Raw genomic sequence first — 57,671 nt, 5'->3', positions numbered from 1 at the left:
CATCACCCGCGTCACCAAGCCGTCCGGTTGGGTGGTGCTCAACGGCGACGACCCGCGCGTGTGGGCGATGCGCAACCGGGCGAGCGCACCGGTGTGGTGCTTCTCGCTCGACCCCGAATCGCCGTCGTTGCGGGAGTCGCGCGACAGCGACGGACGAGGACTCACCGTCGACGACGGACACATCGTCGTCCTCGAACCGGGGCACGGCCCGGAGCCCTTGATCGATGTGCTCGACGTGCCGATGACCTTGTGCGGGCTGTCCGAGCACAACCTCGCGAACGCTCTCGCCGGGGCAGCCGCGGGCCTGGCGGCGGGACTCCCCAGGGAATCAGTTGTCGAGGGACTGCGCACCTTCGTGCCGGACGCCGCTCACAACGCCGGCCGGATGAACATCTACTCGTTGCCGACCGACGACGGCGACGTCACGGTCATCCTCGACATGGCGCACAACGAAGGCGGCCTCGAGGCCCTGCTGCGTGTTGGCCGCGGTCTGTGCGAGTCGGGTTCGTCGTTGCTGCTGGGCCTCGGCACGGGCGGTGACCGCACCGACGAGATCCTGCGCAACCTGGGCGAGATGGCTGGCCTGGAAGCAGACCGCGTCCACATCGCGCACAAGGAGAAGTACCTGCGCGAGCGTTCGATGGACGACCTCGAGGCGAAGCTGACCGAAGGACTCAACCGCGTCGGGGTCACGCCGGTCTCGAGCTCACCGACCGAGATGGACGGCCTGCAGGCGCTGTTGGACGACGCGCACGGCGGTGATGTGTTGGCGCTGATGACGCACGCCGACCGGGCCGAGTTGCACGACTGGCTGCTGCAGCAGGGGGCCACCGAAGACGCGCCAGAAGCGGTGCGGCACAAGGTGATTCGGGCGCGCGGTGAGCACGAGGCGGAGGCGCGCATCACTGCACTGTGGGAGATCGAGGACCCGCAGGAGCGGATAGTCGTCGGCACCCGGCTGCGGGACGACTACCCGGGCGACGCGCGGGTGCTCTACGAGCACGCCGGCACGTTCGACAGCGCCGGCGAGGAGGAGCCCGCGCTCGAGGCCTACGACCGCGCCCTGGACGGGGGCCTTCGCGAGCCCTTCCGCCGGCGGGCACTGATCCAGAAGGCGTCCACGCTGCGTCACCTGCGCAAGCTGGAGGAGTCCCAGGAGATCCTCGACGAGCTCGCCGCGGCATGGCCGGACAACGAGGCGATCGCCGCGTTCCGTGCGATCACCATGCACGACCGCGGTCTGGACGCGGCAGCACTGCACGATGTGCTGCTGATGCTGCTGCAGCACTCCACCGACGTGGACGTGGACCGCTACCGGCGTTCGCTGACCCGCTTCACCGGCGACATCTCCTGACCCCCGGGTCTCCGCGAACCTACTGGTCGCGTGCGAACCCACTAGGGTTCGCACGCAAGTAGCGGGTTCGCGAGGTCAGTTCTGCGGACGCTCCATCGCTTCGCGGACCTCGATGTCGTCCTTGGCCATCGCCGATTCCGCCTCGGCCGCGAGTTCCTGCGGGTCGAGGTCGGGGTCGCCGGGCTGCTCGTCGCTGAAGCGTGAACCGGCCTGCGCCTTCTGGCTGAACGACTCCAGTTCGTTCAGCACCTTCGCGTGCTGGTCGACGCACAGCACGACCACGTCGCCAGGGTTGGCGCGCAGCACCGCGTGACGCACCGCGTCGTGTTCGTCGAGCACGGTTTCGATCTGTCGGACGCGCGCGCCGCCGGCCTGTGCTTCGCGAGCACCCTCGACCAACAGCGCGGCAGCCTCACCGGCGGGACGCCGGCGCAGGTTGTCGTCCTCGCGCATGATCAGCACGTCGAAGTGCTGGGCAGCGACCCGCGCCAATTCGCGGACGTCCTCGTCGCGGCGGTCGCCGGCAGCACCGATCATGCCGATGCGCGAGATGCGGTGGTCGGTCGAACCCTGCCGCTGGCCGACGTACGCCTCCACGAACTCGCCCAGTCGTTCCATGCCGGGCGGGTTGTGGCAGTAGTCGACGAACACCTCGGCGTTGTTGACCTCGAGGCGGTTCAGACGTCCGGGGGACAGGTAGTAGGAGGTGTCGAAGGTGCGCAGCCCCTGGCGGATGTCGTGCAGCGGCGCGCCGGCGGCGAACGCGGCACCTGCGGCGGCCAGCGCGTTGGCGACGTTCATGCGGGCCGCACCGTTGAAGGTCGACGGCAGCAGGTGGGTCCACGCCAGTGGCATCGACCGGCGACCCTGCTTCAGCACGATCATCTCGCCGCGCTCGGACGATTCGAGCACGACGGCACGCGCACCGCGCCGGCAACGCTCGTCGATGAAGTCGCGCACCTCGGAGCCGGGGGGCTCCATCGAGAACCACACGATCGTGCCGCTGCAGCGGCGTCGCATCTTGCGCACCAGCGGGTCGTCTGCGTTGAGCACGGCATACCCATCGCGCGGAACCGCCTCGACCACAACGGATTTCACCGCGGCGAGGTCTTCGAGCGAATCGACGCCGCGCAGGCCGAGGTGGTCGGCCTGGATGTTGGTCACGACCGCGATGTCGTTGCGGTCGTAGCCGAGTCCTTCACGCAGGATGCCCCCGCGGGCGACTTCCATGATCGCGAAATCGACGCGCGGGTTCTGCAGCACCATGCGAGCCGAACGGGGCCCGGACGCGTCCGCCTTGATCACCAGACGCTCGTCGATGACGATGCCGTCGGTGGAGGTCATCCCGACCTTGCGGCCGAGGCCCTTCATGATGTGGGCGAGCATGCGCGATGTGGTCGTCTTGCCGTTTGTGCCGGTGACCGCGACGATCGGTACACGCGATAGGGCACCGGGCGGGAAAAGCAGGTCGACGACCGGCTTGGCGATGAACTGCGGTTCGCCGACGGTCGGGTGCGTGTGCATCCGGAAGCCGGGAGCGGCGTTCACCTCGCAGATCGCCCCACCGGTCTCACGCACCGGGGCGGTGATGTCGGGGCAGATGAAATCGATGCCGGCGACGTCCAACCCGATCATCCGTGCGGCTTCCTCGGCGATCTCGATGTTGTCGGGGTGGGCGTCGAACGTGCGGTCGACGCTGATGCCTCCGGTCGACATGTTGCCGGTCAGGGCCAGCTTCACCATCTTGTCCGCGGGCGGAACCCCGTCCATACCGAAGCCCTGCTCGCGGACGAGCTCGATCGCGGCGTCGTCCACCTTGATCCGGGTGAGTACCTTCTCGTGACCGACACCGCGTCGCGGGTCGGAGTTGGTGATGTCGACGAGTTCTTGCACGGTGTGCTCGCCGTCGCCCACAACGTGCGCGGGGACGCGCTCGGCGATCGCCGCCATGCGTCCGCCGATGATCAGGCAGCGGTAGTCCTTGCCGGTGATGAACGACTCCACCTGGACGACGCCGCGCCGCGACTGCGCCTGCGCGATCACGAATGCGTCCCGCACCTCCTCCTCGAAGGTGAGGTTCAGGACGACGCCGCGTCCGTGGTTGCCGTCGAGCGGCTTGACGACCACCGGGAAGCCCACGCGTCGAGCGGCGGACACCGCGCCATCGGCGGTGCGCACGGTCTCCGCCTTGGGCACCGGCAGCCCGGCAGAGGCGAGCAGCCTGGTGGTGAGGTTCTTGTCGCCGGCGATGTCGACAGCGAGTGCGGAGGTCTGCGAGGTCATCGTGGCGCGGATGCGCTGGGCGTGCACGCCCTGACCCAGCTGGACGAGCGAGTGCTCGTTCAGGCGGGTCCAGGGAATGTCGCGGCTGACAGCCTCTTCGATGATGGCGCCGGTGGACGGCCCGAACGCGGTGCGTCCGGCGCGTACCAGGAACTCGTCGAGGGCGGTGGCGAAGTCGAAGCCTTCCTCGGGCTGCACAAGATGGTTGACCAGTCGCACCGCGAGTTCGCCCGCCGCCAGGCCCACCCGCTCGTCCATGAAGCCGTAGATGACGTTGTAGACACCCACCTCGTCGCGTACGGCTCGGGTCTTGCCGCGCCGCATGTCGTGGCCGGCCTCCTGCTGCAGTTGCAGTGCGATGTGCTCGGCGACATGGCCCAGCCACGTGCCCTCGCGCAGCCGCTCGACGAAACCGCCCCGTTGGCCGCGGGAACACGTGTGGGCTTCGATGTTCGGCAGCAACTCGACCAGCTGGTCGGTGAACCCGGGCAACAGGTTGGTCGGGTACTGCTCCAACACGCCGAGGTCGACGACCACGTGGATGGCCTGCTCGTACGACCACACGTTCGGACCCCGGTACACGCGGGTCGAACGGATGGTGAGCTCCGGGGCCGCGGGTTCGGTCGGGGTCTGCGAAGGCGTTTCGGTCATGTGCTCACTTCCGGTTCAGGCTCGGTAGCCCAGTGCTGGTTCAGTGCTGGTTCAGTGCTGGGATCAGTGGTGCCGCAACGCGGCTGCGGCCGTGGCGGTGTCGTGCTGGTCGCGGCCGGACTGGACGGCGACATCGGCGTACTTCTCGACGAAGTCGACAAGCGTGGCGGTCTCCAGGTCGAAGGTGGCACCGAACGGCAGCGTGTGGACAACGGCGCCGGTGACCAGCAGCGGTGCATCGCGCCGTGCTTCGTGGGCGTCGGTGATCGCCTTGCGGGCGTCGACCACGAACACCGCGCCGCTGCCGACGACGGTCAGCTCGGTTTCGTCGGTGATCTCTGCGGCGGTGTCCTCGTCGATGCCCATGCCCAGCAGTGACGGCGATCCGGCGACCAGAGACAGCAGGCGTCCGTACCGGGCGCGCTGGTCGAAGTGTTGGTCGACGATGACGCCGGGCAGCAGGCCGAGCCCGGCGGTGAGCTGCGACGACCGCTGCCGCGGGGTCACGCCTTCCTCGCCCATCGAGATCATGAACTGGCTCATGATCGACGCACCCGCGGACGTGCCGGCGATCACCGCCCCACGCTGATAAGCGCGCAATAGTGCGGCGCCGAGCGGCGTCCCGACGATCAACTGGCTCAGCTTCAGCTGGTTGCCCCCGGAGATGAAGATGCCGGTCGACTCGTCGACGCGTCGGATGAGTTCCTCGTCGTTACTGGCGATCCGGTTGCGCGGGTTGACCTCGTCGATCGACTCGCAGCCCAGTCGGCTGAAGACTGTCGAGTAGACCTCGACAACCTCGTCGGGCACGGACGACGCGGTGGGAATGACGACAAGTTTCGCCTTGCGTCCACCGGCCAGCCGGACGAAACGACGCAGGATCGTGACGCGTCCGACCTTGTCCTCGGCGCCGCCGATGATGAGCAGGGAACGAGAACCTGGTTTACGCATGGTGGGGATTGTAGGCAGCGGTGGTTTCCACGGTGTCTGCTTCCTCCACATCGTCGCGGGAAATGCCGAGCAGGAACAGCACTGAGTCCAGGTAGGGCACGTTGACGGTGGTGTCAGCCTGCTGCTGGACTACTGGTTTGGCGTTGAAGGCGATGCCGATGCCGGCGGTCGCGAGCATGTCGAGATCGTTGGCGCCGTCACCGACGGCGACGGTGCGTTCGAGGGGGAGTCCGGCGAGGTCAGCCCACTCGCGCAGGGTGCGGGCTTTCTCGGCGCGATCGATCACCGGCCCGGCAACGCGTCCGGTCAGCCGGCCGTCCTCGATTTCGAGGGCGTTGGCGCGAGCGTGGTCGATGCCGAGTTCAGCCGCCAGCGGCCCGACGATCTCGATGAAACCGCCGGACACGACCCCCACGCTGTATCCGAGACGCCGGACCGTGCGCACCAACGTGCGGGCGCCGGGTGTCAGGCGCACCTGGTCACGTACCTCGTCCAGCACACTCACCGGCAGACCGGCGAGTGCCTCGACCCGGGCGTGCAGGCTCTCGGTGAAGTCGATCTCGCCGCGCATCGCCCGTTCGGTGACGGCGGCAACTTCCTGTTCGCGTCCGGCGTACCGGGCGAGCAACTCGATCACCTCGTCCTGGATCAACGTGCTGTCGACATCCATCACCAGCAGGCGGCGTCCACGGCGCGCCAAGCCGCCCGCGGCTACAGCGATGTCGATACCGAACTGCGCTGCAACCATTGCGAGTTCACGCTTGAGTTCGGCGACATCGGCGCCGGACGCATCGAATTCCATGGCCGTGACCGGCGTCCGTGCCAGCCGGCGGATGCGGTCGATGCTGGCGCCGGATGCAGTGATGCGATCGGTGACCGCGCCGACCGCCTCGACCGACAACCGATCACCGAGCACGACGACGTACGCGCGTCCAGGACGCCGGGGTGCGTTGTCGCCGTGGCCCTCGACGAGGTGAAGGTCGAGTTCGTGTTCGTGCGCCCAGGCGTCCAGTCGCGGCCTGGCGTGCAACACGCTCTCGGCGTTGCCGAGCAGGGCGCACAGCGTGAGTCGGCCACGCACCACGACTTGCTCGAGGTCCAACACCGGTGCATCGGAGGGCAATTGGCGCAACAGAGCGTTGGTAATGCCCGGCTGGTCGACTGCGGAAACCGTCAGCAGGAGGGTGTCGACCGAAGCCGACGGAACAGCGGCCCCGGTCACGGGAGGATGACCGTCCCCTTGCCGACGACGACGATGCCGGACTCTGAGACGGTGAACCCACGGTCGCGGTCGTGCGCATGATCGATGCCGATGTTCGTACCCGCCGGCACCACGACATCCTTGTCGATGATCGCGCGCCGGATGCGGCAGTTGCGGCCGATCTCAACGTTGTTCAAGACCACCGAGTCGCTGACCTCGGAGAAGCTGTGGGTGCGGACGTTGGGGGACAGCACCGAGTTGCGGATCGTCGATCCGCTGACGATGCACCCCTGCGACACGATCGACCCCACCGCGTAGCCGGCGATCTCCGAAGCGCCCGTGGTGAACTTCGCCGGCGGGAAGTTGCCCGGGCTCGTGCGGATCGGCCAGTCGTAGTTGTAGACGTTGAAGATCGGGTGGATCGAGGTGAGGTCCATGTGAGACTCGTAGTAGGAGTCGATGGTGCCGACGTCACGCCAGTAGCCGAAGTCGCGCTCGGTCGCGCCGGGCACCTCAGTGTCCTTGAAGTCGTAGACGTACGCCTCACCGCGGTCGACGAACCAAGGGACGATGTCGCCACCCATGTCGTGATCGCTGGACTCGTTGCTGGCGTCGGCGGTGACTGCGTCGACGAGGTCCCTGGTGGTGAAGATGTAGTTGCCCATCGAGGCGAGCACTTCGTCCGGGCTGTCCGCCAGGCCCTCCGGGTCGGACGGCTTCTCCAGGAACGCACGCACCTTGCCCGGTGTCTGCGGGTCGAGGTCGATGACGCCGAACTGGTTCGCCAGCGAGATGGGCTGGCGGATCGCGGCGACGGTAGCGGCCGCCCCGGACTCGATGTGCCGGCTGAGCATCTGGCTGAAGTCCATACGGTAGACGTGGTCGGCGCCGACGACCACGACGTACTCCGGCCGCTCGTCATGAATCAGGTTGAGGCTCTGGAAGATCGCGTCGGCCGAACCGGCGAACCAATGTTTGCCGACGCGCTGCTGCGCGGGCACGGGAGCGACATAGTTGTCGAGCATCGTGGACATGCGCCAGGTCTTCGTGACGTGCCGGTCGAGGCTGTGCGACTTGTACTGGGTGAGGACGACGATCTTCAGGTAACCGCTGTTCACCAGGTTCGACAACGCGAAGTCGATGAGGCGGTAGATGCCGCCGAACGGGACGGCCGGCTTCGCACGATCCTGCGTCAGCGGCATCAGACGTTTGCCTTCGCCTCCGGCGAGGACGATGGCCAGCACTTTCGGACCCTTGGAAACCATGGGTCCAACCTATGACGTTCGAGGTCGTCGGTGCGGGGAACGTCCGGTTGACGTCCGTCGACATCTCGCACCCTGGGCAGCGGTAGCGTTTCGAGCATGCGAGTGGACGTGCTGACCAAGGAGTACCCACCCAACATCTACGGCGGGGCCGGCGTTCACGTCGCCGAGCTCGTCCGGGCGTTGCGCGGCATCGGGCAGGAGGTGGCGGTGCGAGCGTTCGGCAAACCGCAGGACGAGCCGGATACCTACGGCTATCCCGATCTGCCGGAGTTGGCGGACGCGAACGGTGCGCTCAAGACGCTCGGCGTCGATCTCACGATCGCGCAGGACTGCGGCGAGGCCGACCTGGTGCATTCGCACACCTGGTACGCGAACATGGCCGGTCACCTGGCCTCGATGCTCTACGGCATCCCGCACGTGATCAGCGCACATAGCCTGGAGCCGCTGCGTCCGTGGAAGGCCGAGCAACTCGGCGGCGGCTACCAGGTTTCGTCGTACGTCGAGCGCACCGCGTACGAGCACGCGGCGGCGATCATCGCGGTGAGCGACGGCATGCGCAAGGATGTGCTGCGGTGTTACCCCGACATCGATCCCGACAAGGTGCGAGTCATCCACAACGGCATCGACTCCGAACTGTGGCAGCGGGATTCGTCGGACGAGGGCAAGGAGATCGCGCGAAAGTACGGCGCCGACCCCGACAAGCCGTCCGTCGTATTCGTCGGACGCATCACTCGCCAGAAGGGCATGCCCTACCTGCTGCGCGCCTGCCGCGAACTGCCGGACGAGGTCCAGCTCATCCTGTGTGCCGGGGCGCCGGACACCCCGGAGATCCTGCAGGAGGTCAAGGGCCTCGTCGACGAGCTGCGCGACAACCGCACCGCACCCGTCATCTGGATCGACGAGATGCTTCCGCGCAAGGAAGTCATCGCACTGCTCTCTGCTGCAACGGTTTTCGTCTGCCCATCGGTGTACGAGCCGCTTGGCATCGTGAACCTCGAGGCAATGGCCTGCGAGGCCGCGGTCGTGGGAACGGCGACCGGTGGCATCCCCGAAGTCGTTGCGGACGGCGAGACCGGTTGGTTGGTCCCTATCGAACAGGTCTCCGACGGCACCGGCACCCCGGTCGACCCCGACAAGTTCGTCGCCGACCTGGCCGCGACACTCAACGAAGCTGTTTCGGATCCCGAAGAGGCCGAGCGTCGTGGCCGCGCCGGCCGGGAGCGCGCCGTGGAGAAGTTCGGCTGGGACGCGATCGCCGAGAAGACCAAGGCGGCGTACGAGGAGATCGTCGCTCAGTACTCCAAGAGGGACTGAACGCTCAGATCGGTCGGGTGGCTTCGATGAGGTGGCGCGTCGAGTGCGCCACGAACGGATGGCCGGTCCGCATCTGCGCGTCCAGCTCTCTGAGTGGTTCCTCGTAGCGGACAACGTCGAAGTCGGGGACCCACCAGACGCATTTGCGGAGGATCCAGACAACAGCGCCGATGTCGAAGAACTCCATTCGACATCGAGCCGTCCGCAATCGGTCGACCGTCAGGCCCGCCGCTCGCGCTTCGGCAGCCTCAGCCTTCGGATCACGACCGCTGCGCTGTTGGGGCGACAACGGGCCGAGCATGAACTCGATGAGCTCGAACGCGGAGGACGGCCCGACGTGCTGGGCGAGGTAGCACCCTCCAGGACGGAGAACCCGGTGGATTTCCGACCAGTCGGGTTTCACCGGGTGCCGTGAGCTGACCACGTCGAATGATGAGTCGTCGAACGGCAGCCCGCCGCCGGTGTCTGTCGCCACGACGCGAACGCCGCGGGCGCCCAGGATCTCGCGGGCACGTTCCGCGTTCGGTGCCCAGGATTCGGTCACGACCATGGTGCGGGGCAAACAGGACGCCTCGTTGACGACCTCTCCGCCACCGGTGTCGATGTCCAGCGCGCTACCGGCATGTGCCAGCCGCTGCTCCAGCAAGCGCGCATAACCCCACGACGGTCGCTGCTCATTGGCTCGACCTTCGAGCCAACCGAAACCCCAACCGGTCACGTCGGCATCCTCGGCCTCGGTCACGAGGTCTTCGAACGAGCGCATGAAGCAGACCATCTCCCACCCGACGCGACGCTGCAATCGATTTCGGCCGGATAGAGGCACCCGAGGACCGAGGGGGCGACGTCGTCGGTGCGCTACGTCATGACCTTCGCGCCGGCTGAAAGCGGTTGTCGCCCAACAGTGATTACGGTGGAATGACACCATGACCGACACTGTCAGCATCCGTCCGCTCCGGGTGACCGACGCCGGCGAAATGGCCATCGTTCTCGCCGATCACGACCTCTACGAGTTCACCGGCGGTGAACCGCCGAGCCGGTCCGATCTGGAGAGGCGTTACGCCGCCCAGGTCCGTGGGGATTCTCCGGACGGAACCGAGGTATGGATCAACCACGTCGTCGTCGCCGGAGGACAGCAGGAGGCTGTGGGTTACGTGCAGGCGACCGTCCGAGCTGATGGGGGCCCGGCCGAGATCGCTTGGGTCATCGGCCGACCGTGGCAGCGTCACGGCTACGCGACCCGCGCGGCCTCGTTACTCCTCGAGGAACTGCGCGCTCGAGGAGTCGAGGAGATCGTCGCTCACATCCATCCGAATCACGAGGCGTCCCAGCGCATCGCGCGTCATCTGGGATTGCAACCTACCCAGATCACGGAGGACGGTGAAACGCGCTGGGTCGGCCGCGTGGGGTAAGAGGTCGCGGGCTCACCCTCTGCAATGCAGCAAAAGTGCCTACGTGGTGGCCAGGTCGAGCAGCCACTCATCCACTCGCTCGTATCGCTGAGCGAGCGGATGGTGGAAGAAGACACTCTCGTGTCGGATGGGTCCCACGACGGCAACGCTGCAAACCCTGCCACCTTCAGCTTGTGCCAGCGCGACTCCGAGTTCGACGAACATGCCTCGGCCGTCGTGCTCAGTGGCAAGAACGACAACGGCGTCCGCTCGAAGCACTGCGGAGATCATCATCGTCGCCAGCTGTGCTGACTTCTCGGGGTCCGTAGCGAAGCCCTCGACGAAGGACATGTCCCGCGTCCAGTCGTATGTGATCTCGTGCCCGGCCGCGATCAGGAGGTCCCGGGTCTGCTGAACGACCGGAGCAGCAGCGAGCGGCGCTGCGATGTAGATCTTCATCACCACAGTTTCGCGGACCCCACCGACAAGCCGTGCGGATGTCTGAGCCGAGGTTCAATGCCCTGTTCGTCGCGCCGCGACTCGGTCAGCCGGTGTTGTGGAATTCGATCCAGTGCAGGTTGAGGGGTTCCCAGGATTGTCGTTCGTACGGTTTCGCCGGCTCTGCTGGCTTGGAGTACGTGCCGGGTGGGGTTGCTGGGTCGGGTGGTCGGTAGCCGAAGCGGTCGCCGTACCGGTCGTGGAACGTGAAGAACCCTGGTGCCATCGTGGTGATGGTGAAGTCGCCGGCGTGTAACCGGTCGTGGTGGAAGGGGCAGAGGCTGATCAGGTTGCCCAGGTCGGTGTTGCCACCTTTGGCCCAGTGGATGACGTGGTGGACCTCGACGTACCGGTGGGTTCCGCACCCTGGGAACCGGCAGCCGTGGTCCCGGTCGTGCACGAGGCGGAGGGTGCGGCGCGGGACGATGCGTTGGGTGCGTCCGACGTCGACGGGGAACCCGTTCTTCTTGATGATCGGCACGATCAGCCCGTCACAGGAGAGTTTCTCGCGGAGTGCGGGTGGGAGGGCTCCGGCACCGCCCGACCAGCCGTGTCCGTGGGCGTCGAGGTGGAACAGCACCCGGTAGGTGTCCGCCCGACCCGACACCCCCTGAGTGCCGGCGTGGAGGGAGTGGAGCATGGCTTCGAGGAACGCGTCCGCCAGAGTGATCCGTGGTTTCCCAGCCGCGTCCAAACCTTCACCCGAGTCGGCACCGAGGTGGGTGCCGCCGAACGCGGCCGGAATCCATTGAGCCGTGGTGTCTTGGTCGGACTCGATTGCGGGGTCCTGGCCGCAGTCCTGATCGCAGTTGTTGTCGCCATCACTGTCGGTGTGGCGGGTTTGTTGGAACAGCGCGTTCTTGGCTTCGTTCAACACTTGCTCGAGGAGTTCGCCCTGGTCGACGGGTCCGTCGAACTCCAAGTGGTAGCGGCCTTTGTCGAACCAGGACCGTAGTTGCGCGGGCCGGGTGGACGGCTCGGGTTCGGGCACCTCGTCCTCGTCCACATCGTCGTCCAAGTTGTCGTCGGTGTCATCAGCGGGGAAGGGGTATTTCGCGACGGCCCGTCGGAGTTGGCCGACGTCGCAGTGTGGTGCGAGGCGGGTGACGTCTTCGTCGAATCCGGCCGGGACATGACGGGCGATGACCGCCAGTTGGTGGAACGTGATCTCGGTGCGTTCGAACGCGGCGATCGCGTGCGGGAGTTCGTTCGCGCGGGAGGCGATGCGGACGATGTCTGTTGCGGCGGCGCGGGAGACGCCGGCGAAGCAGGTCAACCAGTGTTCCGGGGACCGGATCCCGGAGACAGCCCAGTGCTGTTCGGTGAGGGATTCGCGCATCACGGTGATGAGGTCGGCGTACGCGCCGGTGAGGGCACCTGCGGCGCGTTCCAGGTCGTACCTGGCCACGTACGCGGGGTCGTACTCGGCCGGGTTGTCGAGCACAGCCTTCGACGAAAACGGTTCGGGTTCAACCGTTTCCGTGGCGCCGACTGCTTCGTTCTCCCTCATACGAATAGTCAACCATCGAGCACTGACAACCTCCGGGTGGTCCGGTTTGCGGGCTCTTCACAGATGAGGGTAGGGCTGTGGTGCGACCTGGGGCGGCACGTCGGTGTCGGGGGTGAGGGTCGAGGTCTTCCGATGATGGGAGTTCTCACACAACCCGTCCAGAAGACCTCGACGTGCCTGACGCTACCTTCACGCGCCCTGACCTGACTACCTTCACCCGCCTCGACGGCCTCGGTCTGGAGGTCACCGGCCAGCTGCTCGAGCCTGACCGGTCCGTGCTGGCGTGCCGGGTCGTGGAGCCGGACGACTGGTGCAGGCGGTGTGGCTGCCAGGGCGTGCCCCGTGACACGGTGAGCAGGGAGTTGGCGCACGAGCCGTTCGGGTGGCGCCCTACCACGCTGGTGCTCACCGTGCGCCGCTACCGCTGCAAGGAGTGCTCGCACGTGTGGCGTCAGGACACCACCGCTGCGGCGCCGCCGCCGGCCAAGATCTCCCTGGACCGTCCCCGGTTTGGTGGCTCTTCCGAGTTGCGGTGGGGGTGAGAGGCGCGCCGGTATGAGCTTGGCTGCGGGGTGAGGGACGTCGAGGCCTTCAGGATCAGTGGCGACCAAGCACACCGTTCCGAAGGACCTCGACGTTGTCCGAGCCTACGGCGCACATCGCTGCGCGCTGCCATCGCGACACCCGCTACTGCTCGCGCTGCGATCTTTTGGTCGGGCTCGGTGAATTGCGCGTGACCGCCGTCGAGTACGACCACGACGTCGGGCTGCTGGTCGTTGGTGTGGAGTCGCCCCGGACGCCGATGGGCTGCCCGAGCTGCGGCGTGATTGCGCACAGCCACGGCCGCAGTGACGTCACGCTGGTCGACGCGCCGTGCTTCGACCGCCCGGTCCAAGTGGTGTGGCGCAAGCGGATCTGGCGTTGCCAGGAGGCAGCCTGCCCGAGGAAGGCGTTCACCGAGCAAGACGAGGACATCGCTCGACCGCGGGCGCTGCTGACTACGCGGGCCTGCTGGTGGGCGATCAATCAGATCCGCCGTGAGCACGGCTCGATCAGCGGGATCGCCCGACAGTTGGGGACGACGTGGAACACGGTGTGGTCCTCGATCCGGCCACTTCTGCAGGAGATGGCCGACGACGAGGATCGGTTCGCCGGCGTGACGCGACTCGGCGTGGACGAGCACGTGTGGCATCACGTGTCCGAGTTCCCGATCGCCGAGGGTGGCCGCGGTCCGAAGCAGCTGACCGGGATGGTCGACCTGACACCCGACGTTGACGGCAAGCCGCGGGCGCGGTTGCTGGACCTGGTGCCGGGCCGGTCCGGGAAGGTGTACAGCGACTGGCTTGCCGAACGTGGCCAGGAGTTCCGTGACGGTGTCGTGGTCGCCACACTGGACCCGTTCCACGGCTACAAGAACGCCATCGATGACCAGCTCGAGGACGCGGTCGCGGTCCTGGACGCGTTCCATGTCGTCAAGCTCGGTACCCAGGCCGTGGATGAGGTCCGCCGTCGGGTGCAGCAGGAGATCCATGGTCACCGTGGCCGCAAGAACGACCCGCTCTATGGCATCCGCACGATCCTGCGCTGCGGGCAGGAGAAGCTCACCGACCGGCAACGGGCACGGCTCGACCGTGCGATCGCTGCCGACGAACGTCACGACGAAGTGCTCGTCGCGTGGCTGTGCACCCAACAGCTCCGGTCGGCCTACCAGGCCAAGAGCACGGTCGAGGGCCGGCGGATCGCGGAGAAAATCCTGGCCTCGCTGCCGACCTGTCCGATCCCGGAGATCCGACGGCTCGGTAAGACCCTGAAGCAGTGGCGGGCAGCGTTCCTGGCCTACTTCGACACCAGCCGCGCCAACAACGGCGGCACGGAGGCGATCAACGGCCTGATCGAGCTCCACCGACGCGTCGCCCGAGGCTTCCGCAACCGCGAGCACTACCGGCTACGCATGCTGCTCATCGGCGGCGGGCTCACTCACCCCCACCTCAGGTAGGAAGAGCCGGTTTGGTGGATAGTTGGGTAAGTCGTGATTCCTTTCTGAACTGAAAGGAAGTCGGATGGGTTCGACGGCTTCGGGAGGAAGTCAAGCACGCCCGCATGGAGGCGGAGTTCGCAAAAAAAGTAGCGTCCTGGTTCGCGAAAGACCAGCGGTGAAGTACGCCGCGATCGCGGACTGGGCTGACCGTGGCGAGTATCCGGTGGATTTCATGTGCGAGCAGTTGGCCGTGTCGCCCTCCGGGTTCTATGCGTGGCGTGGCCGGGGGCCCAGCCCACGCGATCAGGACAACGATCGCCTGTTGGCGATCATCACCGAGGCCTACCGGCGGCTGCGCGGCAACCCTGGTGTTCGACGGATCCATGCCGAGCTGTGCGCCCTGGGCGAACGGGTCGGCAAGAATCGCGTCGCTCGCCTCATGCAGGCCGCCGGGCTGCGCGGACGCCACCCCCGTGTCTGGAAGCGCACGACCACCAGCGGCCCGGACCCGGCGCCGGCCCCAGACCGGCTCATCACAGATGAGGGTGTAGGAGTTCCTGGCGCGTCGGTCCGGGGGTGAGGGTCGAGGTCTCCCGATGATGAGAGTTCTGACGCAACTCATCTGGAAGACCTCGACGTGCACAACGCTACCTTCACGACGCCTGACCTGACTACGTTCTGCCGCCTGGATGAGCTTGGTCTCCTCGCGACGGGTCAACGTCTTGAACCAGGCCGGGCGGTGCTGACGTGCCGGGTCGTTGAGGATGACCGGTGGTGTCACCGGTGCGGCTGCGAAGGGACCCCGCGGGGCAGCGTGGTCCGCCGGTTGGCCCACGAACCGTTCGGGTGGCGACCAACGACACTGCTGGTCACGGTACGGCGGTACCGGTGCACCGAGTGTGGGCATGTGTGGCGCCAAGACACCAGCCTCGCGGCCGAACCGCGAGCCACCTTGTCGCGGCGTGCGATGGCGTGGGCACTTGCCGCGATCGTGTGTCAGCACCTGACCGTCGCCCGGGTCGCTGAAGGACTCGGCGTTGCCTGGAACACCGCGAATGACGCGGTCCTCGCCGAGGGGTACCGGGTGTTGATCAACGACCCGGCCCGGTTCGAAGGTGTCACCGCGATCGGGGTCGATGAACACGTCTGGCGCCACACTCGGCACGGCGACAAGTACGTCACGGTGATCATCGATCTGACCCCGATCCAGGACGGCACCGGGCCAGCACGGTTGTTAGACATGGTTCCCGGCCGATCCAAGGCCGTGTTCAAGACTTGGCTCGCCGACCGTGACCCAGCGTGGCGTGAGACGGTGCAGGTCGTCGCGATGGATGGGTTCACCGGCTTCAAAACTGCTGCTACCGAAGAACTCCCGGACGCGACCACGGTGATGGACCCGTTTCATGTCGTCCGGTTAGCCGGTGACGCCCTGGACAAGTGCCGGCGCCGGGTCCAGCACGAGCTGCACGGCCACCGGGGTCGGGCCGGTGACCCTTTGTACCGTGCGCGGCGCACGCTGCATACCGGAGCGGACCTGCTCACCGACCGGCAGCAGGACCGCCTCACCGCGTTGTTCGCGGTCGAGGAGCATGTGGAAGTTGAGTGCACCTGGGGCATCTACCAGCGGATGATCGCGGCGTACCGGCACCGCGACCGTGCCACCGGCAAGAAGCTCATGACCGCCCTCATCGATTCGATCAGTACCGGTGTGCCCAAGGCCTTGACCGAGATCACCACCCTTGGCCGCACCCTGACCAAGCGGTCCGCCGACGTGCTGGCCTACTTCGACCGGCCTGGCACCAGCAACGGACCAACGGAGGCGATCAACGGTCGCCTCGAGCACCTACGCGGGTCGGCCCTCGGCTTCCGCAACCTCGCCCACTACATCGCCCGATCCCTCCTCGAAACCGGCGGCTTCAGACCTCAGCTACACCCTGGATTGTGATGAGCCCCCAGACCTGATCGGGCGCGACTTCACAGCCGAGCGGCCGAACCAGAAGTGGTGTTCTGATATCACCTACATCAAGACCTGGAACGGCTGGGCGTATCTGGCCATAGTCATCGACCTGCACTCCCGAGCCGTTGTGGGCTGGGCACTAGCCGACCACATGCGCACCGACCTTGTCATCGAGGCACTGACGCTGGCTATCGCGCGCCGCCGGCCACCGGCCGGAATCATCTTTCACAGCGACCGCGGGTCTCAATTCACATCGGCCGAATTCGCCACGTACTGTAAGGACCACCACATCCGGCGTTCCGTGGGTCGCACCGGGGATTGTTTCGACAACGCCGTCGCCGAGTCCTTCTTCGCGACCTACAAAAAGGAACTCATCCACACCCGCCCCTGGGTAAACCTGTCCACATTGCGGAAAGAGACCTTCACCTGATTGCGGAAAGAGACCTTCACCTGATTGCGGAAAGAGACCTTCACCTGGATCGAGCACTACGACAATAGACAGCGCCGCCATTCACACTTGGGATACCTCACCCCAGCCGAATGGGACAAAGGACATCGCACACTCACAGGAATCGCAGCCTAAACCACACTCCGAAAAATCGGGGACACTCCACCCGCGCCGGCCTGCGGTGGGGTCTGGTCGGGATCGTCGTCGGCCACCTGTCGATGGCCCGAGTTGCCGAAGGACTGGGCGTGGCGTGGAACACCGCCAACGACGCGGTCCTGGCTGAGGTCCGGCGTCTGCTCATCGAGGACCCGACCCGCCTGGACGGTGTCAAGGTCGTCGGGGTCGATGAGCACGTGTGGCGGCACACCCGGCGCGGTGACAAGTACGTCACCGTGATCATCGACCTCACCCCGGTCCGGGACGGCACCGGGCCCTCACGCCTGCTGGACGTGGTCGAAGGTCGGTCGAAGAAGGCGTTCAAGGACTGGCTGGCCGAGCGGGACCAGGCTTGGCGCGATGGGATCGAGGTCGTGGCCATGGATGGGTTCGCGGGCTTCAAGACCGCCACCACCGAGGAGCTGCCGGACGCCGTCACGGTGATGGATCCCTTCCACGTCATCCGGTTGGCCGGGGACGCTCTCGATGAGTGCCGCCGCCGAGTCCAGCAGGAACTGCACGGACACCGCGGACGCAAGGGCGACCCGCTCTACACCGCGCGGCGGACCCTGCACACCGGGGCTGACCTGCTCACCGACCGCCAGCACGAGCGCCTTGACAAGCTCTTCGCTGGGGACCGGCACGTGCAAGTCGAGTGCACCTGGGGGATCTACCAGCGCGTGATCTCCGCCTACCGTCACCCCGACCGGGCAGCCGGCCGCGTCGAGATGAGCTTCGTGATCGACGCCCTCGCCGACAGTGTGCCTGAGGCGTTGGTAGAACTGCGCAAGCTCGGCCGCACCCTGACCAGACGCGCCTGCGACGTCCTGGCCTACTTCGACCGGCCGCGCACGAGCAACGGACCTACCGAAGCCGTGAACGGTCGCCTCGAGCACCTGCGTGGCCTGGCCCTCGGCTTCCGCAACCTCACCAACTACATCGCCCGCGCACTCCTCGAAGCCGGCGGATTCAGACCACACCTACACCCCGAATTGTGAAGAGCCGCTTACGTTTGCTTCGTCGTTGACGCGTTCTCCCGGATGATCGTCGGGTGGCGGTGCGTGTCACACATGCGCACCGAGATGATCCTCGACGCGATCGAGATGGGGTGCTGGTCCCGCGGCGCTCACCACGACGATCTCCGCTGCCACGGCGACGCAGGGTCCCAAATCACGTCCATTCGCTACGGCGAACGTCTCGCCGAGATAGGCGCGACGCCATCTATTGGGACCGTCGGCGACAGTTATGACAGCGCCCTCGCTGAGACCGTGAACGGCTACTACAAGACCGAACTCGTCCGCGGCCCCGCCCGTCCCGGACCGTGGCGGACGGTCGAGGACCTCGAGCTCGCGACCCTCGGATGGGTGCACTGGCACGACACCCCAGCGCCTACACGGCTACCCCAGACTCAGGGCGCTTCACTTCACGCCTTTTCAGTCTCGGGGTGGGCGGTCTGGTCCGCGAGGAGACGAGCGGCCTCCGCAGCGTATGGTGCTTCCACTTGGACCTCGTAGTGGCCCGCCTCAAGGGTCTTCAGTGAGTCGAAGTCCCGTCGGCCGCCCGTAGCCAGGTGTCCAAGGAAGTAAAGCAAAGCGCCCCAAACTGCGCCAGAGGCGACCGAGATGATCACGATGGCCAGCCAACCGAATCCGGGGGCGAACAGCCCGAACAGCAGACCTAGCAGAGCACCGAACCATGCTCCAACGGCTGCGCCCCGTAGCGCAGCCTTTCCTCCTGTCAAGCGACCGAGTACCTGCTCGACAACACGAACGTCAAGCCCCACGATCGTCACTCGTTCCACAGCGAAGCCGGCGTCGGAAAGACGGTCAACCGCTGCCTGCGCACTGGTGTAGTCAGAGAACTGCGCGATCGTTTGCTTCCAGCGGGGGTCATTGGTGAACGAGAACTCATTAGCCTCCTGCTCCGGAGGGTTGTTGCGAGGGGTCTCGGGGCTGGTCATGGGCGTACTCCTTCAGTGAAAACTGGATGAACCACCGTGCTAAAACCAGAAGGCTGGGTGCATGCCCGTCTTCCGGTCTTGCAAGGACGGGTGTTGCCCCGTTCGGCATCAGGGAAAGGTCGCCCTTGTTTGCTTTCGGCGCGTGCCGCGAACGAGAAGCATGGAGTTGGGTTGTTCCGTGCCCTTCATCCGCGGCATGTTCTATGTCGGTGTGGGGCTTGTCGTCTTGCTAACTTTGGCTCGTCGATGGGTCTCCGGCCGGGCGTTACTCCTGAGTCGAGTGCTGACTCAGGACATGAATTCCCGATATGGTGGGGTCGGACGTATCAGACTATGTCCATAGTAGTGTGGTCACTCCGTGGGTGCAACTACTACCTCTTTGTTTTTCGGGCTCTTCACCGATGAGGGATGCTCCTATATTGCGCAACCGGGTGGCTGCTGGGTGGCGAGGTAGTCGCGGTAGGTGATGATCGCGGCGCGGTTGGAGGTGTGTCCGCGTTCGATGTGAGAGACGGTGGCCATGGACCAGTGCAGGTCGTGCGCGGCGGTCTCGATGGTGATCCCGGCGGCCTGACGCATCGGGCGGAGCTGGGTGGTGCTGATCGGCTCTGGAGGGTTCGTGAGCAGGTGGTAAACCTCTCGTGCGATCGCGCGCTTGAGGCACCGCAGGATCTCTTTGCTGGTCTTGCCCGCGGCTCGTCTGCTGGCGGTGTAGTCACGGGTGCGCTGGTCGGTGTGGAGCCGGACGACGGCGACGCGATGCAGGGCGCGGTTCGCGTGACGGTTGCCACCGCGGTTGAGCCGGTGACGGGTGATCTTGCCAGAGGAGGCCGGCACCGGGCAGGCGCCGCACAGGGCGGCGAAGGCTGCCTCGCTGCTGATTCGGTCGGGGTTTTCGCCGGCGGCGATCAGTAGGTCGGCAGCGCAGATGACGCCGACCCCTTTGGCCTGGAGCAGCGCCGGGTTCACGCGCGTGACTAGGTCGTCGAGCGTCTGCTCGTGCGCATCGGTCTCGATGCGCAACTGCTGAACGCGGCGGGCCAGAGCTCGCAACGCCGTCAGGGTGTGTTCGGCGACTACGTCGTCGGGGTCGTGCAGCCGGATCTTGGCCAGCGCGGCGATCAACGGTTTGCCGCGCAGCGCCCGGTATCTGGCTCGGATCGGCTCGGGTGCGGTGACCAGGATGTCCCGGATCTGCAGCACCGCGTCGGTGGTCGCGGCAACGGCTGACCTGCGGGCGGTCGCCACGACACGGATCGCCTCCACGCGTCCGTCACGGTCCTTGGGGACCGAACAGTTCGTGCCGGCCAACGCGGTCTCCGCGGCGGCGTAGGCATCGATCTCGTCGGACTTGCCACGCATCCGGCGGATCTGCCGACTTGGGCGCAAGACCTCCAGCACTGGCACCCCAGCAGAGCTCAGATATCGGGCCAGACCCGCGCCGTAGGATCCGGTGCCCTCGACACCCACCTTGGCCACCGTCCCGAACCCGGCAATGAAGGCAGCCAAAGCCCGATAGCCGGCCGTAGTGGTCGGGAACTGCGCAGCACCCAGGTGCTGACCTGTCGCGGTGATCACCGCGGCGTGATGAGTGTCCTTGTGTGTGTCGACACCCGCGATGACGACTAGCTGATTCATCAGGTTGTGCCCTTTCCTTCCAACGGTTCACCATGGAAGGCGTCGGCCGGACCGGTCAGACAACACGTTGACGAAACCGGGCTGAATCGGCGGGTCACGCTCCTATCAGGTCATGGCTGGTTCGGTCGGCACTCCACTACTCCTGCTTGCTCCGAGCAGTAGACAGATCCCTCGGAAGACAGGACCCTCAAGGAGCCCGTCAGTGTAGGCGTCGGGTCATGCCACTCAGTGCCCTTCAAGTATCAACGTGTAGCTGTGGTGCGACCTGGGGCGGCGCGTCGGTGTCGGGGGTGAGGGTCGAGGTCTTCCGATGATGGGAGTTCTCACACAACCCGTCCAGAAGACCTCGACGTGCCTGACGCTACCTTCACGCGCCCTGACCTGACTACCTTCACCCGCCTCGACGGCCTCGGTCTGGAGGTCACCGGCCAGCTGCTCGAGCCTGACCGGTCCGTGCTGGCGTGCCGGGTCGTGGAGCCGGACGACTGGTGCAGGCGGTGCGGCTGCCAGGGCGTGCCCCGTGACACGGTGAGCAGGGAGTTGGCGCACGAGCCGTTCGGGTGGCGCCCTACCACGCTGGTGCTCACCGTGCGCCGCTACCGCTGCAAGGAGTGCTCGCACGTGTGGCGTCAGGACACCACCGCTGCGGCGCCGCCGCGGGCCAAGATCTCCCGCGCCGGCCTGCGGTGGGGTCTGGTCGGGATCGTCGTCGGCCACCTGTCGATGGCCCGAGTTGCCGAAGGACTGGGCGTGGCGTGGAACACCGCCAACGACGCGGTCCTGGCTGAGGTCCGGCGTCTGCTCATCGAGGACCCGACCCGCCTGGACGGTGTCAAGGTCGTCGGGGTCGATGAGCACGTGTGGCGGCACACCCGGCGCGGTGACAAGTACGTCACCGTGATCATCGACCTCACCCCGGTCCGGGACGGCACCGGGCCCTCACGCCTGCTGGACGTGGTCGAAGGTCGGTCGAAGAAGGCGTTCAAGGACTGGCTGGCCGAGCGGGACCAGGCTTGGCGCGATGGGATCGAGGTCGTGGCCATGGATGGGTTCGCGGGCTTCAAGACCGCCACCACCGAGGAGCTGCCGGACGCCGTCACGGTGATGGATCCCTTCCACGTCATCCGGTTGGCCGGGGACGCTCTCGATGAGTGCCGCCGCCGAGTCCAGCAGGAACTGCACGGACACCGCGGACGCAAGGGCGACCCGCTCTACACCGCGCGGCGGACCCTGCACACCGGGGCTGACCTGCTCACCGACCGCCAGCACGAGCGCCTTGACAAGCTCTTCGCTGGGGACCGGCACGTGCAAGTCGAGTGCACCTGGGGGATCTACCAGCGCGTGATCTCCGCCTACCGTCACCCCGACCGGGCAGCCGGCCGCGTCGAGATGAGCTTCGTGATCGACGCCCTCGCCGACAGTGTGCCTGAGGCGTTGGTAGAACTGCGCAAGCTCGGCCGCACCCTGACCAGACGCGCCTGCGACGTCCTGGCCTACTTCGACCGGCCGCGCACGAGCAACGGACCTACCGAAGCCGTGAACGGTCGCCTCGAGCACCTGCGTGGCCTGGCCCTCGGCTTCCGCAACCTCACCAACTACATCGCCCGCGCACTCCTCGAAGCCGGCGGATTCAGACCACACCTACACCCCGAATTGTGAAGAGCCGGTTTGCGTCGAGGGTTCGGCGTGGTTTCGGCACCGACGGACTCGTTCCTCATCCGTCGGGCTCAACCAGCGGGAGTGGTCCGGTTTGTGTCGAGGGGTTGGGGTGGTTTCGGCACCGACGGATTCGTTCCTCATCCGTCGGGCTCAACCAGCGGGGCGTGGTCAGGTTTCGTCGAGGGGTTGGGGTGGTTGAGTCAGCGGGCGTGGGCCTGTCTCGTCGGGGGGGTGTCCCTATGGTCTTCGTCAAGCGGCGGGGGTTTTCTGTTGGTAGAGGGTTCCGTCGCGAAGCATCGCGTACATCACGTCGCAGCGTCGTCGGGCGAGGCAGATGAGGGCGGCGTTGTGCTTCTTGCCTTGGCCGCGTTTGCGGTCGTAGTAGGCCCGCGAGGTCGGGTCGTGCAGTGCGGCGAACGCGGCGAGGAACATCGCTCGTTTGAGGTGCTTGTTGCCGCCTCGGGCGGGGTGCTCACCGCGGATCGAGGTGCCGGATCGGCGGGTGACGGGTGCGAGGCCGGCGTACGCGGCGAGGTGGCCGGAGGTGGGGAAGCTCGAGCCGTCGCCGACTTCGAGCAGGATCCGTGCGCCGGTCCTGACGCCGATGCCGGGCATCGAGGTCAGGACCGCGGCAAGAGGGTGGGCATCGAGCATGTCCTCCAGTTGGGTTCCCAGATCGGCGCGGTCGTGCAGCAGGCGAGCCAGTCCGGTCGCGAGTTTGGGCAGGACGAGCTCGGCGGCGCGGGTGCCAGGGACGGTGACGGTCTGCTCGGTGAGCGCTGTCTGGATGTCGTCGACGAGGCGTTGGTAGGAGCGGGGCGCGCGGGGTTTGGCGACGGCGAGCAACCGTCGCCGGCCGGCCGCGCGCAGGCCGGTCGGGCCACCGAAGCGGGTCAGGAGTTCGAGGACTGCTGGGTGTTGGATGCGTGGGCCGAGGACACGTTCGAGGGCTGGGTTCACTTGTGTCAGAAGGCCTCTGATCCGGTTTGCTTGTGCGGTGACCTGTCCGGCCAGGTCGTCATCGAAGCCGACGATGACTTCCAGGTCGGCCAGGGTGTCGTCGCCGACGTCGACCCGTCGCAGGGCGTGCGGCATCGACCGGGCGGCTTCGGCGATGACGTACGCGTCCCTTGCGTCGGTCTTGGCGTTGCCGGGGTGCAGGTCGGCGATACGGCGCATCGCCAGCCCGGGAAGGTAGGCGACGTCCACGCCCATGGCACGAGCAACCGCGACCGGCAGCGCGCCGATCGTTGCGGGTTGATCGACCACCACCAGCAGGCGACCGTGCGTGCCGAGTTTGGTCAGCAGGCCACGCAGCGACGACTCGTCTTGGGGCAACGGTTTGTCGTGCAGCCGTGTGCCATCGACGTTCAGCGCGCAGGCGTGGTGCGTCTGTTTGCCGACATCGAGCCCGATGTACACCGCGTAGTCAGGTCGAGACATGGTCCCTCCTCGTGCGTCCGAGCGGCTGGTCACCAGATCAGGCGCAGGAAGCCGACATCCACGTTACGAAGAGACCTACCCAGGCGTTCGGGCGGCCCGGTCCCTATCAGCGGTCCACCAGCGCCACCAGCACCCGGTGACAACACCCCCCGGATCATGCAAACGACAGGGGCAGTCAGTCATGCCGGGGCCGGCGACCAGGAGCCTTGCTTCAAGGCTCACCAAGACGGTAACGGGTCTCGATCGCGCTCGGTCGCTGGAGCTCCCTCACTACTCGACCACCGTGATCGGCTCAGGACAAGCGCAGGTACTCGGCTGACGGTTCACGCCGTCCCAGCAGCTCGGGTCAGCGGTCGGGGACTACGCCGGCCATGGTGAGGGCGGCGAGGTTGGTCGCGTCCGCGAGGACCTGGTCGCACTCGATCATCAGCCGCCGGAGCACCTCGTGCCGCTGGCTGTGTGCCGATGCACCGACGATCGGGTCATGGTCGAGCGCCGCCTCGGCTGCGGTCGACACGGTGGCCGCGCTCCAGATCGTCCGGGCAAACCGTGCAGGCATCCCGGCAGGCAGACCGAAGGCACCCGAGAGATGCCCCGCAGCTTCGTCCCGTTCGCTCGATCGCTGCCACGGGACGAGGTCGATGTCCACGAGTTCCGCCGTCGCAGAGGCGATTTCGGACTGCAGCCGTCGTTCGATGGACGAGCCGGTCAGCATTTCGATGCGGTGGGTCGGCGTGGGGGAGCAGTCGAAGGCACGAAGTTCGGCCCGCCAGCCCAGATCCTGTTCGGGTCCATACGGTTCGATCAACGGCACCAGGGCGCCGCCGATCATCGGCACGTATGCGCACTCACCCGCGTCCAAAGTCTCGGCCATCAGACTCGTCGAACCTCGAGGCATCGACTGCGCGTGACCGGGATGTGGCAGGGCACACAGCATCACCCGCTCACCGAGTTCACCCCACAGTTGCAATCGGTCGAGGTCGCCGCTCACGTCGTCGACGTCGGGGAAGGACCGCTCGATCACCGACGCGCCGAGCGCCTGACCGTTCCAAGCGGCCGTCGCCCACAGCGCCAGTCGGACCGATGCCGGGAGAGTGCCCATCCGGCCACCGTAGATGTTCCACCTGCCGGATAGGTTTGGGCCATGAGCGATGTGTTGGCGTTCGCCGGAGTGACCGTCGTCCGAGGCGACAAGAAGTTGCTCGACGACGTGACCTGGGAGGTGGAGGAGGGCGAGCGCTGGGTGGTGCTCGGCCCGAACGGTGCGGGTAAGACGACCCTGCTGCAGATCGCCGCAGCGCGGATGCACCCGTCATCGGGTGTTGCCGGCGTGCTGTCAGAGGTACTCGGCGCGGTGAACGTCTTCGAACTGCGCCCCCGCATCGGTCTGGCCTCGGCCGCGATCGCCGACCGGATTCCACGCGAGGAGCGGGTCGGCGACGTCGTCGTCACCGCGTCCTACGGAATGGTCGGACGCTGGCGCGAGCAGTACGACGAACTCGACCATGAGCGTGCGAAGGAACTCCTGGCGACCATCGGTGCCGACCACCTGATCGACCGCCGCTTCAGCACCTTGAGCGAGGGGGAGCGCAAGCGCGTCCAGATCGCGCGCGCCCTCATGGCTGACCCGGAACTCATGTTGCTCGACGAGCCCGCCGCGGGTCTTGACCTGGGTGGCCGCGAGGACCTCGTCCGCCGTCTGGGTGAGTTGGCCGAGGACGTCTATGCGCCCGCAATGGTCCTGGTGACCCATCACGTCGAGGAGATCCCGCCGGGATTCACCGACGTGTTGATGCTGCGGGCAGGACGCGTGGTTGCCGCCGGCCCCATCGAATCGACATTGACCGCCGAGAACCTCTCGGACGCTTTCGGGGTGCCGCTCGTGCTCGATCGGCACGAAGGTCCGAACGGTAACCGTTGGAGCGCACGCGCAACCTGAGACTGCGCCGATGACGTCGACAGCCCTTGGCTAATCTGCAGCAATGCCCTGGACCGAAGCCCTGCTGATCCTGCTTGCCGGAATGGCTGCAGGAACGATCAACACCATCGTCGGTTCGGGCACCCTGGTCACGTTCCCGACGCTGCTCGCATTCGGCGTACCAGCGGTCACCGCCAACGTGTCCAACACGATCGGTCTTGTGGCCGGGGGCCTCAGCGGCACCTGGGGCTACCGGCGCGAGGTGCGCTCGACCGCCGACCAGCTCAAGCGTCTGGCCCCGATGTCATTCCTCGGTGCGATCGTCGGCGCTCTGCTGCTCATCGCGTTGCCGGCCGAGGCCTTCGACGCAATCGTCCCAGTGCTCATCCTGGTCGGCGTCCTGCTGGTGATCTTCGGTCCGCGCATCCAGAAATGGGCCGCCGAGAATCACCCCGATCACGAGTCGCCCGGACGGCGGGTGCTGCTCGGTGTCGGGATCTTCGTCGCCGGGGTGTACGGCGGGTACTTCGGTGCGGCACAAGGGGTTCTGTTGATGGGAGTGATGAGCGTCCTGCTCGCACAACCGCTGCAGAAGCTCAACGGGATCAAGAACGTCCTGGGCACGATCGTCAACGCGGTCGCCGCCCTCACCTTCATCCTCGTCTCCCGCGAACACGTGGACTGGAAGATCGCCGGACTCATCGCGGCCGGCGCACTGATCGGAGGCTTCATCGGCGGCTCGGTCGGTCGCAAGCTCCCACCCAACGTCCTGCGAGGATTCATTGTGGTCGTGGGCATCGTTGCCATCGTCAACCTCCTGGTGAACTGAGTCGGCGATGACCGTGATCCGGATCGACGACCCGTCCGACGCGAGGGTCCGCGACTACTTCGGCCTGACCGACGTCGCGCTGCGCCGCGTCCTCGAACCCGCCGAGGGTCTCTATCTGGCCGAGAGCGAGAAGGTCATCCGTCGAGCGCTCGCCGCGGGCCACCGTCCGCGCTCGTTCCTGATGGCGCAGCGTTGGCTCGACGATCTGGCAGACCTCGTGGCCGATGCCGAACGAGACGACACTCCGGTCTTCGTGGCGGAGCCCGCCGTGATCGAGGCGATGACCGGTTTCCATCTGCACCGTGGAGCCCTGGCCTCGATGCATCGACCGGTGTTGCCTGCGTGGCAGCACGTGGTCGCCGACGCGCGGCGCATTCTGGTGATCGAGGACGTCGTCGACCACACGAACGTCGGGGCGATCTTCCGCTCGGCCGCAGCGATGGCTGCGGACGCCGTCCTCATCACGCCCCGGTGCGCCGACCCCCTCTACCGACGGGCTGTGCGGGTGTCGATGGGCACGGTGTTCCAGGTGCCGTGGACGCGGATCGAGCCATGGCCGTCCGCAATCGAGGAAATGCGCGAATCCGGTTGGTACGTCGCAGCGCTCGCGCTGGACGACGAGGCCCAAACGTTGGACGAACTCGCCGCAGCCGATCACGACCGGCTGTGTCTTGTCGTCGGCACGGAAGGTGACGGACTGTCGCGCCGCACGATGGCACTGAGCACTCGCACCGTCTGCATACCGATGGCCGGCGGCGTCGACTCGCTCAACGTGGCGGCGGCGTCCGCCGTCGCACTCTGGGCGACGAGAGACTGAACCGACTCCCGTCCGAACGATCATCAGGCGGGACAGACCAACGGACGCCCGTTAGCGCGTACGTTCGGTTGCCGAACCACCTACCGGGGTGGACCTATTCGATCTCACGAAGGCAGGAGAGTCGTAATGGACAACCCGATCCTCTGGATCATCATCGCCGCGGTGGTGGTGCTCGCCGTCATCGCGCTCGTCGCGATGATGAACAGCAAGAAGAAGAAGGAACGGCAGCGCGAGGAAGCAGCACAGCTGCGCGACAACGCCGCCGCCCAGGAGATGCAGCTCAAGGAGCGCGAGCGCGAGGCCGACCTCGCCGCGCGTGAAGCAGGCCAGCGCCGCGAGCAGGCCGATCGTGCCGCTGCGCAGGCGCGCAAGGCTGAGCAGGCTGCGTCGGCCAAGGTGAACGACGCGCAGAGCGTGCGCGACGACTACGACGAGAAGCAGCGCCAGGCCGACCTGCTCGACCCCGACGTCAAGACCGACAAGGACGGCAACCGTCTCGACGGTTCGCGCCCCGGCGGACACGACGACCGTGACTCGGGCATGGACCTGCGTGACCGGGACAACGACGGTGACCACTTCGGCGACCGTGACGCCGACCGCATCGGTCAGACCAGCACGATGGGCGATGTCGCCGGCGACGCTCACCACGGTGGCTACGACGAGCAGGGTCAGACCGACACGCACTTCGGCGACGGCCTGGCGGGCAACAGTCCGCGTGGCCACGAGGGCACGCTGCGCGACGGCGACCGCGAAGGTGGCCTCGGCGGTCACTCCTACGACGACGGCCGGACCCTTGATCGCGGCAACGAACCGGGTTACCAGCACGAGGGTGGCTTGGACGGACAGCACGGGGGCCAGAACGACCGTAGCCCGGGTCAGGTCGACCAGGGCGGGTACGCCGACGAGTCGTCCGCGGGCTGGGCGCAGCAGCATGACGCACAGCAGCCTGGCTATGACGCCGACCAGACTGCGGGACAGCAGAACTGGAACGATCAGTCCCGCGAGACCGGCGGCTTCGAGAACCGCTCTGCGGACTTCGGCGGGCAGCCGAACCAGGTCGGCGCAGGCACGGTCGGTGGCTCCACGGCGGCCGGCGGTTACGGCGTGGGTCGTGACGACGCGGTTCGTTCCGGGGACACCGGCAACCTGCAGGACGGCGCCGACTGGCACACCTCGGGCGACCAGCGTGACGTCCAGGCCGGGCACGACGGCATCCGGGACGACCGGGTCGGCGACGGCGTCCAGGACATCAACCGCGACGCGGACGGCGACCACAAGTCGATCGGTGACCGCATTCGTTCCCTGCGGGACGACGTGCGCGGCCGCGACGGCAAGTAATGAGCTCCGGTCCGCGCGGCTGACTCGTTGAGTGGGTCGCGCGGACGGAACCAGCACGAAGGGCGCTCCTCTCGCTACGGCGAGGGGAGCGTCCGGCGTTCACCCGACGAGTCGGTCGAGCAGCCTTCGTGCCTCTGCCGCCGGGTCGTCGGTGAGCCCGCCGTGCACCGGCCCCGGCTGGATCGCTGTGCTCCGCGGCGCGACCAGCCAACCGAAGCGTGCTCCGAGCGAGCGGATCGAAGGCTTTCCGGGCGCGGATTCGCCTGCGGCACAAGCACGCAACGACGCCAGCGCAGTCTCGATCTCGCTCAGATCGACTTCGGGTGCGAGTGCTCGCACCAGGTCGGAACGAAGAAGCCACTCGACGCTCAGGTGGTCGGCCATCTGTGCGTAGACGACAACACCGATGTTGACGAACTCTTCACGCTCCACTGCCGGCACGAACCGCAGGACGGCGTACTGGTAACCGATCATGCGTTCCTCGGCATCCACGCGTCCGGACGAGCGAGGCGTTCGACGAGGTGCTCCACGTACATCGCGCGGACCGCTTCCGGGCCCGGCAGATCGACCGTCGACTCCAGCCACTCGTCCGGCACGTCGTCGAGGACGCGAGCGATGAGCTCCCGGCTGAGGATCGCGGTGGCGCGTTCATGGACGGCACTGACGTCATCTGCGAACTCGCGCATGATGTGCGAGGAGTCGTCGAAGCGTGCGGCGGCGAACCGCGCAGGGTCGGGTGCCCTCGAGGGCCAGGAGTGATGAAAGTAGAGGGCGGCGCCGTGATCGATCGCCCACAGGTTCTTGCCCCAACGCAACAGATTCGGGTTGTGCGGGGTGCGGTCGATGTTGGCGACACAGGCGTCGAGCCAGAGAATTGCCGAGGCTTCGTCCGGCGGCGGGGGAGTCGAGCCGTCGTAGTTGAACGCGCCGGGTAGGAAGTCCATCCCGAGGTTCAAGCCGGCGGACGCGGTGAGAAGGTCCTGCACCTCTTCGTCGGCCTCGTACTTCGCGATCTGCTCTGGCATGTCGACGAGCTTCAGATCGGGGACGCGGATGCCGAGGGCGCGAGCGAGGCCGGCGACGATGATCTCAGCCACGAGCACCTTCACACCCTGACCGGCGCCGCGGTACTTGACCACCCAGGTGCCCTCGTCGTCCGCCTCCATCACACCGGGCAGCGAACCACCCTCGCGCAGCGGGACCACGTAGCGCAGGGCGTTGACGATGGGCAGCACACGGTCACTCTAGTGAGCGTGCGCACGAGCAGGCTGACTCGTCGATAGGGTTGCCCGCATGGAGCCGGTCTACACACCCGTCGTTCACTTCGCCCGCGGGTTGTTCGCCGCGCAGGGGCTGCGCTTCCAGCGCACCGGCCAGGAGGCCATTCCGCAGACCGGTGGCGGTGTCGTCGCGATCAACCACATCGGATACCTCGACTTCGCCCTCGCGGGGTACGCCTTCAAGGACGTCGGACGTCTGGTGCGCTTCATGGCGAAGAAGGAAGTGTTCGACATGAAGGGCGTCGGCTCGCTGATGCGAGGGATGAAGCACATCCCGGTCGACCGATCGGCGGGCGCCGGTGCGTACCGCGAAGCGGTCGCGGCTCTGCAGCGCGGCGAACTGATCGGCGTGTTCCCGGAGGCCACCATCTCGCGCTCCTTCGAACTCAAGGAGTTCAAGACCGGCGCGGTGCGGATGGCTCAGGAAGCCGGCGTCCCGATCATCCCCACGATCGTCTGGGGCTCGCAGCGGATCTGGACCAAGGACCACCCGAAGAAGCTGGGCCGCACCGGTGTTCCGATCATCGTGACCGTCGGCCGCCCGATCGAAGCGCCTGCCGACGCCGACCCGGCGCAGCTGACCGAACAGCTGAAGGCCGAGATGAAGCAGATGCTCGACAGGGCCAAGGCGCAGTACCCGCCGATGACCGGTGACGACCTCGCTTTCCTTCCGAAGGCGCTCGGCGGCACGGCTCCCACGGTGGACGAGGCGGCCGAGATGGAGGAGCAGGAACGTCAGCGGCGTGCGGCACGCAAGGCGGAGAAGGCGGCGAAGGCCGCCAAGAAGAAGGGTTCTGCACAGCCTTAGGTCTCCGGGCCGCGTTGTCGGTACCCCGTGAAAGGGTCGAGGCATGTCGACCGAACTTCTGCAGAACGCCGTCAGTCGGGTGCTGGGTGCCCTCGCCGGTCCCGACGCCACCTTGCGCGACGGACAGGGTGAGGCACTCGAGACGCTCTCGCAGCCCGGGTCCCGCGTGCTGGTCGTCCAGGCGACCGGGTGGGGCAAGTCGGCGGTCTACTGGATCGCCACGACGATGATGCGCGACCGCGGTGACGGACCGACGCTGGTCGTCTCGCCGCTGCTGTCGTTGATGCGCGACCAGGTGCAGGCGGCCGAACGAGCGGGCCTGGTCGCGGCGACCTTGAACTCCTCGAATATCGACGACTGGTCCCGGATCGAGGCCGACCTTGCGGCCGATCGTCTCGACGTTCTGCTGGTGTCACCGGAGCGTCTGGCCAACCCGGGGTTCGGTGCACGAGTGCTCGATGCGTTGACCGGACGCCTCGGCATGGTGGTCGTCGACGAAGCACACGCGGTCAGCGACTGGGGCCACGATTTCCGTCCGGATTACCGACGTGTGGTCGACGTGCTCGGACGCCTGAACCCGCAGACACCCGTCCTGGCCACGACCGCCACCGCCAATGCGCGCGTGGTGGAAGACGTTGCGGCACAACTGGGTTCGGACACCCTGGTGCTTCGTGGACCACTCGCCCGATCCAGTCTGACACTCGCGGTTGCAGCCCAGATGGATCCGCTCGCCCGCTTCGCGTGGGTGGCCGATCACCTGCCGACGCTGCCCGGTTCGGGCATCATCTACACGCTGACCGCGGCCGATGCTCAACGTCTGGCCGAGGTGCTGCGCACCAAGTACTCAGGCGATCCGTCCCTGCAGGTCGCCGCCTACACCGGGCAACTCGACGGCGCCGAACGCGAGCGACTCGAAGACGCGCTGCGGCGTAACGAACTCAAGGCGTTGGTTGCGACGTCCGCCCTCGGCATGGGATACGACAAGCCGGACCTGGGGTTTGTGGTGCACGTCGGGGCTCCGCCGTCACCGGTGTCCTACTACCAACAGGTCGGACGTGCCGGCCGCGCGATCGACCATGCTCTGGTCACCTTGCTTCCGTCTGCTTCGGACGAGGCTGTCTGGGAGTACTTCGCCACGGCCACCATTCCCAAGCCGAAGGAGGTCGAGCGGATCCTCGAACTCCTGGGTCAGACAGTGTCGCCGCTGTCCGTTGTGGCGCTCGAGGCCGAGTCCGGAGTGCGGCGCACGCGGGTCGAACTACTGTTGAAGCAGTTGGCTGTTGACGACATCGTGGTCCGCACCACCGACGGGTGGTCGTCCACCGGCAAGGACTGGAGTTACGACCAGAAGCACTACGACTCGGTGTTGGCGACGCGTCGCCGTGAAGCGGAGATCATGCGTCGCTACGTACGTGGCCAAGGCTGCCTCATGCAGTTGCTCCAGGAGTCCTTGGACGACCCGTCCGCTGCACCGTGCGGTCGCTGCTCGGTCTGTATCGGCGGCTTACCGAAAGGTCTTGCCGCAGAGGCGAATTCGGAGACGATGCGCGGTGTGCGACGGGTGCTGCGCACCGAGCGCCACGTGCTGGAACCACGCAAGATGTGGCCCGGGGGAGCGTATGGCACCCGCGGCAAGATCCCGGTCGCCCAGGCGGCTGATCCCGGACGGGTACTCGTCCATGCCGACGCGCCGGAGTGGGCCGACTCGCTCGCCGGTTGCCTGCAGACGGGAGCGGCAGCCGATCCTGAACTGCTCGAACACGCGGTGCACACTCTCTCCGACTGGAGCAAGCAGTGGGCGGACCGGCCGACCTGCATGATTGCCGTGGCTCCGGGCGGCATGCCGGAGCTGGCGGGTTCGGTCGCCGAGCACCTGGCGAACGCCGGCCGGCTCCCGCACGCGGTCTGGGCGACCGATCGCGTCCCGACGGATCTGCCGAGCGCCGACGAGGCCGCCGTCCTTCGTGATCGCCTCGGCGCCGGCCCGGACGCGAACGTCGACGGCCATACGGTTCTGCTGGTGATCGACCGGACGTCGTCCGGCTGGGCGGCCACGGTGGCTGCCGCTGCGCTGCGCGAGCGAGGAGCGGCCCGCGTCCTGCCGCTGGTGATCCATCGCAGCCTCGGCTGACAACCGACGGTTCGCGGGCTGCGTCCGGCAGGCGACAATGGAACGGTGAGAAGCCGTCCGAGTGTGTTGCACCTCGACCTCGACGCCTTCTTCGCCGCGGTCGAGCAACGCGACAAACCCAGCCTGCGCGGCAAACCCGTGGTGGTCGGCGGGACGGGTGGACGAGGCGTCGTGGCGACCGCTTCCTACGAGGCGCGCAAGTTCGGAGCCCGGTCGGCCATGCCTACCGCTCAGGCGCGCCGACTGTGTCCGCCCGGCACGGCCTTCCTCAGCCCTCGCGGCGCCGCGTACCGAGCCTCCAGCGCGATCGTCATGCAGCTGCTGCACGACCTGTCGCCCACCGTCGAGCAGGTCTCCGTGGACGAGGCGTACGTCGACCTCGCACACGGCGATATCACCGACTTCGCGGTCGACGCGCTGCACAACCGGATTCAACGCCTGCTCGGCGAGATCACCGAGCGCACAGGGGGATTGACGGCGAGTGTCGGGATCGGCACTTCGAAGCAGATCGCGAAGATCGGGTCGGACCTGGACAAGCCGAACGGTTTGGTGATCGTCCCGGCCGGCCACGAGAACGAGGTACTCGGTCCACTACCGGTTCGAGTGCTCGGTGGCGTGGGTCCGGTGACGGGCGAGCGGCTGCGCTCGTTCGGCGTCGAGACCGTTGCCGACCTGCAACGAATGTCGGTGACTGACCTGGTGAGCATCTTCGGTGAGTCCCACGGACGAGGGTTGCACGAGATGGCCTTCGCGAGGGACGATCGCCCGATAGTCACCGAGCGTGAGGCCAAGAGCATCTCGGCCGAGGAGACCTTCCCGGTCGACGTCGCAGACAGCACCGTTCTCGATCGTGAGTTGGTGAAGCTGGTGGAGCGGGTCACCGCGCGCTTGCAGGAGCACGGACACTTCGCCCGGACGATGACGATCAAGGTGCGGCACGGCGACTTTTCCACCTTCACCCGATCGGAAAGCACGCTGCACCCGACCGGCGACCTCGCAACGATCCTGTCGGTGGCCCGCAGATTGCTCGTCGGTGCGGACACCGCAGCGGGCCTGCGGTTGCTCGGTTTCGGGGTGTCCGGCATGTCGCCGCACGCCCAGGAACGGATGTCCTTCGAGCAGGAGGAGGTCGAGCAGCCGTCCCCGGAAGCCGCGGTCACCGCGCATGATGTCGACGACGGCTGGGGCCGCAACCCGCAAACCTGGACACCGGGCGCCGACGTCCGGCACGCCGAGCACGGTGCCGGTTGGGTGTGGGGCAGCGGCCTGGGCCGAGTCACCGTTCGATTCGAGGGCCCGACCACCGCACCCGGACCGGTCCGCACCTTCAAGGCCGATGATCCACAACTGGAGCACGCCGGCCCGCCGGAGTGGAATTGATGCTTACCTGTGCGCTGTGAACGCGCACGGGATGAATCAGATGCAGCAACACCCGTCTTCGACGACCGCGCGGGCGGCACCTCAGGGTCATCGGATGGCGTTGAACGACGCGCTTGGCTGGCGGCTTCCCTGCTCGATTTCTTCGATGACGCGGATGCTCATCACAGCCAGGTGAAAGTGCGCGGTACCGGCTGGTGAGCAGCCCCTGACGCACCGCTTCGGATGGCTAGGGTGGGGCGGGTGACGATCCGGGTAGCCCTCCACCACCGCACGACCTACACCTTCGATGAACCGGTGACGGTTCACCCGCACGTCGTCCGGCTGCGCCCGGCGCCGCACAGTCGCACCCCGATCACCGCGTACTCGCTGACGGTCTCTCCGAGCAATCACTTCATCAACTGGCAGCAGGATCCGTTCGGCAACTACCTCGCGCGCCTCGTCTTCCCCGAGCGGGTCGACAAGCTGGAGGTCACGGTCGATCTGGTCGCCGACATGACGGTGATCAACCCGTTTGACTTCTTCGTCGAGGAATACGCCGAGCACTACCCGTTCACCTATCCCGACGATCTGCGCGCCGACCTCGACCCGTACCTGCGAGTCGTCGACGACGCCGACGAAGGCAGCGGACTCAGCGAGCAGACGCAGTCCTGGATCGACCAGGCGATCGCCGATGCGCAACCGGGCGATCAGAACCCGGGCATCGTCAACTTCCTGGTCGCGATGAATCAGGCTGTGAACCGGGCGGTTTCGTACTCCGTGCGGATGGAGCACGGAGTGCAGAGCCCGCGGGAGACCCTCGATCGCGGCATCGGGTCCTGTCGTGACAGCGCCTGGCTGCTGATCGTGGCGCTGCGCCGCGCCGGTTTGGCGGCTCGATTCGTGTCCGGTTACCTCGTCCAGCTGACCGCCGACCAGGAAGCGCTCGACGGTCCGAGCGGTCCGAAGGAGGACTTCACCGATCTGCATGCCTGGGCAGAGGTCTTCGTACCGGGTGCCGGGTGGATCGGCATGGACGCAACCAGCGGCCTCTTCGCCGGGGAGGGTCACATCCCGCTCTGCGCGACGCCGCACCCGTCCGCGGCAGCACCGATCAGCGGTGCGACGGCGCCGGTCAACGTCGAGTTCGACTTCGCGAACACCGTCACCCGGGTCTTCGAGGACCCGCGGGTCACCAAGCCCTACACCGACGACCAGTGGTCGAAGGTGCGCGCACTGGGCGAGCACGTCGATGAACTGATGCAGGCCGGCGACGTCCGGCTCACGATGGGTGGCGAGCCCACGTTCGTGTCGGCCGACGACACCTCGACTCCGCAGTGGGAGACCGCCGCCGACGGTCCGGAGAAGCGAAAGCTGGCGGTCGAGTTGGCCGACAAACTGCGAAAGCGCTACGGCAAGGGCGGGATTACGCACCACGGTCAGGGCAAGTGGTACCCGGGAGAACCGTTGCCGCGCTGGCAGATCGGTCTCATCTGGCGTACCGACGGCACGCCGATGTGGCAGGAGCAGTCACTCCTCGACGACCCGTGGGGCGACGCCGTCGTGCCCGGCGACGACCACGAGCGTGCCATGGTCGTCCGCGACTTCACCCAACACCTCGCAGCCCGGCTCGGCTTGCCCGACGAGGTCGTCCGACCTGGCTACGAAGACCCGATCACGGATTGGCACAACGAGATTCGTCAGCCGAGCGGCGACCGCCCCGGTGACGACGTCGGTGCACTCGACCCCGATCGACGCAGCAAGCTGGAATCGAAGCAGATCGCACCCGAGCTGCCCACCGGGTGGGTGCTGCCGGTCTTCCCCGCACCTGACGGTGACGGCTGGGGCACGGCTGTCTGGCAGACCCGCCGCGAGCACCTCTACCTCACGCCCGGCACCTCGCCGATGGGCCTGCGCCTGCCACTCGGTTCGATCGCCTGGGCCGAGGCACCGTACGTCCCCGATGCCTCGCCGTTCGCGGCGAGCGGCACCCTGCCCGATCCCGGATCCCTCGGAACCGAGGTCCCGAGCGCTCAGGTGCACGACATCGAGGAGGCTCCGCGCACGGCGTTGACCGTCGAGGCGCGCGAGGGCCACCTGTTCGTGTTCCTACCGCCGCTGTCCGAGCTGGACGACGCGCTGCGCATGCTCGAGGCGATCGAACAGGCCGCGAAGGCGACCGGGACGCCGGTCGTGCTGGAGGGCTACGCGCCGCCGAGCGGTGGTGGCCGCCTCACCTCGCTGACCGTGACGCCCGACCCCGGTGTCATTGAGGTCAATGTGCAACCCACCTCGTCGTGGGCCGAGCTGGAGACCCTCACGACCACGCTCTTCGACGACGCCCGGTCGGTTCGTCTGGCGACGGAGAAGTTCGACATCGACGGCACTCACACCGGCACCGGCGGCGGCAACCACATCACGCTCGGTGGTTCCACACCCGCCGAGTCGCCGCTGCTGCGTCGCCCCGACCTGCTGCGCAGTCTGATCACCTACTGGCAGCACCACCCGGCGTTGTCCTATGTCTTCTCCGGACGCTTCATCGGCCCGACCAGCCAGTCGCCACGCGTTGACGAAGGGCGTCACGAGACGCTCTACGAACTCGAGATCGCCTTTCACGAACTCGACCGCGCCACAAAGGAATCCCATGGTGAACCGCGTCCATGGATCACCGACAGGTTGCTTCGTCATTTGCTGACCGACATCACCGGCAACACCCACCGCAGCGAGTTCTGTGTCGACAAGCTCTACAGTCCCGACACCGACCGCGGCCGTCTCGGCATCCTGGAGCTGCGCGGTTTCGAGATGCCGCCGCACGCTCAGATGTCGCTGGTGCAGGCGTTGCTGGTGCGTACGCTGGTCGCGCGTTTCTGGGACCAGCCCTACTCCGGCTCGCTGATTCGGTGGGGTTCACGCCTGCACGACCGGTTCCTGCTGCCCGCGTTCGCTGCAGCCGACCTGCGGGATGTGGTCTGCGACATCAACCGGTATCTCGGGCCGGAACACCAGTTCGACCCGTCCTGGCTCGACCCGTTCCTGGAGTTCCGTTTCCCGCGGCTGGGGGAGACCGACATCGCCGGCGTCCACCTCGAACTGCGCCAGGCCGTCGAGCCGTGGCACGTCCTCGGTGAAGAGGTGACCCAGGGGGGCACCTCGCGCTACGTCGACTCCTCGGTGGAGAAGGTGCAGGTCGCGGCAACCGGCCTCGTACCCGGACGTCACGTCATCACCTGCAACGGAGTGCCGGTACCGCTGGTGCCGGTCGCTGGATCCGGTTGGGGCACAGGAACTCCCGGCACAGGCGGTGCGCCGGACACGATGGTCGGTGGGGTGCGATTCCGTGCCTGGTCGCCGCCGTCCGCGTTGCACCCGACGATCGGCGTCCACTCTCCGCTGGTGTTCGACCTGGTGGATCGTTGGAACGGTCTGTCGCTCGGTGGTTTCACCTATCACGTCGTGCATCCCGGCGGCCGGTCCTATGACTCCTACCCGGTGAACGCCGCCGAAGCAGAATCGCGCCGTGGGAGCCGCTTCGAGGCGGTCGGGCACACGTCCGGCACGGTCGACATGTCCGGCTGGCCGTCGTACGAAACCCAGGTGCGGCACGGCAATGGTGAATACCCGTCCACGCTCGACCTGCGCCGCTTCTCGGCCGGTCGGCGCGCATGACCCGAGGGCGCGGACGATTTCATAAGGTGACTTCATGACGGCGCAACCCCAGGCCAATTCCGGTGTGCTGAGCCGGTATCGAGAACTGGTCGAACGCAGCACGGAGGAGCACTCCGGGCAGCATGCCGGCGACTCTGGCGATCACCGCGGCATCTGCGTCGACGAGTGGCTCAGCGATGCCGGCACCGAACAGCACCAGCAGTTGACCGACATCGTCGAGTCGATCGGCATCGGTGGCCTGCTGGCGCGCAAGGCGGCGACTGCCCGGCACATCAAGGAGGACGGCCTCACCTACACCGTCGCCGGTGAGGACCGGGCCCGTCCCTGGCAACTCGACCCGTTGCCGGTGGTGCTGTCGGACGACGAATGGGCGCGACTCGAGCGCGGCCTCACCCAACGGGCGATGCTGCTGGACGCCCTGCTCGGCGACCTCTATGGCGAGCGTCGCATGATCAGCGAGGGTGTCATCCCGGCGGCTGCCGTCGTGGGGCACGACGGATTCCTGCCGGCGGCCGACGGCATCCGGTTGCCGGGCGATCGCCAACTGGTGATGACCAGCGTGGACCTGGCCCGCGATGCGTCCGGCACCTGGACGGTGCTTGCCGACCGTAACCAGGCGCCGTCCGGAGCTGGTTACGCGATGGCTGACCGACGCATCGTGGCTCGGACGATGCCGACGCTGTACCGCAACACCGCCCTCGCTCGACTGCGCGGCTTCTTCGACCAGATGAGCGACGCGTTGCTCGACGCAGCCCCGGTCGCAGTCGATCAGCCGAACATCGCGCTGCTGTCACCCGGACCGGCGAGTGAGACCGCTTTCGACCAGGCCTTCCTCGCGAGCCTGCTGGGTCTGCCGGTCGTGCAGGCCGAAGACCTCACCATGCGCGACGGACGGGTCTGGCGACAGACGACTCACAAGCCGCAGCGTGTCGACGTGTTGGTTCGTCGCGTGGACGCCGCATGGTCGGATCCGCTTGATCTGCGGGGTGATTCGCGTCTGGGCGTCACCGGGCTCACCGAGGCCGCGCGCCGGGGGATGATCAGCGTGGTGAACCCGCTCGGTAGCGGTGTGCTGGAGAACCCGGCGCTCGTGCCGTTCCTGCCGGCGGCCGCGAAGCGACTGCTCGGCGAGGACCTGTTGCTTCCGGACGCCCGCACCTGGTGGTTCGGTGACCGCGAGCAGCGTGCCGAGGCGATGGACCGTCTCGATGAGCTCGTCATCAAACCGATCAGTCGCGGAGAAGCAGACCCGGCGACGCACGGTCGGGAACTGTCGTCGAGTGAACTGGACTACCTCAGAGTTCAGATCGAGGCCGAGCCGTGGAAGTGGGCGGCACAGGAGCAGGTCGCGATGTCGACCGCTCCGGTGATCGCGGCCGAAGGTCTCGAACCGCGGCGCCTGGTCTTGCGCACCTTCGGGGTCGGGGCGAACGACGGATACCGCTTCCTGCCGGGCGGTTTGGGTCGCGTCGCGGCGAACAGCACGAGCTGGAACGTGTCCAACTCCCACGGCGGCATCGCCAAGGACGTCTGGGTGCTGGCTCCGACCGAGTTCGAGGTAGCGATGGCCGAGCGCGGACGTCACCGCGACACCCTCAAGCTCACCGTCGAACCCGACTCGATGTCTCTGGCCCCACGCGTTGCCGACGACCTTTTCTGGATCGGACGCTACGCCGAGCGCGCGGAGTCGACCGCCCGTCTGGCGACGGTGGTCGATGACCTCGTCGCCGATCACCACGGCCGGTCCGGTTCACCCGGGCAGGTCGCCATGCGAGAAATGGTGCAGGCGCTCAGCCAGGTCACCGGAGTGGCTGCGCCACAAGGCGATTCGCACCCTTCCGAGTTCCTCCGGACGATCGTCTTCGCCGAGAACACTCCCGGCACCATCGCGTACACGGTCAGTAACCTGTCGCGTGCCGCGTACGCCGTCCGTGAACTCCTTTCGCCCGACACGTGGCTGATCCTGAGCCGATTGCAGAGTGCGATCAATCGTCCGGTCGACGACGACGAGCCACTGCCGGGTGTCCTCGCGCAGGTGCTCGAGTGCCTCGTCGGGCTTGCCGGCCTCGCGTCGGAGAACACGGTGCGCGACGAGGTATGGGCCTTCATGGACCTGGGACGAAGGGTCGAGCGCTCCTTGCAGGTGTCGACGTTGTTGCGGGTGGCGATCGGTACCGAACGCTCGCCCGTGGCGGACGGCCAGATCACCGAGGCGACGCTGCGGGCCTGCGACAGCGTGATCACGTACCGCCGGCGCCTCGCGTCCGGCACCGGTCCGGCGTCCCCGGTGGCAGGCATGCTGCAGTTGCTGCTGCGTGACCCGATCAACCCCAGGTCGCTCGAGTTCCAGTTCAAGCGCATCACCGGCATCACCCAGGTCATCGAGGACGAAGGCGTGCGGGTAGCCGTCGATGCGCTCACGAAGCGGCTCGAAGCGGTCTCGCCGGAGGACCTCGGCATGAACGAGCGGTCCCGGCTCGTGGATTTCTCCGTCGAGCTGACCTCGTTGCTGCGTGACCTGAGCGACCAGGTCTCACACCGCTACTTCGTGCGGCCGGAGCCGCCCCGTCGCGTCAACACCATCCACGAGGTCGGAGTGCGCCAGTGAGCGACCAAGTCCCCGATCTGCACAACACGCGCCGGTACGAGATCCGCCACACCACCGAGTACCAGTACGACGACTTCGTGACGGCCTCCTACAGCCGGGCGTGCCTGCGGCCGCGGTCGACCGAACACCAAAAGGTGCTGTCGAACGTCATCGAGGTCACGCCGTCCGCGCACGTCATGTCCGAACACACCGACTTCTTCGGCAACTTCAGTCACTACCTGGAGATCCGGACGCGGCACACCAGGTTCGCAGTGACCAAGCGTTCCCATGTCGAGATCACCTGGCCGAAGGCCGATGTCGAAGCACTCAACAATTGGACGGTGCAGTCGGCACGCCGGGAGATGGAAGCCACCTCCGGCGGGTTCGACCTCGACCACACCCGTTACCTGCTGCCGTCGCGGCTGGTCGATGTCACTCCGACAGTCGCCGCCTACGCACAGGAGCACCTTCCGGACAACCGTCCGTTGGGCGATGCTCTGGTGCACCTGTACGAGCTGATCTACAGCGAGTTCAAATACGCGAAGGGCGCGACGACCACCTCCACCACGCTGGAGGAGGTCATCGAGGGCAAGGCAGGTGTCTGCCAGGACTTCGCGCATCTCGCCGCCGGCATGGCCCGGCACGTGGGTCTGCCGGCCCGGTACGTGAGCGGGTACATCGAGACCGTTCCGCCGAAGGGCAGGCCCAAACTCGCCGGCTCGGACGCCACCCACGCGTGGGTGTCGATCCGGACTCCGCTCGGATGGGTGGATCTCGACCCGACGAACAACCACTTCGCAGATTCGCGGTACATCGTGACCGCCTGGGGCCGCGACTTCCGTGACGTGTCCCCGCTCAAGGGAATCATCTTCGCCGAGGGCAGCGGTAGCAAGCTCAATGTCGCCGTCGACGTGATTCCGTTGACCGGCAACGGCGCCCAGCCGACGCTGACCGACTGAGCCGAGTCGGGCCGTGGGCTCAGATGCGGGATCGAAGTTCCGCGAGCCCGTCGCCCGCAAGTTCGTCCAGGTGTGCGGCGCGGCCCGTCATCGCCATCAACAGGGACAACAACGGGCCCTTGACCACCGGCCCTGAACCGGTCGACCAGTCGGTGTCTGCCCGCAGCGTGGCTTCGGGGGACCGGAGCTGTGCTCTGCGATCGTCTTGCCGATCATCTTTTCGAAGTTGAACTCCGACTTCGCCATGTTGACAAAGAACCCCGGCTTGGTGGAGGTAGCTCTAGGTGTGCCCTGCGTGAAGTATGAGGTTCACTCGAGCAGGTGTCCAGCAAGACCGCCCGGGCACGGTCGATGCGGGAGTTTCGGGGTCCGCGTGCTAATGTTACGGGCTGTTGGCCAGCCGGTAAATCGGCCGGCCACTCACCTCGTCCGGGTGGCGGAATGGCAGACGCGCTAGCTTGAGGTGCTAGTGCCCTTTAACGGGCGTGGGGGTTCAAGTCCCCCTCCGGACACCAACCAGAGGTTCGCGATATTCGGGGACTAGGTTCACTAAACCTCGGTCAGATGTTGAATCTGGCCGAGGTTTCGTCGTTTCGGCTCGGGCGGTGACTTGCCCGGGGTGAGCTTCAACATGGGCAAGGCCCCGTCCTCGTGGACGGGGCCTTCTGTGTGAGTTTCTAGGTGCGTGTGTGCCCCGCAAGGTCACCCGTCTCGCTGGACCTCGCCCGGCTCCTGCCGGTACGTGTAGGCGGCGGCCCGGACAGCCTCGTCGCTCTCCAGGCCCGCGCCCAGGGCTCCGCCGACCGTTGCCAGGGCGCTGGCCAGCACCGCCAGCTTGAGGTAGTCGCCGACTCGAACCGCGTGTCCGAGGTTCTCCTCCAGCAAATGTGCAGGCACCAGCAGTGGGGTGATCAGGAGTGCGAGAAGCAGGAGCGCTGTGTACAGGAAGATCACACCCAGCACGACTGTTCCCGTTGTGGCCAGGTTGAACAGGGTGACTTGCTTCCCACCCGCCGGATTCGAACCGCGCTCCCAAAGGCCCGCTCCGAGGATCAGCGCGGCCGTGATCGCTGTGACGGCGCCCATCCCGATCACCGCCAACCTGGTCCAGCTGAGCGCGTCGCCCAGCTGCCAGATGTCGGATGTGACCATCGCGAAGACTCCGGCCGCCAGGGCGGCGGTCAGGGCCTTGGAGAGTCCAATGGCAAGCCGCCAGGGCTGGTTGGCCCGGATCATGCCGACCAGGAGTCGCACGTTCCCACTCAGGACCCTCGCCGTGAACATGACGCTGCCGTCTCCCTCTTCCTGCTGACTCCCGAGCTCGCCAGCGCGGCGCCGGAGGGCGGCCTCCGAGTCAGAGGACGCGTGATCCTCGGCCTCCCCGAGCAAGGTGCGCACGAGACCGACGACTGCGTCACTGGCGCGTCGACGCAGTCCCACCGCCCCGAGCGCCGGCAGGGATACGACAGCCACTCCGTGCACCGGGCTGGCATGGGCGACCACGGGCCGGCGACGAACCCTGAGCGGCAAGTCGGTGAGGCAGACGACGAGGTCCCAGCCCTCCGCCAGGAGCCGCTCTCGCGCCGCGCCGACGAGGACAGCGTCGTCAGCAGGTGGGTTAACGAGGGCATCTACCACCGTTGGCACCCGCCATCGCACGGTGGGCATCAGCACACTCAGCTCTGCGCGCAGGTCCTCAGCGAGATCAGCCGCGACTTCGGCGGTCGTACCCGGAGCCGAGATGAGTCCGATCACCACCTCACCGGCACTCATAGGCAGCCGGCCAGGCTGCACGAATGGGTCCGAACATTATGCGTCATACACACGAGTGTGGGGTCGCCCGCGGAGTAGGGCAAGAAGCATCCGTCAGGTGGGCGCCGCGATCCCAGGTCAGTGACCGAGCGAGCTGGCTCGGCAGCGTCGACATGGTGTTGGTGAGCGACTTCTTCATCGTGATCGCGCCGTAGTCGGGCAACGCGGGCCCGTTCTTCGGAATCTCCGTGTGCCGGTAGCCCTCCTAGCGGGGAAGGTGGACCAGCACCGTGAACCGCGTCGTCCGTTCGACGCCGGTGCCGATCGCGGTGGGCAAGTTCGGCGCCAGCATCATGTCCCACGGTAGTGCCGGCCTGGACCAGCGCGGTCGTGAACTGCTCGTCGAGCGGGTCTGCGATCAAGGGTGGGCCGTGGCGCACGCGGCCAGGGCCCGGGACATCCCTGATCCACGTGGGCCACGCCCGCTGCGGAGGGCGTCTGCCGACCTCCGGCGTTGACGGAGCTTCCGGGCGTGACAGCCTCTGCTCGTACGGGCGTTCACCCAGCCGAACCGGGCATGGGTGCGGTCCGTGCCGAATGCGCTAGCGTGCGATCCATCCAATCGACCCATTGAACGGTGGTGAGCATGAACGGTCTGAGTCTCGGGATCCCCGGCGTCGGCGCTGTGAGTTCGGGAACTCATTTCTGCGCGCTCTACTCGGGTCCAGCCGAGCGCGACCGGCTGTTGTACCCCTTCCTCGAGGAGGGGCTGAGGCATGGCGACAAGTGTTTGTGCCTGATCGACGACGTCGAGCCGGCGCTGGTCCGGGACCGAGCCGTCGGGCAGCCCGGCGCCGACTACTCGCGACGCTCGGCGCAGCTCGACGTCGAACGCTCGTCGGACGCCTACCTGCGCTCGGGGGAGTTCAGCGTCGAGGGCATGGTGAGCTTCCTGTCCGGCCGCGTGGACAAGGCGATCGCCGACAACTTCGACCTCATCAGAGCCGTCGGCGAGATGTCGTGGGTGCTGCCAGGCGTTCCGGGCTGGGACGACCTGTTCGTCTACGAGTCGTCCCTCAACCGCATGGTCGAGGAGATGCCCGCCATTGTCGTCTGCCTCTACGACCTCCAGAAGTTCGGGGCGAGCATGCTCGTCCAGGTGCTCCAGACGCACCCCAAGGTCCTGCTAGACGGCACGGTGATCGACAACCCTCACTACCTGCGGCCGGCGGAGTACCCCGCGGCCCGGCTCACCGAGGCGAGCCGGTACCCCATGGTCAGCGTGGGTTCGCACGGCGACGACGACCTGGCCCGAGGGTGGGGGTCGCTCACCGACTGCGAACTGCGCGTCGTGGCCGGTGTCGCTGCGGGCATGACCAACCGCGCTATCGCCACAAAGCTCCGCCTCTCGCGTCACACCGTGGACGCCCACCTGAAGCACGTGTACCTCAAGCTTGACATCCACACGCGAGTCGAGCTGACCGTGCTGGCGCTGAAAAATCACCTTTCCACGGGATGACGACGACCTGCCCCCTCAGAGATCACCCGTTCAGGGGATGCCGGTGACGCGGTCCCTGACCCAGGATGGTCACACACGAGCTTTCGGCGAATGGAGTAGTCATGGGCAGGGCAGTCGGGATCGACCTGGGAACGACGAACTCGGTGATCGCAGCGATGGAGGGTGGGCAGCCACAGGTCATCCCGAACGCGGAGGGCAACCGGACGACGCCATCCGTGGTGGCTTTCCTGGAGAACGGTGAGCGCTTGGTCGGCCAGATGGCGAGGCGGCAGTCGATCCTGAATCCGAAGGGGACCATCTACTCCGCGAAGAGGTTCATCGGTCATAAGTACGACGAGGTCAGCAGTGAGATGAACTCCGTCTCGTTCGACGTCGTCGCCGGTCCGGACGGCGCGGTGCGCTTCCAGGTCAACGGCAAGCTCTACGCACCCGAGGAGATCTCGGCACAGGTGTTGCGCAAGCTGGTCGACGACGCCGGGAAGTTCCTCGGTGAGCGGGTCACCGAGGCGGTCATCACGGTTCCGGCGCACTTCAACGACGCGCAGCGTCAGGCCACGAAGGACGCTGGCCGGATCGCGGGGCTCGAGGTTCTCCGGATCATCAACGAGCCGACGGCGGCTGCCCTCGCGTACGGGATGGACAAGCTCGAGAACGAGACCGTGCTGGTCTTCGACCTCGGGGGCGGCACGTTCGATGTCAGCATCCTCACCGTCGGGGACGGTGTAGTGGAGGTCCGGTCGACAGCGGGGGACACCCACCTAGGCGGCGACGACTTTGACCGGCGCATCGTTGACTACCTGGCCGAGGAGTTCAAGAAGTCCAACGGCATCGATCTCCGCGACGACGCGCAGGCACTGCAGCGACTGTTCGAGGCTGCCGAGAAAGCCAAGGTGGACCTGTCGGCGGTCACACAGACGGCGGTCAACCTTCCGTTCGTCACCGCGGACGCCTCCGGGCCCAAGCATCTCAACGTGAACCTGATGAGGTCGACGTTCGAGCAGCTCACCGCCGACCTCGTCGAGCGCTGCCTCGGCCCGGTCAGGCAGGCGATGGAGGACGCCAAGGTCACCGCCGACGATATCGACGAGGTCATCCTCGTGGGAGGTTCGACGCGGATTCCGGCCGTGCAGGCGCTGGTGCGCCGCCTGACCGGTGGCAAGGAGCCGAACATGACCGTCAACCCGGACGAGGTCGTGGCCGTCGGTGCGGCTGTCCAAGCGGCGATCATCAAGGGCGACGTGAAGGACGTGCTGCTGCTCGACGTGACGCCCCTGTCGTTGGGGCTGGAGACGATGGGTGGGGTGATGACCAAGGTCATCGAGCGCAACACGACAATCCCGGCCCGGCGGACCGAGATTTTCAGCACTGCGGAGGACAACCAGTCAGCCGTCGACGTCGTCGTCCTGCAGGGGGAGCGGGAGAGGGCAGCCGACAACCGGGTGCTGGCACGGTTCCGTCTGGAGGACATCCGCCCCGCGCCGCGTGGGGTGCCCCAGATCGAGGTGACCTTCGACATCGATGCCAACGGCATCCTGCACGTGTCGGCGCGTGACAAGGACACCGGTGCCGAGCAGGAGGTGACCATCAGCGAGTCCTCCACGCTGAGCCAGGAGGAGGTCGAGCGGATGGTCAAGGATGCCGAGACCCACCGCGGCGAGGACGCCGCGCTGCGTGAGCGGGTCGATGCTCGCAACGAGCTCGACTCCGTGGCCTACCAGGTGCGCAAGACCCTCGAGGAAGCCGGCGCGTCCGTGCCCGAGCACGACCGCGCTCGTGCCGAGATGCTGGTCGAGGAGGCCCGCCAGGCCGTCGAGGGCGACGAGCCCGTGGATCGTCTCCGAGCGCTGACCGGGGAGCTCCACCAGATGACCCAGGCGCTGGGCGCCGCAGCCCGGGCTGGCGGTGGACCGTCGACCGGGGGGGCCGGCTCATCCGGCTCCGCGCCTGACAGCGACGATGACGACGTCATCGACGCCGAGTTCACCGCCCAGTGACGGCCATGTCCGACCGCGAGGCACCGACGAGCGAAGGCCCGACAGACGCAGCGCGGGGCGACGAGGCACCGGGAGACGAAGCGCCCGAGAGCGTCGACCAGTCGCGCCAGGTCGCCGAGCTCGAGGAGGCGTGGCGGCGCACGGCTGCCGAGCTCGACAACTTCCGCAAGCGATGCGCACGCGACGTGGTGCGCGCCCGCGAGCAGGAACGGGCGACCGTGGCCACCAGCTGGCTGCCAGTCTTGGACAACCTTGAGCGGGCGCTCGAGCACGCGTCGTCCGACCCCAGTTCGGTGGCCGAGGGCCTGCGAGCAGTGCTCGCGCAGGCGGTCGGCGTCCTGGCCGATCTCGGGTTCCCACGTCGCGACGACGAGGGCGCGGCCTTCGACCCAGCCGTGCACGAGGCGGTCAGCACCGTGTCCGGTGAGGGGCTGACGCCCGGCACCGTGGCCCACGTCGTCCGCCCCGGATACGGACCCGACGACAAGCTCCTGCGTCCGGCTGCGGTCGTGGTGGCGACCAGGGATTCCTGATGGCCAAGGACTTCTATGAGGTCCTCGGTGTCTCTCGCGATGCCGACCCGGCCGAGATCCAACGCGCCTATCGCACGCTGGCGCGCCAGAACCACCCCGACGTCAACAAGCAGGCCGGGGCCGAGGAGAGGTTCAAAGACATCGCCGAGGCCTACGACGTCCTGTCGGACCCCGAGCAACGGCGGCGCTACGACGCCTTCGGCGAGGACTTCCGACGTGTGCCTCCCGACGCGGACCCGGCTGCCTGGCGCCAGGGCCGCGCCTATGCTGATGCGGGGGCAGGCGCACGCGGCCGGTGGTCGGGGGGCGGGCCGTCCGGCGGCTTCGGCGGGGCTGACTTCGGTGACGAGATCGACATCGAGGACCTGCTCGGGGGAATCTTCGGTGGGCGAGGGCGAGGCGGCCGGGGCCGGGCCGGTTGGGGCCCCGGCCCGGTCCCGGGGGCCGACCACGAGGCGGAGGTGGAGGTCTCGGTCGAGGAGGCCTACCGCGGCACCGAGCGCAGCCTCACGATCACGGGTCCTGACGGCCCCCGCACGCTCGACGTCACGATCCCGCCGGGAGTCATCGACGGCCAACGGATCCGGCTGCGGGGCCAGGGCGGCCCGGGCAGCGGTGACGCGGCGGCCGGAGACCTCTACCTGGTGGTCCGGATCGCCGACCACCCGCGCTACCGGGTCGAGGGTCGTGACGTCCACGCACTCCTGCCGGTCGCTCCCTGGGAAGCCGCTCTCGGAGCGTCGGTGTCCGTAGACACGCCCGGCGGAGCAGCCACCGTCAAGGTCCCGGCCGGGTCGTCCAGCCACCGCCGCCTGCGGCTCAAGGGTCGTGGGCTCCCTCACCCGAAGGGCACGCCCGGGGACTTCTACGCGGAGCTGCAGGTGCGCGTGCCACGCAACCTGTCGGACGACGAGCGGCGGCACTTCGAAGAGCTCGCCAAGGTTTCCCGCTTCGACGCGAGGAGCAGACGATGAACGCGACCACGCGCTTCGCGCTGGCCCGACCCCACCGGCTGAGCCTGGACAGCTATGCGCAGATCACCGGCGTACACCCGGAGCTGGTGCGCCGCTTGGTCGCGCTCGGGCTGCTGCAGGTCACCCGCGACGCACATGGTCGCCTGTGGTTCGACCCGTCCCAGGTGAAGGAGATGGCCAGGATCCAGCGGCTGCGGATGAGCCTGAACCTCGGCTACTGCGCCATCGGGTTGGTTGTCGAGTTGCTCGACCGGATCGCGGAGCTGGAGAACGCACAACGGCGCACGACACGACGAGGAGACGCTCCATGGACATGAACAGACTGACCCAGAAGTCACAGGAGGCGCTGCACGACGCACAGACCAAGGCGCTGCGCTTCGGCCACACCGAGGTGGACGGCGAGCACCTGCTGCTCGCGCTGCTCGACCAAGCCGAGGGCCTCGTGGCGCCGCTGCTCGCACGCGCCGGGGCCGACCCGGCCCGACTGCGTGAGGAGCTTGAGGCCGAGCTCGGCCGGCGCCCGCGGGTCAGCGGGCCGGGCGTGACGCCTGGGCAGGTCCGCATCACGCAGCGGCTTTCGAGGCTCCTCGACACTGCTGACGCCGAGGCGCGCAGGCTCAAGGACGAGTACGTCTCGGTCGAGCACCTCGTGATCGCGCTGGTGGAGGAGGGCGCGCAGTCAGCCTCCGGGCGGCTCCTGCGGGACCAGGGGCTGACCCGCGACTCCTTCCTGGCTGCGCTGACCGAAGTGCGCGGCCACCAACGGGTGACGTCTGCGACGCCCGAGGGGACCTACGAGGCGCTGGGCAAGTACGGCCGTGACCTCGTTGAGGCCGCGAAGGCGGGAAAGCTCGAGCCGGTGATCGGCCGGGACTCCGAGATCCGTCGAACCGTCCAGATTCTGTCCCGAAAAACCAAGAACAACCCGGTCCTCATCGGCGAGCCCGGAGTGGGCAAGACGGCGATCGTCGAAGGCCTCGCCCAGCGGATCGCCGACGGGGACGTCCCCGAGGGCCTGCGAGACAAGACCGTCTTCGCGCTGGACATGGGGGCGCTGGTCGCCGGTGCGAAGTACCGCGGCGAGTTCGAGGAGCGGCTGAAGGCCGTGCTCAACGAGGTGCAAAGCGCCGAGGGCCACATCCTGCTGTTCGTGGATGAGCTCCACACCGTCGTGGGCGCCGGCGCCGGCGAGGGTGCGATGGACGCCGGCAACATGCTCAAGCCGTTGCTCGCACGTGGCGAGCTGCACATGATCGGCGCGACCACGCTGGACGAGTACCGCTCGCACATCGAGAAGGACGCCGCCCTCGAGCGCCGGTTCCAGCCCGTGCTGGTCGACGAGCCCAGCGAGGAGGACGCTCTGTCGATCCTGCGTGGGTTGCGCGAGCGGTTCGAGGTCTTCCACGGGGTGAAGATCCACGACGGCGCCCTGGTGGCGGCGGTGACGCTGAGCCACCGCTACATCTCCGACCGCTTCCTGCCCGACAAGGCCATCGACCTCGTCGACGAGGCCTGCGCGATGCTCCGCACCGAGATCGACTCGATGCCGGCCGAGCTGGACGAGCTCACCAGGCGCGTGACCCGGATGGAGATCGAGGAGGCAGCGCTGTCGCAGGAGGAGGACGCGGCGAGCAGGGCCCGTCTGGAAGAGCTGCGCAAGGAGCTGGCCGACGCCCGGGCCGAGGCCGACGCGCTGCGCGCACAGTGGGAGGCCGAGCGATCGGCACTGCGCGAGGTGCAGTCCCTGCGTCAGGAGCTTGAGCAGGTACGGCTGGAGAGCGAGCGGGCCGAGCGTGAGTACGACCTCAACCGGGCAGCGTCCCTGCGGCACGGCCGGTTGCCGGAGATCCAGCGACGGCTGGAGGCGGCCGAGGCGCGGCTCGCGGGCAAGCAGGGCGGTCGTCGGATGCTGCGCGAGGTAGTGACCGCCGACGAGATCGCCGACATCGTGTCGCGCTGGACCGGGATCCCGGTCACCCGCCTACAGGAGGGAGAGCGCGACAAGCTGCTCCGGCTCGACGAGGTGCTCCACGAGCGGGTCATCGGCCAGGACGAGGCGGTCCAGCTGGTGGCCGACGCCGTCGTCCGCGCCCGCTCCGGCATCAAGAACCCGCATCGCCCCATCGGGTCGTTCATCTTCCTCGGCCCCACAGGCGTTGGGAAGACGGAGCTGGCCAAGACGCTGGCCGCGGCCCTCTTCGACACCGAGGAGAACCTGGTCCGGATCGATATGAGCGAGTACCAGGAGCGCCACACCGTCAGTCGACTCGTCGGTGCGCCACCCGGGTACGTCGGCTACGAGGAGGGCGGTCAGCTCACCGAGGCCGTGCGGCGCAAGCCCTACTCCGTCGTCCTGCTGGACGAGATCGAGAAGGCCCACGTGGACGTCTTCAACACGCTGCTGCAGGTGCTCGACGACGGTCGCCTGACCGACTCGCACGGCCGGACCGTCGACTTCCGCAACACCGTGCTGATCATGACGTCCAACATCGGCTCGGAGTACCTCCTCGGGGGGATCACCGCGGATGGCGAGGTCGAGGACGAGGCCCGCTCGATGGTGATGCGCACCCTGCAGTCGCACTTCCGCCCCGAGTTCCTCAACCGCGTCGACGAGATCGTAATGTTCAAGCCGCTGACTTTGGCCGAGATCGAGCGCATCGTCGACCTCCAGCTCGAGGAGCTGCGGGCCCGGCTGGCGGAGATGCGGGTCACCCTTGAGGTCACGGCCGAGGCACGCCGGTTCATCGCTGACCAGGGCTTCGACCCGGCGTACGGCGCCCGCCCGCTGCGGCGATACATCTCACGTGAGGTGGAGACCAAGGTGGCCCGAGCTCTGATCCGCGGCGACGTGGCGGACGGGGGCACGATCTCGGTGGACGTGGCTGACGGGGAGCTCGTGGTGACCGCGTCCAGCAGTCCGACGCAGGGGCAGGCCGTGGCATGACCGCGAACGCTCAGAGGACGACCACGGTCGCGTGCGGCAACTGCGGAGCCAGGAACCGCGTGCCGGCGGTGGCCGAAGGCACGCCACGCTGCGGGAGGTGCATCACTCCGCTGCCCTGGGTGGTGGATGCGAACGACGCTGACTTCCACGCGGTCGTGGACGAGTCGAGCATCCCGGTGCTGGTCGACGTGTGGGCTCCGTGGTGCGGCCCATGCCGGATGGTCAGCCCGGCCCTGGAGAAACTGGCTGGGGAGCTGGCCGGCAACCTCAAGCTAGTCAAGGTCGACGCTGACGAGAACCCGCTCGTGAGCCGGAGGTTCGAGGTGCAGTCGATCCCGACGCTGGTCCTACTCGACCACGGAGAGGTGGTCGACACCCAGATCGGCGCCCTTCCGGAGCACTTACTGCGCTCATGGGTCGAGTCGAAGCTGCCGAAGGGGGAGCGATGACCGCGCACCCGAGGGGCTTCGGTGCCGACCCGCACATCGGCGTCATCCGGCCCGTGCCGCTACCCACCTAGAACGCCTGCGCGGAGTGCGTGAAGCTCGGCACCCCCTGGGTGCACCTGCGACAGTGCCTGACCTGTGGCCAGGTCGGGTGCTGCGACTCCTCACCGATGCGACACGCGCGCGCTCACGCCGCCACGACGGGTCACGTCATCGTGCGTTCGATCGAGCCGGGAGAGAACTGGAGATGGTGCTATGTCGACGAACAGTTCGTCTGAGCTCGAGATGGGGGACACGCCCGAGACCCCCGACACCACCGGCGCCTATCCCCGGCTCAATGACGAGCAGATCATGCTGCTCTCGCAGCACGGCGAGCGGAAGGTGCTGGCCGAGGGCAGCACACTGTTCTGCGCGGGAGACCGCGACTGCGGCGTGTTCGTGGTCCTGGACGGCAAGGTACGGGTCGTGCAGGAGGAAGGTCCCGGAGGAGAGGCGCGAGTGATCGCGGTCCACGGGCGAGGCCGCTTCGTGGGTGACCTCTCGATGTTGACCGGCCAGGCGGTCTACGTCACCGCCGTCGCTCAGACCGACGTGGAGGTCCTCGAGGTTCTCTATGACGGGCTCAAGGAGGCGGTCACCCAGGACCAGGCGTTAGGAGATCTGATCCTGCGAGCCTTCGTGCTCCGACGCAACCTCCACGCCGGCCTCGGCGCGGGCTTGAGGATCATCGGCTCCCGCTACTCAGCCGACACCCGCCGGTTGAGGGACTTCGCGAGCCGCAATCGCATCCCGTACCGGTGGGAAGACCTGGAGGATGACCTGGATGCCGAGGCGACCCTGCGAGCCTTCGACATCCCGCCCGACCAGACGCCCGTCGTGATCTGGAAAGCGCGGACGGTCTTGCGGAACCCCAGCAATACGGAGCTGGCCGAGCTTCTCGGTCTTCGTGCGGCGCCGAGCCGGTCGGCGTACGACCTGGTCGTGGTGGGCGCAGGCCCGGGTGGTCTCGCCGCCGCGGTGTACGCCGCCTCCGAAGGACTCTCGACGGTGGTCCTGGACGCGCTCGCCACCGGCGGGCAGGCAGCCACGTCGTCCCAGATCGAAAACTACCTGGGGTTCCCCGCCGGTATCTCCGGGGCGGAGCTGGCCGCGACCGGGCCGTGGTGCAAGCGCGCAAGTTCGGCGCCGCCTTCAGCATCCCCGGTGAGGCAACCTCCCTCACACACGCCGACGGCTACCACGTGGTGGGGTTGGCGGAGGGGGAGGATCTGGTCGCGCACGCCGTCGTCGTCGCGACGGGTGTGCGCTACCGGCGTCTCGACGTCCCCGGGTTGGATCGACTCGAGCGCAGCAGCGTCTACTACGCCGCTACGGAGTTCGAGGCCCGGCTGTGCCAACAGGACCCTGTCACCGTCGTCGGGGGTGGCAACTCGGCGGGCCAGGCGGCCTGCTTCCTGGCCCGCCGTTCATCGGTAGTCAACCTGGTCATCCGGCACGACGACCTGGGAAGGGACATGTCCCGCTACCTAGCCGACCGCGTCGAGCAGTCACCACGCATCAAGATCTGGCGCCGCAGCGAGGTGAGCGAGCTCATCGGACACGAAGCGCTCGAGGAGGTGGTGTTGCACGACCTCCGCACCGACGCGAAGCAGCGCGTCGCGACCACGGCCATGTTCGTACTGATCGGAGCGACCCCGCACACGAGCTGGCTCGAGGGGGAGATCGCGCTGGACGTAAAGGGGTTCATCCTCACTGGGCCCGTGGCCGACGGCTCCGAGGGAGGCATGTTCGAGACCAGCCGTCCGGGCGTCTTTGCCGTGGGCGACGTACGCAGTGGGTCGGTCAAGCGCGTCGCCTCCGCCGTCGGCGAAGGCTCGGTCGCGATCCGCCAGGTGCATGAGTTCCTGGAAGCCGAGGGTCGCCGGTGACCAGGGGCAGGCCCGTCGTGAATCGCCCCGGGTCTGGTGGAGACTCTCAATCCATCGACGATGAGAGTCATGGCAGCACCCAGCAAGTACCCCGACGCGCTGTGTGAGAGCTGCTGCGGCAGTAATTCCCGAAGGGCAATGCCCTGTGTCGCGGTGGGCCATCTGCGTTCCGTCGTGACATGGCGCGACAGTACCGCGACTTCGAGCGGTTGCAAGCAAATGCTTCTGCCAGTACCACTGGGACACATTCGAGCTCCGGGGGGTGTCCCTATGGTCTTCGTCAAGCGGCGGGGGTTTTCTGTTGGTAGAGGGTTCCGTCGCGAAGCATCGCGTACATCACGTCGCAGCGTCGTCGGGCGAGGCAGATGAGGGCGGCGTTGTGCTTCTTGCCTTGGCCGCGTTTGCGGTCGTAGTAGGCCCGCGAGGTCGGGTCGTGCAGTGCGGCGAACGCGGCGAGGAACATCGCTCGTTTGAGGTGCTTGTTGCCGCCTCGGGCGGGGTGCTCACCGCGGATCGAGGTGCCGGATCGGCGGGTGACGGGTGCGAGGCCGGCGTACGCGGCGAGGTGGCCGGAGGTGGGGAAGCTCGAGCCGTCGCCGACTTCGAGCAGGATCCGTGCGCCGGTCCTGACGCCGATGCCGGGCATCGAGGTCAGGACCGCGGCAAGAGGGTGGGTATCGAGCATGTCCTCCAGTTGGGTTCCCAGATCGGCGCGGTCGTGCAGCAGGCGAGCCAGTCCGGTCGCGAGTTTGGGCAGGACGAGCTCGGCGGCGCGGGTGCCAGGGACGGTGACGGTCTGCTCGGTGAGCGCTGTCTGGATGTCGTCGACGAGGCGTTGGTAGGAGCGGGGCGCGCGGGGTTTGGCGACGGCGAGCAACCGTCGCCGGCCGGCCGCGCGCAGGCCGGTCGGGCCACCGAAGCGGGTCAGGAGTTCGAGGACTGCTGGGTGTTGGATGCGTGGGCCGAGGACACGTTCGAGGGCTGGGTTCACTTGTGTCAGAAGGCCTCTGATCCGGTTTGCTTGTGCGGTGACCTGTCCGGCCAGGTCGTCATCGAAGCCGACGATGACTTCCAGGTCGGCCAGGGTGTCGTCGCCGACGTCGACCCGTCGCAGGGCGTGCGGCATCGACCGGGCGGCTTCGGCGATGACGTACGCGTCCCTTGCGTCGGTCTTGGCGTTGCCGGGGTGCAGGTCGGCGATACGGCGCATCGCCAGCCCGGGAAGGTAGGCGACGTCCACGCCCATGGCACGAGCAACCGCGACCGGCAGCGCGCCGATCGTTGCGGGTTGATCGACCACCACCAGCAGGCGACCGTGCGTGCCGAGTTTGGTCAGCAGGCCACGCAGCGACGACTCGTCTTGGGGCAACGGTTTGTCGTGCAGCCGTGTGCCATCGACGTTCAGCGCGCAGGCGTGGTGCGTCTGTTTGCCGACATCGAGCCCGATGTACACCGCGTAGTCAGGTCGAGACATGGTCCCTCCTCGTGCGTCCGAGCGGCTGGTCACCAGATCAGGCGCAGGAAGCCGACATCCACGTTACGAAGAGACCTACCCAGGCGTTCGGGCGGCCCGGTCCCTATCAGCGGTCCACCAGCGCCACCAGCACCCGGTGACAACACCCCCCGGATCATGCAAACGACAGGGGCAGTCAGTCATGCCGGGGCCGGCGACCAGGAGCCTTGCTTCAAGGCTCACCAAGACGGTAACGGGGTTAAGGGTCAAGTCCCCCTCCGGACACTTGGACTTAGGCTCACCTAACTTTGGTGAGCCTGAGTCGTTTATGCGTGACTTTCGTTCGGCACCAGCGTCCAACTACAGCGTTGATGCACCGGTTCGAATGTGTTCCGTAGTCCGACCGAGCCGTACAGCGACTTGACGTCGTAGCTGGGGGCCGATGGTAGGGCTCGGAGCGGGCCGCTGATCGCCGCCGCCCACCTGGCGAGGTATTCGTCGGTTCGCCAGAGCCGCTGTCGGCGTACTTCGTCGCTAAGGCGGAACCCTTCGGCCTGGAGCGCGCGTACCTCGTGCTCCGCGGCGATCGGGTCTCCGGTGAGGATCTTTCGCGCCGCCGTCCGGATCTGGTCCTCGTTGTCGATGCCTCGTTCGACTAGTTGGTCGAGCTGGGTGTCAGTGAGGAGTTCTTGGCGCAGCTCGTTCTGGATGCTGCTGCTCGCTGCCAGTGCCGAGATCCACGGGTCGAGCTGAGCCCGAACCTCAGATTGCATGACACGTGCAAGCGGCGGATGTGGCTATGTTCGGCGGACGGACCTGTCCCGACAGCGGTACCGGACGTCGTTCCCGGCGAGGTTGCCTTCCATGCGCTTTCCGCAGTGTGCGCAGGTCAGGATTCCTTGGAAGAGTAGGTCGAAGTTGGAGGCTCGGGCGCCACGAGACAAGCGACCGGCCGGTGCCTTCATGGCGTTCGCTTCGAACTTCTGTTGCGCGCGGGCGAACTGTTCTTCGGTCACGACTCCACGGTGCGACGCGCGCTGCGATTTCGCCACCCCTGTCAAGAAGGTCTACGGCTGATCCGAACCTCGTTTCTCCTTCTGGGTCCGCGAACCGTTGTCGGGTAGCAACTGTGCTGGAAGATGGAGCCATCTGACCGAGTGACCAGGAGTGGACCATGACTGAGACCGTCGAGATCGAGCGGGTCTTCAATACTGCGCCGCGGCGTCTGTTCCGGGCGTGGACCGACGCGGTCGAACTCGCCACCTGGTGGGGCACGAGCGAGCCCGAACCTGACTTCGTCGAGGTCGTGCCCGACGAGCGCGTCACGACCGCGGACGAGGCTCTCGTGGTGACTTTCGAACAGAATCCGGCAGGTTCGAAACTCGTTGTGCAGCAAAAGACCTCGAGCGATCCCGACGAGATGCGGCGGCTCTGGACGCAGCGCCTGGACCAGCTGGACGAGTTGGTCAGCCCGGGCGCCCGATGACCCTCTTCGCGCAGGTCGCGGACGTCTCGCGCCGGGTCGGCGCCACGCGGTCACGCAACGAGAAGGTTGCGTTGATCGCGCAGGCGCTGCGTGAGGCCCGGCCCGACGAGCGCGCGGTGATCGCCGACTACCTCGCCGGCACGCTGCCGCAGCGCAGGGTCGGGATCGGTGGGCGATCGCTGCGCTCGAACCCTTCGGATGCGGTCGAGGAAGCTTCGGTCGACGTCCTCGACCTGGACGCGACGCTCACCCGGATGGAAGATCTGCATGGCACCGGGTCGAACACCCGGCGCCGGGAGATGCTCGACGAGCTGTGGGGTCGGGTGACCGAACAAGAACGGCGGTTGCTGACCGGACTGCTGCTCGGCGACGCTCGTCAAGGCGCGGGAGACGGAGTCATGCTCAAAGCGATCGCGGCCGCGGCGCAGGTGAAGGAGACCGACGTGCGGCGGGCCGTCATGCTGGCTGGTCGTACCGGCCCAGTGGCGGCCATCGCGCTGGACGGCGGGGCGCCTGCTCTCGAGGAGGTGCGCCTCGAGGTCGGGCGCCCGCTGCGTCCGATGCTCGCGGGGTCGAGTCCGGACGTGGAGTCCGTGGTCGAGGAGCCGGGGGAGTGGACGGTCGAGGTGAAACTTGACGGAATTCGCCTGCAAGCACACAAGATCGGTGACGAGGTCCGGTTGTTCACCCGCAGCCTGGACGACATCACCGCCCGACTTCCGGACGTGGTCGAGGTGGTGCGCGCACTACCGGCGAAGGAAGCGGTCCTCGACGGCGAGGCCATCGCCCTGCGTCCCGACGGTCGCCCCGAACCGTTCCAGGTGACCGGCGCTCGCACGGCCAGCAGCGCCGACCCCGACGAACTACGCCGCAACGTCCCGCTCACCGCGTTGTTCTTCGATCTCATGCATCTGGACGGAGACGACCTCGTCGACGAACCGCTGCACGTCCGACGAGAGCGACTCGAACGCCTGGTGCCGCAACAGCACGTCGTGACTGCGGTTCGTCCGACGAATTCCGCTGCGGCGCAGGAGTTCTTCGAGGACTGGGTGGGCCGAGGACACGAAGGGGTGGTCGCCAAACGCCTTGACTCGGTCTATGCCGCCGGACGCCGGGGCAGCGGGTGGGTCAAGGTGAAACCACGTCACACCCTCGACCTCGTCGTGCTCGCTGTCGAGGAAGGCAGCGGTCGACGCAAGGGCTTCCTGTCGAACATCCATCTGGGTGCCCGTGACCCGAACACCGGCGACTTCATCATGCTCGGCAAGACGTTCAAGGGAATGACCGACGAGATGCTCG

General features: G+C 67.2%; 46 protein-coding genes, 1 tRNA gene and 5 pseudogenes (2 of these 52 only partly in view). 34 read left to right on the top strand and 18 right to left on the bottom strand.

The features are described 5' to 3' along the window. Positions 1-1,354 carry the 3' portion of a tetratricopeptide repeat protein gene (locus FB459_RS11645; RefSeq protein WP_141928621.1) on the top strand. 821 nt of this gene lie to the left of the window's left edge, so the window shows 1,354 of its 2,175 coding nt (coding positions 822-2,175); its start codon lies beyond the left edge, outside the window; the stop codon is at positions 1,352-1,354. Positions 1,355-1,429: 75 nt separating this feature from the next. Here FB459_RS11645 and cphA read toward each other — a convergent pair whose 3' ends face one another. The 4 genes from cphA to glgC all read right to left on the bottom strand — a co-directional run bounded on the left by cphA (position 1,430) and on the right by glgC (position 7,705). Beyond that, the gene (gene cphA / locus FB459_RS11640; RefSeq protein ID WP_141928620.1) at positions 1,430-4,288 is read right to left on the bottom strand and encodes a cyanophycin synthetase; all 2,859 of its coding nucleotides are present in this window, start codon (positions 4,286-4,288) and stop codon (positions 1,430-1,432) included. A 63-nt stretch (positions 4,289-4,351) separates the two neighbouring features. Then, positions 4,352-5,239 carry a cyanophycinase gene (locus tag FB459_RS11635; protein WP_129625138.1) on the bottom strand — a complete coding sequence of 296 codons (888 nt, stop codon included), beginning with the start codon at positions 5,237-5,239 and terminating at the stop codon, positions 4,352-4,354. Beyond that, complete coding sequence (gene serB / locus FB459_RS11630; RefSeq protein WP_141928619.1) at positions 5,232-6,461, bottom strand: phosphoserine phosphatase SerB; 1,230 nt, start codon at positions 6,459-6,461, stop codon at positions 5,232-5,234. Before serB ends, FB459_RS11635 begins: the two co-directional genes overlap by 8 nt. Further along, the gene (glgC, locus tag FB459_RS11625; RefSeq protein WP_141928618.1) at positions 6,458-7,705 is read right to left on the bottom strand and encodes a glucose-1-phosphate adenylyltransferase; all 1,248 of its coding nucleotides are present in this window, start codon (positions 7,703-7,705) and stop codon (positions 6,458-6,460) included. Before glgC ends, serB begins: the two co-directional genes overlap by 4 nt. A gap of 96 nt (positions 7,706-7,801) precedes the next feature. On the opposite strand from glgC, the gene glgA reads away from it, so the two are divergent. Further along, positions 7,802-9,019, top strand: a complete 1,218-nt coding sequence (gene glgA / locus FB459_RS11620; protein ID WP_141928617.1) for a glycogen synthase — start codon at positions 7,802-7,804, stop codon at positions 9,017-9,019. Between the two features lie 4 nt (positions 9,020-9,023). Here glgA and FB459_RS11615 read toward each other — a convergent pair whose 3' ends face one another. Next, complete coding sequence (locus FB459_RS11615) at positions 9,024-9,782, bottom strand: class I SAM-dependent methyltransferase (RefSeq protein ID WP_141928616.1); 759 nt, start codon at positions 9,780-9,782, stop codon at positions 9,024-9,026. Between the two features lie 160 nt (positions 9,783-9,942). On the opposite strand from FB459_RS11615, the gene FB459_RS11610 reads away from it, so the two are divergent. Next, the gene (locus tag FB459_RS11610) at positions 9,943-10,428 is read left to right on the top strand and encodes a GNAT family N-acetyltransferase (RefSeq protein ID WP_141928615.1); all 486 of its coding nucleotides are present in this window, start codon (positions 9,943-9,945) and stop codon (positions 10,426-10,428) included. A 39-nt stretch (positions 10,429-10,467) separates the two neighbouring features. Here FB459_RS11610 and FB459_RS11605 read toward each other — a convergent pair whose 3' ends face one another. Next, positions 10,468-10,866, bottom strand: a complete 399-nt coding sequence (locus FB459_RS11605; RefSeq protein ID WP_141928614.1) for a hypothetical protein — start codon at positions 10,864-10,866, stop codon at positions 10,468-10,470. An 85-nt stretch (positions 10,867-10,951) separates the two neighbouring features. Beyond that, on the bottom strand, positions 10,952-12,349 hold the full coding sequence (locus tag FB459_RS11600; RefSeq protein WP_170221891.1) for an HNH endonuclease signature motif containing protein: 1,398 nt from the start codon (positions 12,347-12,349) through the stop codon (positions 10,952-10,954). 239 nt (positions 12,350-12,588) lie between these two features. On the opposite strand from FB459_RS11600, the pseudogene FB459_RS11595 reads away from it, so the two are divergent. The 7 genes and pseudogenes from FB459_RS11595 to FB459_RS11565 all read left to right on the top strand — a co-directional run. Beyond that, a pseudogene (locus tag FB459_RS11595) lies at positions 12,589-12,909 on the top strand (ISL3 family transposase); the annotation flags it as partial. A 143-nt stretch (positions 12,910-13,052) separates the two neighbouring features. Next, the gene (locus FB459_RS11590; protein ID WP_425472349.1) at positions 13,053-14,411 is read left to right on the top strand and encodes an ISL3 family transposase; all 1,359 of its coding nucleotides are present in this window, start codon (positions 13,053-13,055) and stop codon (positions 14,409-14,411) included. A gap of 157 nt (positions 14,412-14,568) precedes the next feature. Further along, positions 14,569-14,973, top strand: a complete 405-nt coding sequence (locus tag FB459_RS11585) for an IS3 family transposase (protein ID WP_170221889.1) — start codon at positions 14,569-14,571, stop codon at positions 14,971-14,973. A gap of 57 nt (positions 14,974-15,030) precedes the next feature. After that, on the top strand, positions 15,031-16,338 hold the full coding sequence (locus tag FB459_RS11580) for an ISL3 family transposase (RefSeq protein WP_141927312.1): 1,308 nt from the start codon (positions 15,031-15,033) through the stop codon (positions 16,336-16,338). Next, positions 16,328-16,780, top strand: coding sequence for an IS3 family transposase (locus FB459_RS11575; RefSeq protein ID WP_141928611.1), 453 nt, complete (start codon positions 16,328-16,330; stop codon positions 16,778-16,780). Before FB459_RS11580 ends, FB459_RS11575 begins: the two co-directional genes overlap by 11 nt. Before the next feature lie 182 nt (positions 16,781-16,962). Then, positions 16,963-17,952, top strand: a pseudogene (locus FB459_RS11570) (ISL3 family transposase); the annotation flags it as partial. Between the two features lie 6 nt (positions 17,953-17,958). Continuing rightward, positions 17,959-18,355: pseudogene (locus FB459_RS11565) on the top strand (DDE-type integrase/transposase/recombinase); the annotation flags it as partial. Positions 18,356-18,377: 22 nt separating this feature from the next. On the opposite strand, the gene FB459_RS11560 reads toward FB459_RS11565, so the two are convergent. Together FB459_RS11560 and FB459_RS11555 are read right to left on the bottom strand one after the other, a co-directional pair. After that, the gene (locus FB459_RS11560; RefSeq protein ID WP_141928610.1) at positions 18,378-18,914 is read right to left on the bottom strand and encodes a YflT domain-containing protein; all 537 of its coding nucleotides are present in this window, start codon (positions 18,912-18,914) and stop codon (positions 18,378-18,380) included. Positions 18,915-19,328: 414 nt separating this feature from the next. Further along, a complete protein-coding gene (locus tag FB459_RS11555) occupies positions 19,329-20,552 on the bottom strand; it encodes an IS110 family RNA-guided transposase (protein WP_246092420.1) in 1,224 nt (407 codons plus the stop codon). Positions 20,553-20,903: 351 nt separating this feature from the next. Between FB459_RS11555 and FB459_RS11550 the strand changes: the two genes are divergently transcribed. Then, positions 20,904-22,211: an ISL3 family transposase gene (locus FB459_RS11550; RefSeq protein ID WP_141928609.1), complete on the top strand. Its 1,308-nt coding sequence runs from the start codon at positions 20,904-20,906 to the stop codon at positions 22,209-22,211. 249 nt (positions 22,212-22,460) lie between these two features. Here the strand turns inward: FB459_RS11550 and FB459_RS11545 are convergent, their stop codons facing one another. After that, positions 22,461-23,654 carry an IS110 family RNA-guided transposase gene (locus FB459_RS11545; RefSeq protein ID WP_141928608.1) on the bottom strand — a complete coding sequence of 398 codons (1,194 nt, stop codon included), beginning with the start codon at positions 23,652-23,654 and terminating at the stop codon, positions 22,461-22,463. Positions 23,655-24,000: 346 nt separating this feature from the next. After that, on the bottom strand, positions 24,001-24,756 hold the full coding sequence (locus FB459_RS11540) for a hypothetical protein (protein WP_141928607.1): 756 nt from the start codon (positions 24,754-24,756) through the stop codon (positions 24,001-24,003). 42 nt (positions 24,757-24,798) lie between these two features. On the opposite strand from FB459_RS11540, the gene FB459_RS11535 reads away from it, so the two are divergent. From FB459_RS11535 to FB459_RS11520, 4 genes are all read left to right on the top strand, one after another. Further along, the gene (locus FB459_RS11535) at positions 24,799-25,593 is read left to right on the top strand and encodes an ABC transporter ATP-binding protein (RefSeq protein ID WP_141928606.1); all 795 of its coding nucleotides are present in this window, start codon (positions 24,799-24,801) and stop codon (positions 25,591-25,593) included. Between the two features lie 43 nt (positions 25,594-25,636). Beyond that, positions 25,637-26,401, top strand: coding sequence for a sulfite exporter TauE/SafE family protein (locus FB459_RS11530; RefSeq protein ID WP_141928605.1), 765 nt, complete (start codon positions 25,637-25,639; stop codon positions 26,399-26,401). A gap of 7 nt (positions 26,402-26,408) precedes the next feature. Then, entirely contained in the window at positions 26,409-27,218 is an 810-nt protein-coding gene (locus FB459_RS11525) for a TrmH family RNA methyltransferase (protein WP_129627547.1), read from the top strand. A 126-nt stretch (positions 27,219-27,344) separates the two neighbouring features. Next, positions 27,345-28,556 carry a putative sodium/potassium/calcium exchanger gene (locus tag FB459_RS11520; RefSeq protein WP_141928604.1) on the top strand — a complete coding sequence of 404 codons (1,212 nt, stop codon included), beginning with the start codon at positions 27,345-27,347 and terminating at the stop codon, positions 28,554-28,556. A gap of 99 nt (positions 28,557-28,655) precedes the next feature. Here the strand turns inward: FB459_RS11520 and FB459_RS11515 are convergent, their stop codons facing one another. Then, positions 28,656-29,030 carry a DUF3037 domain-containing protein gene (locus FB459_RS11515; protein WP_141928603.1) on the bottom strand — a complete coding sequence of 125 codons (375 nt, stop codon included), beginning with the start codon at positions 29,028-29,030 and terminating at the stop codon, positions 28,656-28,658. Continuing rightward, complete coding sequence (locus tag FB459_RS11510) at positions 29,027-29,791, bottom strand: HipA family kinase (RefSeq protein ID WP_141928602.1); 765 nt, start codon at positions 29,789-29,791, stop codon at positions 29,027-29,029. The genes FB459_RS11515 and FB459_RS11510 overlap by 4 nt, the downstream gene beginning before the upstream one ends. A 58-nt stretch (positions 29,792-29,849) precedes the next feature. On the opposite strand from FB459_RS11510, the gene FB459_RS11505 reads away from it, so the two are divergent. The 7 genes from FB459_RS11505 to FB459_RS11470 all read left to right on the top strand — a co-directional run bounded on the left by FB459_RS11505 (position 29,850) and on the right by FB459_RS11470 (position 41,858). Then, positions 29,850-30,644 carry a lysophospholipid acyltransferase family protein gene (locus FB459_RS11505; RefSeq protein ID WP_141928601.1) on the top strand — a complete coding sequence of 265 codons (795 nt, stop codon included), beginning with the start codon at positions 29,850-29,852 and terminating at the stop codon, positions 30,642-30,644. 43 nt (positions 30,645-30,687) lie between these two features. Then, on the top strand, positions 30,688-32,775 hold the full coding sequence (locus FB459_RS11500) for a RecQ family ATP-dependent DNA helicase (protein WP_141928600.1): 2,088 nt from the start codon (positions 30,688-30,690) through the stop codon (positions 32,773-32,775). Between the two features lie 45 nt (positions 32,776-32,820). Next, positions 32,821-34,155, top strand: coding sequence for a DNA polymerase IV (locus FB459_RS11495; RefSeq protein ID WP_141928599.1), 1,335 nt, complete (start codon positions 32,821-32,823; stop codon positions 34,153-34,155). Between the two features lie 240 nt (positions 34,156-34,395). Further along, positions 34,396-37,797, top strand: a complete 3,402-nt coding sequence (locus FB459_RS11490; RefSeq protein ID WP_141928598.1) for a transglutaminase family protein — start codon at positions 34,396-34,398, stop codon at positions 37,795-37,797. A gap of 34 nt (positions 37,798-37,831) precedes the next feature. Beyond that, positions 37,832-40,405: a circularly permuted type 2 ATP-grasp protein gene (locus tag FB459_RS11485; RefSeq protein WP_141928597.1), complete on the top strand. Its 2,574-nt coding sequence runs from the start codon at positions 37,832-37,834 to the stop codon at positions 40,403-40,405. Then, positions 40,402-41,343, top strand: coding sequence for a transglutaminase family protein (locus FB459_RS11480; protein ID WP_129627520.1), 942 nt, complete (start codon positions 40,402-40,404; stop codon positions 41,341-41,343). Before FB459_RS11485 ends, FB459_RS11480 begins: the two co-directional genes overlap by 4 nt. 427 nt (positions 41,344-41,770) lie before the next feature. Further along, a tRNA-Leu gene (locus FB459_RS11470) sits at positions 41,771-41,858 on the top strand. Between the two features lie 187 nt (positions 41,859-42,045). On the opposite strand, the gene FB459_RS11465 is transcribed toward FB459_RS11470, so the two are convergent. Both FB459_RS11465 and FB459_RS17865 read right to left on the bottom strand, forming a co-directional pair. Then, positions 42,046-43,116, bottom strand: a complete 1,071-nt coding sequence (locus FB459_RS11465; RefSeq protein WP_141928596.1) for a hypothetical protein — start codon at positions 43,114-43,116, stop codon at positions 42,046-42,048. 91 nt (positions 43,117-43,207) lie between these two features. Next, positions 43,208-43,530 (bottom strand): annotated as a pseudogene (locus tag FB459_RS17865) (IS30 family transposase); the annotation flags it as partial. Positions 43,531-43,741: 211 nt separating this feature from the next. Between FB459_RS17865 and FB459_RS17570 the strand changes: the two are divergent. The 10 genes and pseudogenes from FB459_RS17570 (at position 43,742) to FB459_RS17855 (ending at position 53,433) form a co-directional block, all read left to right on the top strand. Beyond that, the gene (locus FB459_RS17570; protein WP_141928594.1) at positions 43,742-44,614 is read left to right on the top strand and encodes an MEDS domain-containing protein; all 873 of its coding nucleotides are present in this window, start codon (positions 43,742-43,744) and stop codon (positions 44,612-44,614) included. Positions 44,615-44,715: 101 nt separating this feature from the next. Continuing rightward, positions 44,716-46,608 (top strand): molecular chaperone DnaK, encoded by a 1,893-nt coding sequence (gene dnaK, locus FB459_RS11450; protein WP_141928593.1) that lies wholly within the window; start codon positions 44,716-44,718, stop codon positions 46,606-46,608. A 5-nt stretch (positions 46,609-46,613) separates the two neighbouring features. Continuing rightward, positions 46,614-47,141, top strand: a complete 528-nt coding sequence (locus tag FB459_RS11445) for a nucleotide exchange factor GrpE (RefSeq protein ID WP_141928592.1) — start codon at positions 46,614-46,616, stop codon at positions 47,139-47,141. Continuing rightward, positions 47,141-48,115, top strand: a complete 975-nt coding sequence (locus FB459_RS11440) for a DnaJ C-terminal domain-containing protein (RefSeq protein ID WP_141928591.1) — start codon at positions 47,141-47,143, stop codon at positions 48,113-48,115. Before FB459_RS11445 ends, FB459_RS11440 begins: the two co-directional genes overlap by 1 nt. Beyond that, positions 48,112-48,432 (top strand): chaperone modulator CbpM, encoded by a 321-nt coding sequence (locus FB459_RS11435; protein WP_141928590.1) that lies wholly within the window; start codon positions 48,112-48,114, stop codon positions 48,430-48,432. The genes FB459_RS11440 and FB459_RS11435 overlap by 4 nt, the downstream gene beginning before the upstream one ends. Further along, positions 48,423-51,059 (top strand): ATP-dependent chaperone ClpB, encoded by a 2,637-nt coding sequence (clpB, locus tag FB459_RS11430; protein ID WP_141928589.1) that lies wholly within the window; start codon positions 48,423-48,425, stop codon positions 51,057-51,059. The genes FB459_RS11435 and clpB overlap by 10 nt, the downstream gene beginning before the upstream one ends. Then, the gene (gene trxA / locus FB459_RS11425; protein ID WP_141928588.1) at positions 51,056-51,508 is read left to right on the top strand and encodes a thioredoxin; all 453 of its coding nucleotides are present in this window, start codon (positions 51,056-51,058) and stop codon (positions 51,506-51,508) included. Before clpB ends, trxA begins: the two co-directional genes overlap by 4 nt. A gap of 89 nt (positions 51,509-51,597) precedes the next feature. Next, entirely contained in the window at positions 51,598-51,783 is a 186-nt protein-coding gene (locus tag FB459_RS11420) for a UBP-type zinc finger domain-containing protein (RefSeq protein ID WP_211345183.1), read from the top strand. Then, a pseudogene (locus FB459_RS17860) lies at positions 51,761-52,549 on the top strand (Crp/Fnr family transcriptional regulator); the annotation flags it as partial. The gene FB459_RS11420 and the pseudogene FB459_RS17860, both read left to right, overlap by 23 nt. Before the next feature lie 116 nt (positions 52,550-52,665). Then, complete coding sequence (locus tag FB459_RS17855; RefSeq protein ID WP_342771348.1) at positions 52,666-53,433, top strand: NAD(P)/FAD-dependent oxidoreductase; 768 nt, start codon at positions 52,666-52,668, stop codon at positions 53,431-53,433. Positions 53,434-53,713: 280 nt separating this feature from the next. Here the strand turns inward: FB459_RS17855 and FB459_RS11410 are convergent, their stop codons facing one another. The 3 genes from FB459_RS11410 to FB459_RS18255 all read right to left on the bottom strand — a co-directional run bounded on the left by FB459_RS11410 (position 53,714) and on the right by FB459_RS18255 (position 55,851). Continuing rightward, entirely contained in the window at positions 53,714-54,907 is a 1,194-nt protein-coding gene (locus FB459_RS11410) for an IS110 family RNA-guided transposase (protein WP_141928587.1), read from the bottom strand. A 305-nt stretch (positions 54,908-55,212) separates the two neighbouring features. After that, positions 55,213-55,659, bottom strand: a complete 447-nt coding sequence (locus tag FB459_RS11405; protein WP_141928586.1) for a hypothetical protein — start codon at positions 55,657-55,659, stop codon at positions 55,213-55,215. A 24-nt stretch (positions 55,660-55,683) separates the two neighbouring features. Continuing rightward, entirely contained in the window at positions 55,684-55,851 is a 168-nt protein-coding gene (locus FB459_RS18255; RefSeq protein WP_425472381.1) for a recombinase zinc ribbon domain-containing protein, read from the bottom strand. Between the two features lie 209 nt (positions 55,852-56,060). Here FB459_RS18255 and FB459_RS11395 point away from each other — a divergent pair, with 209 nt between their 5' ends. Both FB459_RS11395 and FB459_RS11390 read left to right on the top strand, forming a co-directional pair. Next, positions 56,061-56,372, top strand: coding sequence for an SRPBCC family protein (locus FB459_RS11395; RefSeq protein ID WP_141928584.1), 312 nt, complete (start codon positions 56,061-56,063; stop codon positions 56,370-56,372). Further along, positions 56,369-57,671: the 5' portion of an ATP-dependent DNA ligase gene (locus tag FB459_RS11390; RefSeq protein WP_141928583.1), read on the top strand. The gene runs 227 nt beyond the window's last position; the window shows 1,303 of its 1,530 coding nt (coding positions 1-1,303); its start codon is at positions 56,369-56,371; the stop codon falls past the right edge of the window. The genes FB459_RS11395 and FB459_RS11390 overlap by 4 nt, the downstream gene beginning before the upstream one ends.

Source organism: Yimella lutea, assembly GCF_006715095.1.
In the GTDB taxonomy this organism is placed as follows: domain Bacteria; phylum Actinomycetota; class Actinomycetes; order Actinomycetales; family Dermatophilaceae; genus Yimella; species Yimella lutea.
The sequence above is the reverse complement of the archived record's forward strand: the minus strand, read 5'-3'. Positions and strand labels throughout refer to the sequence as shown.

Coding starts and splice junctions, on each gene's coding strand:
- FB459_RS11555 (WP_246092420.1), bottom strand. CDS start 20,552: ATGAATCAGCTAGTCGTCATCGCGGGTGTCGACACACACAAGGACACT.
- FB459_RS11520 (WP_141928604.1), top strand. CDS start 27,345: ATGGACAACCCGATCCTCTGGATCATCATCGCCGCGGTGGTGGTGCTC.
- FB459_RS11535 (WP_141928606.1), top strand. CDS start 24,799: ATGAGCGATGTGTTGGCGTTCGCCGGAGTGACCGTCGTCCGAGGCGAC.
- FB459_RS11525 (WP_129627547.1), top strand. CDS start 26,409: ATGACCGTGATCCGGATCGACGACCCGTCCGACGCGAGGGTCCGCGAC.
- FB459_RS11545 (WP_141928608.1), bottom strand. CDS start 23,654: ATGTCTCGACCTGACTACGCGGTGTACATCGGGCTCGATGTCGGCAAA.
- FB459_RS11435 (WP_141928590.1), top strand. CDS start 48,112: ATGAACGCGACCACGCGCTTCGCGCTGGCCCGACCCCACCGGCTGAGC.
- dnaK (WP_141928593.1), top strand. CDS start 44,716: ATGGGCAGGGCAGTCGGGATCGACCTGGGAACGACGAACTCGGTGATC.
- FB459_RS11515 (WP_141928603.1), bottom strand. CDS start 29,030: ATGATCGGTTACCAGTACGCCGTCCTGCGGTTCGTGCCGGCAGTGGAG.
- FB459_RS11465 (WP_141928596.1), bottom strand. CDS start 43,116: ATGAGTGCCGGTGAGGTGGTGATCGGACTCATCTCGGCTCCGGGTACG.
- FB459_RS11405 (WP_141928586.1), bottom strand. CDS start 55,659: ATGCAATCTGAGGTTCGGGCTCAGCTCGACCCGTGGATCTCGGCACTG.
- trxA (WP_141928588.1), top strand. CDS start 51,056: ATGACCGCGAACGCTCAGAGGACGACCACGGTCGCGTGCGGCAACTGC.
- glgA (WP_141928617.1), top strand. CDS start 7,802: ATGCGAGTGGACGTGCTGACCAAGGAGTACCCACCCAACATCTACGGC.
- FB459_RS17570 (WP_141928594.1), top strand. CDS start 43,742: ATGAACGGTCTGAGTCTCGGGATCCCCGGCGTCGGCGCTGTGAGTTCG.
- FB459_RS11615 (WP_141928616.1), bottom strand. CDS start 9,782: ATGCGCTCGTTCGAAGACCTCGTGACCGAGGCCGAGGATGCCGACGTG.
- FB459_RS11440 (WP_141928591.1), top strand. CDS start 47,141: ATGGCCAAGGACTTCTATGAGGTCCTCGGTGTCTCTCGCGATGCCGAC.
- cphA (WP_141928620.1), bottom strand. CDS start 4,288: ATGACCGAAACGCCTTCGCAGACCCCGACCGAACCCGCGGCCCCGGAG.
- FB459_RS18255 (WP_425472381.1), bottom strand. CDS start 55,851: ATGAAGGCACCGGCCGGTCGCTTGTCTCGTGGCGCCCGAGCCTCCAAC.
- FB459_RS11485 (WP_141928597.1), top strand. CDS start 37,832: ATGACGGCGCAACCCCAGGCCAATTCCGGTGTGCTGAGCCGGTATCGA.
- FB459_RS11610 (WP_141928615.1), top strand. CDS start 9,943: ATGACCGACACTGTCAGCATCCGTCCGCTCCGGGTGACCGACGCCGGC.
- FB459_RS11605 (WP_141928614.1), bottom strand. CDS start 10,866: ATGAAGATCTACATCGCAGCGCCGCTCGCTGCTGCTCCGGTCGTTCAG.
- FB459_RS11530 (WP_141928605.1), top strand. CDS start 25,637: ATGCCCTGGACCGAAGCCCTGCTGATCCTGCTTGCCGGAATGGCTGCA.
- FB459_RS11540 (WP_141928607.1), bottom strand. CDS start 24,756: ATGGGCACTCTCCCGGCATCGGTCCGACTGGCGCTGTGGGCGACGGCC.
- glgC (WP_141928618.1), bottom strand. CDS start 7,705: ATGGTTTCCAAGGGTCCGAAAGTGCTGGCCATCGTCCTCGCCGGAGGC.
- FB459_RS11445 (WP_141928592.1), top strand. CDS start 46,614: ATGTCCGACCGCGAGGCACCGACGAGCGAAGGCCCGACAGACGCAGCG.
- FB459_RS11560 (WP_141928610.1), bottom strand. CDS start 18,914: ATGACCAGCCCCGAGACCCCTCGCAACAACCCTCCGGAGCAGGAGGCT.
- FB459_RS11410 (WP_141928587.1), bottom strand. CDS start 54,907: ATGTCTCGACCTGACTACGCGGTGTACATCGGGCTCGATGTCGGCAAA.
- FB459_RS11500 (WP_141928600.1), top strand. CDS start 30,688: ATGTCGACCGAACTTCTGCAGAACGCCGTCAGTCGGGTGCTGGGTGCC.
- FB459_RS11505 (WP_141928601.1), top strand. CDS start 29,850: ATGGAGCCGGTCTACACACCCGTCGTTCACTTCGCCCGCGGGTTGTTC.
- clpB (WP_141928589.1), top strand. CDS start 48,423: ATGGACATGAACAGACTGACCCAGAAGTCACAGGAGGCGCTGCACGAC.
- FB459_RS11395 (WP_141928584.1), top strand. CDS start 56,061: ATGACTGAGACCGTCGAGATCGAGCGGGTCTTCAATACTGCGCCGCGG.
- FB459_RS11635 (WP_129625138.1), bottom strand. CDS start 5,239: ATGCGTAAACCAGGTTCTCGTTCCCTGCTCATCATCGGCGGCGCCGAG.